The sequence below is a fragment of the Streptomyces sp. Ag109_O5-1 genome (assembly GCF_003814875.1).
Classification (GTDB): Bacteria; Actinomycetota; Actinomycetes; order Streptomycetales; family Streptomycetaceae; genus Streptomyces; species Streptomyces sasae.
Genome location: NZ_RKQF01000001.1, coordinates 5,020,827 through 5,078,497 on the forward strand (window position 1 = coordinate 5,020,827; position 57,671 = coordinate 5,078,497).

At 69.0% G+C, this 57,671-nt stretch carries 20 protein-coding genes and 1 pseudogene (1 of these 21 only partly in view); 7 read left to right on the top strand and 14 right to left on the bottom strand.

Annotated elements, in window-relative coordinates:
- Nucleotides 1-619: 619 nt before the first annotated feature.
- Nucleotides 620-838 (bottom strand): DUF397 domain-containing protein, encoded by a 219-nt coding sequence (locus EDD90_RS22840; RefSeq protein WP_123974808.1) that lies wholly within the window; start codon nt 836-838, stop codon nt 620-622.
- Between the two features lie 355 nt (nt 839-1,193).
- Here EDD90_RS22840 and EDD90_RS22850 point away from each other — a divergent pair.
- Nucleotides 1,194-2,107 (top strand): annotated as a pseudogene (locus EDD90_RS22850) (hypothetical protein).
- A gap of 170 nt (nt 2,108-2,277) precedes the next feature.
- A complete protein-coding gene (locus EDD90_RS22855; RefSeq protein ID WP_123974810.1) occupies nt 2,278-3,672 on the top strand; it encodes a S41 family peptidase in 1,395 nt (464 codons plus the stop codon).
- Nucleotides 3,673-3,820: 148 nt separating this feature from the next.
- Here the strand turns inward: EDD90_RS22855 and EDD90_RS22860 are convergent, their stop codons facing one another.
- Together EDD90_RS22860 and EDD90_RS22865 are read right to left on the bottom strand one after the other, a co-directional pair.
- Nucleotides 3,821-4,093, bottom strand: a complete 273-nt coding sequence (locus tag EDD90_RS22860; protein WP_221305123.1) for a hypothetical protein — start codon at nt 4,091-4,093, stop codon at nt 3,821-3,823.
- Between the two features lie 113 nt (nt 4,094-4,206).
- Nucleotides 4,207-5,484, bottom strand: coding sequence for a Hint domain-containing protein (locus EDD90_RS22865; RefSeq protein WP_123974812.1), 1,278 nt, complete (start codon nt 5,482-5,484; stop codon nt 4,207-4,209).
- Here EDD90_RS22865 and EDD90_RS22870 point away from each other — a divergent pair.
- Nucleotides 5,438-5,965: a hypothetical protein gene (locus EDD90_RS22870; RefSeq protein WP_123974813.1), complete on the top strand. Its 528-nt coding sequence runs from the start codon at nt 5,438-5,440 to the stop codon at nt 5,963-5,965. The two genes, EDD90_RS22865 and EDD90_RS22870, sit on opposite strands and share 47 nt — an antisense overlap.
- Nucleotides 5,966-5,989: 24 nt before the next feature.
- On the opposite strand, the gene EDD90_RS22875 is transcribed toward EDD90_RS22870, so the two are convergent.
- From EDD90_RS22875 to rpsL, 5 genes are all read right to left on the bottom strand, one after another.
- Nucleotides 5,990-9,004: a glycosyl hydrolase 115 family protein gene (locus tag EDD90_RS22875; protein ID WP_123974814.1), complete on the bottom strand. Its 3,015-nt coding sequence runs from the start codon at nt 9,002-9,004 to the stop codon at nt 5,990-5,992.
- A gap of 180 nt (nt 9,005-9,184) precedes the next feature.
- On the bottom strand, nt 9,185-10,378 hold the full coding sequence (tuf, locus tag EDD90_RS22880) for an elongation factor Tu (protein WP_123974815.1): 1,194 nt from the start codon (nt 10,376-10,378) through the stop codon (nt 9,185-9,187).
- A 171-nt stretch (nt 10,379-10,549) separates the two neighbouring features.
- On the bottom strand, nt 10,550-12,676 hold the full coding sequence (gene fusA / locus EDD90_RS22885; protein ID WP_123974816.1) for an elongation factor G: 2,127 nt from the start codon (nt 12,674-12,676) through the stop codon (nt 10,550-10,552).
- 39 nt (nt 12,677-12,715) lie between these two features.
- Nucleotides 12,716-13,186: a 30S ribosomal protein S7 gene (rpsG, locus tag EDD90_RS22890; RefSeq protein ID WP_005481264.1), complete on the bottom strand. Its 471-nt coding sequence runs from the start codon at nt 13,184-13,186 to the stop codon at nt 12,716-12,718.
- 2 nt (nt 13,187-13,188) lie between these two features.
- Nucleotides 13,189-13,560 (bottom strand): 30S ribosomal protein S12, encoded by a 372-nt coding sequence (gene rpsL, locus EDD90_RS22895; protein WP_003948652.1) that lies wholly within the window; start codon nt 13,558-13,560, stop codon nt 13,189-13,191.
- A gap of 649 nt (nt 13,561-14,209) precedes the next feature.
- Here rpsL and EDD90_RS55590 point away from each other — a divergent pair.
- Nucleotides 14,210-14,353: a hypothetical protein gene (locus EDD90_RS55590; RefSeq protein ID WP_185149188.1), complete on the top strand. Its 144-nt coding sequence runs from the start codon at nt 14,210-14,212 to the stop codon at nt 14,351-14,353.
- A gap of 153 nt (nt 14,354-14,506) precedes the next feature.
- Nucleotides 14,507-14,956 carry a cold-shock protein gene (locus EDD90_RS59055; protein WP_123974817.1) on the top strand — a complete coding sequence of 150 codons (450 nt, stop codon included), beginning with the start codon at nt 14,507-14,509 and terminating at the stop codon, nt 14,954-14,956.
- 165 nt (nt 14,957-15,121) lie between these two features.
- On the opposite strand, the gene EDD90_RS22905 is transcribed toward EDD90_RS59055, so the two are convergent.
- Together EDD90_RS22905 and EDD90_RS22910 are read right to left on the bottom strand one after the other, a co-directional pair.
- Nucleotides 15,122-15,781 (bottom strand): response regulator transcription factor, encoded by a 660-nt coding sequence (locus EDD90_RS22905; RefSeq protein WP_123974818.1) that lies wholly within the window; start codon nt 15,779-15,781, stop codon nt 15,122-15,124.
- Nucleotides 15,778-16,947: a sensor histidine kinase gene (locus EDD90_RS22910; RefSeq protein WP_123974819.1), complete on the bottom strand. Its 1,170-nt coding sequence runs from the start codon at nt 16,945-16,947 to the stop codon at nt 15,778-15,780. The genes EDD90_RS22905 and EDD90_RS22910 overlap by 4 nt, the downstream gene beginning before the upstream one ends.
- 133 nt (nt 16,948-17,080) lie before the next feature.
- On the opposite strand from EDD90_RS22910, the gene EDD90_RS22915 reads away from it, so the two are divergent.
- Nucleotides 17,081-17,992, top strand: a complete 912-nt coding sequence (locus tag EDD90_RS22915) for an ABC transporter ATP-binding protein (RefSeq protein ID WP_123974820.1) — start codon at nt 17,081-17,083, stop codon at nt 17,990-17,992.
- Nucleotides 17,989-18,846, top strand: coding sequence for an ABC transporter permease subunit (locus EDD90_RS22920; protein WP_123974821.1), 858 nt, complete (start codon nt 17,989-17,991; stop codon nt 18,844-18,846). Before EDD90_RS22915 ends, EDD90_RS22920 begins: the two co-directional genes overlap by 4 nt.
- A 337-nt stretch (nt 18,847-19,183) precedes the next feature.
- Here the strand turns inward: EDD90_RS22920 and EDD90_RS22925 are convergent, their stop codons facing one another.
- From EDD90_RS22925 to EDD90_RS22940, 4 genes are all read right to left on the bottom strand, one after another.
- Entirely contained in the window at nt 19,184-20,200 is a 1,017-nt protein-coding gene (locus tag EDD90_RS22925) for a threonine/serine dehydratase (RefSeq protein ID WP_123974822.1), read from the bottom strand.
- Nucleotides 20,201-20,296: 96 nt separating this feature from the next.
- Complete coding sequence (locus tag EDD90_RS22930; RefSeq protein WP_123974823.1) at nt 20,297-34,093, bottom strand: non-ribosomal peptide synthetase; 13,797 nt, start codon at nt 34,091-34,093, stop codon at nt 20,297-20,299.
- Nucleotides 34,093-47,118, bottom strand: coding sequence for a non-ribosomal peptide synthetase (locus EDD90_RS58615; protein WP_123974824.1), 13,026 nt, complete (start codon nt 47,116-47,118; stop codon nt 34,093-34,095). Before EDD90_RS58615 ends, EDD90_RS22930 begins: the two co-directional genes overlap by 1 nt.
- Nucleotides 47,118-57,671, bottom strand: partial view of a non-ribosomal peptide synthase/polyketide synthase gene (locus EDD90_RS22940; protein ID WP_123974825.1) — the end only. 22,047 nt of this gene lie beyond the right edge of the window; 10,554 of the gene's 32,601 nt are visible here — the last part of the coding sequence; the start codon falls outside the window, past its right edge; its stop codon occupies nt 47,118-47,120. Before EDD90_RS22940 ends, EDD90_RS58615 begins: the two co-directional genes overlap by 1 nt.

Sequence of the window (57,671 nt, forward strand, 5' to 3'; positions counted from 1 at the left end):
TAGCCCCGCTCCGGCGGGCGTGTGAGCAGATCCTCCAGCGCCTCGTCGTACGACCTGAAGCCCGCCCTGATGCGGTCGGGGGTGGGTGAGTCAGGACGGAGCATCGACGGCAGGTGGGCTACCCGCCACATGCGGTGGACGTGGGAAGGGGCGATGTCGCCGGTCGGGTCCGCCAAGGCGCAGGCGATGGTGAGGATCTCAGTGACCTGGGGTGCGCCCCTGGCCGCGTCCGTGCCGGCGTCCAGGGCCACCGCCACCAACATGTCCAGGAATTCCGACAGTTGCAGGTCCGCGACCATACGGCACATACGGCGTACGGTCGACGGCGACGGGTCGCGCAGGCTCTCGACTCCCGTCACTCCGGCCGACCAGAGGACGAGGATCGGCGGCGACAGCTCGTAGTCGCGGAAGTAGCCCAGCTTGTCGGCTTCCGCTCTGGCTTCATCACCGTCGAACGCGCAGAGTGCGCAGACAGCGGCGAAGAGACGGTCCCACTCCTGCCGCCGGCTTTCGAGGAACGCGCCCACCGACGCATCGGCCGGCACCCAGGTCCCGGTGGCATTCACCGCACCCACAGCCACCACTCCACCGAGCGGTGCGAAGAGTTCGCGGGCGTATCTCACTCGCCGGTGGCCGCATAGGAGAGGAACGCGGTCCAGGCGGCGGACGGGAAGGTGAGGTTGGGGCTGTGGGAAGGAGGGTTCTTGGAGTCTCGGATGTGGATGGTGGTGGGAGTGGCGGCTATTTCGACGCAGGAGTCGCCGTCAGGGCCACTGCTGTAGCTGCTCTTGAACCGCACCAGTCCGGAGGCGTCCCCGTCAGAGGCCTTGCCGATCATGTTTCTCCCAGCTTTGCTCAATGAGCGACAGCGACTCCCGTGGTGGGAGAGCCTGAGCCCGGATGGTTCCATACCGACCTCCGCCGATGCCGTACGACGCACTCTCACCGCCTGCCTCCCGACCGGGCCGCTCCACCACTCCGCCGGCCTCATGGCCCATCGCCTCACGGAGTACCTGCCACCACCGTCGCCGCCCGCCCCACCCCGCCCGCTCCCCTTCCAGAACTGCGACGGCTGCGACCGCCCGTTCCGCGCGGCCGAACCGGGCCGCTGCCGGGACTGCCGCCCCCACCGACCTCTGCCGCAAGTCTCCTGAACAGCGCTGTTCCCACGACGAGAGGTCCCGATCCCCCTCATGGTCAGCTCCCCGCACGAAGCGATGCACCGGATCTTCCAGCAGGATCCGGGGGCTCTTCGCCCGCGCCGCCCGGTCGATCGGTGTCCCGTTCGCCGACCCGGTCGCCAGCACCCTGCTCCCCACCGATCTCACCGAGAACCACCCCCTAGGAACGACGCGTCGACAGTCTGATGCGCGTCGACACCGCCGAGCAGGGCAGCTACCTGTTGGTCGTGGAGGCGCAGGGCAAGAAGGACCCGGACAAGCCGGCCAGCTGGACCTACTCCCTCTCCTACCTCCACGCCAAGTACCGGCTGCCGCCGGTCGTGGTCGTCGTGTGCCAGGACCGCGCCACCGCGACCTGGGCCGCCAGGCACCTGGAGATCGGTCCGCGGCAGTGGCCCTCGCTCACCCTGCGTCCGCTGGTCCTGGAACCGGACAACGTCCCGATCGTCACCAGCCCGGACAAGGTGGCGCACGATCTGCCGATGGCAGTCCTCTCCGCGGTTCTGCATCACCGCGATCCGCAGATCGAGGCCATACCGAAGGCGATGGCACCGGTCCTTCGGGACCTGCAGGAACACGACGAAGACACCGCCGACATCTACATCGAGCTGACCCGACAAGGCCTGGAGAAGACCCTGGCCGCAGACCTCTGGAGGCACCTCGTGGCCATCGACACGTCATTCTTCACGTCGTCCCTCGCCGAAGAACTGCGGGACGAAGGCAGGGCTGAAGGCAGGGCTGAAGGCAAGGCCCAGGGCGTAGCCGAATCCCTCCTCCTGGTCCTCGCCGGCCGTGACATCGAAGTCTCCGAGGAGGCTCGCGAGCGGATCAGCACCTGTGACGACCACGACGTCCTCACCACCTGGCTGACGCGGGCCATGACGGCCGCTTCCACCGCCGAGGTATTCGCCGACGTGACGGAGTGAGCAGGCCAGAGGTCCCGCCTGCTCACCGTTCCCGGAGGCCTCTGTAGTCCGGCGCTCTCCCCGGAGCCCCCCACCCGCGTCCCACCCGTCTGCCGGATGGCCGAGGCCCTCCGGGTCCGGCAACGTGATGGGCGCAAGCGTCAGTCGCGTGTGGGTGGAAGGACGCCATCGTGCGAACCGTCGTCGGGACCGGAGCTCTCCTCCTCGTACTCGCCCTCGCCGCCACGGCCCCGGGAACACCCGATGCCGGGGCGAACCTGGACGGCGTGTGGCGCACGGACGGCTACGGGACCGTCCTGACCGTCGACGGCAGAGGGCTGCAGGAGTACCAGACGACAGCCGTCAGCTGCCGCAAGGGGGACTTCTCGGGGGCGGCCGCGAAACAGGGGACGTACGACTCCGACGACGGCGACGTCCTCACTCTGCGGCCCACACCCGACGGCCGACGCGCCCAGCTCAGCGACGACAGCTCGGTCGGGTACCGGCGGCTGCAACGGATCGGCTCCCTGCCGGCCGCCTGCATCCACTCGCCCTCGACGGGCCGCCTGCCCTCGTCCGACCCCCGCGCCTCCTTCGACGTCTTCTGGCAGTCCTTCGAGGAGAACTACCCCTTCTTCGCGGCCAAGGGCATCGACTGGCACGCGGTACGGAACCACTACCGGCCCCTCGTGCACCGGGACACCACCCGCAGCGAGCTCTTCGACATCTTCAGCCGTATGATCACACCGCTCCACGACGCGCACGTACTCGTCCAAGACGGCAACCGTCACTACGGCGTGGGGCGGCCGGGCACCGACGTGCCGGGGCCGGAGCTCGACGCCAAGGTGAAGAAGTTCGTCATCGACCGCGACCTCAAGGAAGCCACCGACCGGCAGGACTTCGCCGACGGCCTCATCACCTTCGCGGACCTCGGCAACGGCCTGGGGTACCTACGGATCTCCGACTTCGACGGATACGACCCGGACGACGATTCGTACTCCGCCGACCTCACCGAACTCGGCCGGGCTCTGGACACCGTCCTCACCCCCGTCCGCGCCCGCACCATGCAGGGCCTGATCATCGACCTCCGTATCAACGGCGGCGGCTCCGACGCCCTCGGCATCCACATCGCCGAGCGACTGACGGACATCCCGTACGTCGCCTACTCCAAGCGCGCCCGCAACAACCCGGCCGACCCGACCCGCCACACCCGCCCCGAGCCGATCCAGGTCATCCCTGCCCCGGACCCCCGCTACACCGGCCCGATCGCCCTCCTCACCAGCGGCTCGACGATCAGCGCCGGCGAGACCTTCGCCCAGGCCCTCATCGACCGCCCCGGCCGCACGGTCCGCATCGGCCGGCCGACACAGGGCGTCTTCTCCGACATCCTGGTCCGCTACCTCCCCAACGGCATGTCGGCCTGGCTCCCGAACGAGGAGTACCTCACCCGCACCGGCCGCACCTTCGACGGCACCGGCATCCCACCCCAGATCACCGAACCGGTCTTCACGATCGAGGAGTTCGCGAAGGGGCGGGACTCGGCGTTCGACCGGGCGATGGAACTGTTGACGGGAGGCAGGTCATGACACGGTCACTGGTTCACTGCGGAAAGTCGGCCCGGAAAACGAAAAGGCCCACCAACTCCGTCGACGGGCCCTCACGCAAGATCGAGGCTAGGTGCTTCGTGCCGTGACGGGCCGGCCCGTCACCCGATCTGGTCACGATCAGAAGAGCTCACTGCGGGCGTCTCCCATAATACGGACGAACAACGCCGGCCAGCTTTCGCTGGACCGACCGAATCGCCATCACGGTGACCTCGTCACCGAATCCGGTCGTCGTCGCCCACTCGACACCCGACCCAGCCAGATCGCTGACGAAGACAATTTCCACACCCAGGACTATCCGTGCCCAGTCTACGCGCGAAATCTGAACATCCTTGGCCAACATCTCGCGCAGCCTGCGACTCTCCTCGACCAGGTCGGCAAAGTCCCTGAACCCGATCGCCACAGCCAGTTCATCACTGCACCGAGCGGGCCCTCCCCACTCCAGGAGGGCACGCCGAAGCAACTCGACCTCTGACTGGGCCAGCACCTGGCTCGGGCGCGGTGAATTTTCATCCATCAGTTCAAGCCGTTCCAGTACTCATCTATCGTTGCGGCACTTCGATTAAAGACCGTCCCCATATCAGGGCTCATGGGGTCGTGAATCACGACCGTAGAACCGTCGTTCCCCTGATAGGCTCTCCGGCCACTGCCAAGATCCTTCGCGCGAGCCGGATTGTTCATCACATCCCGGACGTGAGTTTCGAGATCCTCGGCGGACATTCCAGGAAATTCACCGCCACGCTTGGCATTGGCGTGTCCGCGCGCGATCGACCCAGCATCGCCAGCCCTTTCTGCGTCGGTGATTCCCGCTCCGCTTGCTTCGGCAGATTCCCAGACATCATCACTCAGAGCATCTGCACGCGGCTTGGGGGTATCTCCGAAATCGCAATAGCAGTCGTCTGCATGCGCGGGATCGTCGCAGTTGTGGACGAGGACGGCCGTGGTCCCGGCCAGCACATAGTACGTATGCGTGCTGGAGACGGTCAGGTTGTTGACCGTTGCCGTCTGGGTCCACGCCCGGACCGCTGTGATCTGGATGTAGGTGCCGGCCGACGTCTGCAGCCAGTCGCCCGAGCGGAGTTCCTTCGCCTTCGCCCAGCGGTGCAGCTTCGGGAGCCAGATCGGGTGGCCGTCGGTTGCGGTGATGGATTTGCCGTCGGTTGCGGTGATGGATTTGCCGTTGGAGAGGGTCAGGCGGACCAGGTGCTTGGTGCCGTGGCCCTGGATGGTGGCGGTGACGGTCTGGGTGCCGAGGCCGCCGAGGACCGGGTCGGTGGACTTGACCTTGTCGCCGGGCTTGAGGTCCTTGATGGCCTTGGTCTTGCCGTCGGCCAGGAGAACGCGCGTGTCCGGCGTGAAGCTGTTGCACTTGCCGCCGGACTCGGCCGCGTCCTCGCCCGCGTCGGACGCCTTGCCCGCGTCCTTCTCCGCGGTCTTGCCGGCGTCCTTCTCCGCCGTCTTCGCCGCCGACTTCTCGGCCGACTTGACGGCCTTCTTCTCGACCGCCTTCGCCGCCTTCTCCTCGGCGGATTTCGCGACCTTCTTCTCGACCGCCTTGGCCGCGGTCTTCGCGACGGTCTTCTCCGCCGTCTTCACGGCCGCTTGTTCGGCGCCGCGCGCCAGTACCCCCCCACCGAAGCGCATGCCGCCGCGGGCCGCAGCCAGCGCGAGGCCGCCCTCGCCGAACGTGGCGACCGTGATGATGATCGTCGCCGCGGCCATCAGGCAGGAGCCCAGCGTCGGGTTCGTGGCGCAGTTGACGATGTCCGCGACGCCCGAGTACTCGTACGCCACGTGGGCGACCGTCTTCGTTGCGCTCCATGCGGCATGCGCGATCACCGGCTACACCGGCGGCTCCTTCGCCGACGCCACACTGCTGAACACCGGTAGCGCCTGGACCACTCGCGACATCGTCACGGTCGCCGACATCAGCGGCGACGGGATCGCCGACATGCTCTACCGCACGACGGACTCCGGCCGGCTGATCCTGCGCAAGGGCAAGGCCAACTCGGCGGGCACCGGCGTGGACATCATGTCGCTCGCCAACTCCGCGGCGGGCGCGGGAGGTGCCGACACCGAGTACGCGGCCAGTGGCTGGACCGGCACCGACGTACCCCGCTTCTTCGCCGTCCCGGACGTCAACTCCGACTCGGTCCCCGACCTGTACGCCCACATGAGCGACGGCAGCGTACGTCTCTACTACGGCGGCAAGACGACGATCGGAAGCTACACCACGGTGATCGGCACCTGGACGGGGAAGCTGGCCTTCGGCTGAGCCCTGGAGCCGGCGAGCCGGCGGTCACAGCCGCCGGCTCTCCAGCGGCCCCAGATACGTCGGTGTCAGGCCACCCGTGTCGATCAGCAGGCGTTGCAGCACCACCGTGGGGTCCACCGTCCAGAACGTCAGGCGGTGGGCCCCCGCGCGTGTGATCGCATGCCTCGTCGCGGAACGGTTCACGTTGTCGGACGTGTTCCTCGCCCACACCACGTTCAGCAAGCCGTCGTCAGCGCCTGCCGTGATGTCCACGGACTGCGGCTCGTCGCCGTCGAAGGACACGGCGTAGCGCAGTCCGCTCGTCCCCAGCGCCGGATTGCGCGGGGACAGGTACGCCCACACGGTCACCTCCCCGGCCGACAGCAGGCTCACCTCGTACTCCAGGCGAGGCCGGGCATCCGGTGCCCAACCCCCGGTCACCGGCCACGCCGTCATCCCCGCCCCGGTCCGGCCGATCCCCGTCAGCCGGCGCCACTCCCCCACCGCACGGTCGTGGTGGTCCGCGTCGATCGCCACATAGCCGCCCGCCTCGACGAAGCCCCGCAGGCCCCGCGCGGACGGCTTCTCCGCCACACACCCCACCGTCACCGAATCCCCCGCCCCGCTCACCGTCAGCGTCCCCTCCGAGCGGCCGCCCGGAGCCCGGGACCAGTCCACCCGCACCTCCAGCCTGACCTGCTGTGCCACCCGCCCCCGCGGCCGGTCCACCGTCAGCCACGGCGCCGAGGAATCCACCCGGTAGGCGAAAGGGGTACGACCCCGGTTGAACACCTCGACGTACTGCTGCGGCCGGGTCTGGTACGGGCTGAACGGCGGCAACGTCCCCGAGTCCTCCGCACCGTCCACCGACACCCCCAGCCCCGCCGCCTGCGGCACCTCGATCCTCCGAACCGCCGGGAACAGCACGTCCGGCAGTGCCACGTTGTCCTTCTCCGGCTGCTGCCAGGGCGCGTTGGGGCCGTAGCGGTCCACGTCGCCGTAGTCGATGTGGGGCTGGCTCTGGAAGCCCCGCCATTTGCCGCCCGCCACCAGGGAGTTGAAGCGGTCGGCCAGGTCGAGGTCCCGCTGCAGGCCCTGTTCCGCCTCCGTCGCACGGTCGTTGGTCGCGGCCCTGCCCTGCCGGGCGTAGCGGAGATTCGTGAACTCGGCCTCCCGCAGCGCGTACAGGTTCGCGGTCGCCGCCACCTCGTACCCGACCAGTTCGAACCACGCGTCCTGGGCCGCCTCGGGCAGCCGGCGTCCGATCCGCGCCGCCCGTCTTCCCAGCTCCCGCCACTCCTCCGTGACCCGCTCCAGCTCACGGTGGCCGAAGTAGAAAGGGGTCTGCCGGTCGTCGTACACCACCGCGCCGGTGTCGGAGAGCGTGATCCGGCGGTTCAGCAGCTCGGGTTTGCGGCGCGCCTGCAACTGGCCGTAGACGGCCAGGACTTCGGCCACATCCCCGGCCACCGCCGCGCCGAAGTTCTGGCTCGCGTATCTCCGTTCCCACTCGCCCAGCCGGTCGAAGTCCCAACGCTCCGGGTTCCAGGCGTAGGTGAGGAAGAACTCCGTCGGCAGTTCGTTGCCTTTCAGGTCGCCCACGTTCGCCACCCACAGGCCGTGGTTGCCGTAGGCGTGCGCCTGGTGGAGCTGGTCCCAGACGTTGCGGAGGTTCGCGGTGTCGACCCACTTGTAGTTACGGCCGGCGCCCACGTAGTCGAAGTGGTAGTACAGACCGTATCCGCCGCCGCGCGGCTCCTCGGGGGACGGGTGCCTGCGGATGTTGCCCCAGTTGTCGTCCGTCAGGACGACGGTGACGTCGTCGGGTGCCCTCAGGCCACGGTCCCAGTACCGCTGGACCTCCTTGTAGAGCGTCCACACCTGCGGGGTCTCGGCGGCCGGTCTCCCCGTCACCTCCTCGATGATCTGCCGCTGCGCCGCGATGATCTCCTGCATCAGCTCGATGCCGTCGCCGTCGGGGAGGCCGGTGTCGCCGTTGCCGCGCATGCCGAGAGTGACCACACCCTCGAAGCCCTGGTCCACCATGCGCTGGATGCCGGCCCGCCAGTACGCCCTGAGCGCCTCGGGGTTGCGGAGGTACGACCACTCGCCCGTGCCCCCGTAGGGGTCGGTCCCGGCGCCCGCGTGCCGGTTCCACTCCTCGATGCCCCGCATCATCGGCGCCTCGTGAGACGTGCCCATGACAACACCGTATGCGGCGGCCCGCCGGTGGTTCTCGGGGTCGTCCTCCGCGAACGCCCTCCCCCACACCGCCGGCCAGAGGTAGTTGCCCTTCAGGCGCAGCAGCACCTCGAAGACACGGGCGTAGAAGTCCGCGTTGAAGCCGCCGGGATAGCCGGGGGCCTTGCCGGGGCCGAAGTACGCGGGGGCCCAGGTCCCCAGCGCCGGGTTCTCGTCGTTGACGAAGAAACCGCGGTACCGCACCGTCGGCGTGCCCTGCGTGTACCGGCCGGGCAGGACCCACACGCCGTCGCGGTGGACCGGCGGCACGTCGTCCCACCAGTACCAGGGCGAGACCCCGATGCCGTACGAGACGTCGTACGCCCCGAAGATCGTGCCGCGCGGGTCGCTGCCCGCGATGACGAACGCCTTCTCCACTCCGGGCATCGGATGCTCGACCACCGTCTGGAGCGAGGTCTCCCAGCGGCCGCGGACCCCGGAGACGTCCAGTCGGCCGGCGGCCACCAGGCCGTCGATCAGCGGGCTGCGGCCGATCGTGCCGACCAGCACCACACGGCGGGCGACCGTGTCGCCCGGCCGTACGCCCGTCACCCGCTCGATGTCGTCGCGGAGGTCGCCCGCCACCCGTACCACTCCGGGGTGGTCGTCGGCGCTCACCACGACGGGCGCGCCGACCAGGGGGAAGGCCCCTCCGACGGCGGTGAAGGAGATGTACGCGCCGGGGTCCGTCACCCGCGGACCGCCATCCCCGCCATCCCCGTCGCCCGCGGCCTGTGCGACTCCGACTCCCGGCGACAGCACCGACACCGGTACCGCGGCGACTCCCGCGCCCAGTACGGTCCTACGACGCACCGACATGCCTCACCCCTCCACCCGAATTTGGTCAGCGGCATGACAAATGGTGGGCGGGCGGCTCCCGGGGAACCAGGGGTCGTACACGTCGAATAGTTTCGGGCGGCGAAGACAGCGAAGAGGCCCGTACGACCGGAGTCGTACGGGCCTCTTCAGACCTGCCTGGTCAGCCCTTGCGGGCCGGGATCACTTCGTGATCTTGATGACCTGGCCGGCGCCGACCGTGCGGCCACCCTCACGGATGGCGAACTTCAGGCCCTCTTCCATGGCGATGGGCTGGATGAGCTGCACCGACATCTCGGTGTTGTCACCCGGCATGACCATCTCGGTGCCCTCGGGGAGGGTCACAACGCCGGTCACGTCCGTCGTACGGAAGTAGAACTGCGGACGGTAGTTGTTGAAGAACGGCGTGTGGCGGCCACCCTCGTCCTTGGAGAGGATGTAGGCCTGCGCCTCGAACTCGGTGTGCGGGGTGACCGAGCCCGGCTTGATGATGACCTGGCCGCGCTCGACGTCCTCGCGCTTGATGCCGCGGAGCAGCAGACCGACGTTCTCACCGGCCTGGCCCTCGTCGAGCAGCTTGCGGAACATCTCGATACCGGTGACCGTGGTGGTGGTCTTCTCGGTCTTGATGCCGATGATGTCGACGGTCTCGTTGACCTTGAGGACACCACGCTCGATACGACCGGTGACGACGGTGCCACGACCGGTGATCGTGAAGACGTCCTCGATCGGCATCAGGAACGGCTTGTCGACGTCACGCTCGGGCTGCGGGATGGCCTCGTCGACAGCGGTCATGAGGTCCAGGACCGACTGGGTCCACTCGGGGTCGCCCTCGAGCGCCTTCAGCGCGGAGACCTTGACGACCGGCAGGTCGTCGCCCGGGAACTCGTACTCGGAGAGGAGCTCACGGACCTCGAGCTCGACGAGCTCCATGATCTCCTCGTCGTCCACCATGTCGGCCTTGTTCAGGGCGACGACGATGTACGGAACGCCGACCTGGCGGGCCAGGAGCACGTGCTCCTTGGTCTGCGGCATCGGGCCGTCGGTGGCGGCCACGACCAGGATCGCGCCGTCCATCTGCGCGGCACCCGTGATCATGTTCTTGATGTAGTCCGCGTGACCGGGGCAGTCGACGTGCGCGTAGTGACGGGTCTCCGTCTGGTACTCGACGTGCGCGATGGAGATGGTGATACCGCGCTGACGCTCCTCGGGCGCCTTGTCGATGTTGTCGAACGCGGTCGCCTCGTTCAGGTCCGGGTACGCGTCGTGCAGCACCTTGGTAATGGCGGCCGTGAGGGTCGTCTTACCGTGGTCGATGTGACCGATGGTGCCGATGTTGACGTGCGGCTTAGTCCGCTCGAACTTCGCCTTCGCCACTGGGGTCCTCCTGTGGAGTGGTTCTGTACGCCTTGGTTCAATCGGCGCCAGGTGATCTTTGCTGGTGTGTCCCGGGCCCCGGGTCGTTCCACCACGAATGCGGAGGAACGACCCGTGAGGCTCCGGGGTCAAGCCTAAAGCGTGTGCGCGCGGTGCGTGGAACGCGGTGCGCTACTCGCCCTTGGCCTTCGCGATGATCTCCTCGGCGACGTTCCGCGGAACCTCGGCGTAGGAGTCGAACTGCATGGAGTAGCTGGCCCGGCCGGACGTCTTGCTGCGCAGGTCGCCGACGTAACCGAACATCTCCGAGAGGGGCACGAGGCCCTTCACGACGCGGGCACCGGCCCGCTCCTCCATGGCCTGGATCTGGCCACGGCGGGAGTTGATGTCGCCGATGACCTCACCCATGTAGTCCTCGGGCGTGGTGACCTCGACGGCCATCATCGGCTCAAGGAGCACGGGCTTGGCCTTGCGCGCGGCCTCCTTGAAGGCCTGCGAACCGGCGATCTTGAAGGCGAGCTCGGAGGAGTCGACCTCGTGGTAGCCACCGTCGAGGAGCGTGACGCGGACGCCGGTCATCTCGTAGCCGGCGAGGATGCCGAACTGCATGGCCTCCTGCGCACCGGCGTCGACCGAAGGGATGTACTCCTTCGGGATGCGACCACCGGTCACCTTGTTCACGAACTCGTACGACGCGTCGCCGCTCTCGATGGGCTCGATCGCGATCTGCACCTTGGCGAACTGACCGGTACCACCGGTCTGCTTCTTGTGGGTGTAGTCGACGCGGTCGACGGCCTGACGGATCGTCTCGCGGTACGCGACCTGCGGCTTGCCGACGTTGGCCTCGACCTTGAACTCACGGCGCATACGGTCGACCAGCACCTCGAGGTGCAGCTCGCCCATACCACCGATGATGGTCTGGCCGGTCTCCTCGTCCGAGTGGACCTGGAACGACGGGTCCTCCTCGGCCAGGCGCTGGATCGCGATGCCGAGCTTCTCCTGGTCGCCCTTCGACTTGGGCTCGATGGCGACCTGGATGACCGGGGCCGGGAAGTCCATGGACTCCAGGATCACCGGGGCCTTGTCGTCGCACAGCGTCTCACCGGTCGTGGTCTGCTTGAGACCCATGACGGCGATGATGTCGCCGGCGCCCACCGACTCGATCTCCTCACGCTTGTTCGCGTGCATGCGGTAGATCTTGCCGATGCGCTCCTTCTTGCCCTTGACGGAGTTCAGCACGGCCGTGCCGGACTCCAGGCGGCCCGAGTAGACCCGGACGAAGGTGAGCTTGCCGAGGTGCGGGTCGCTCATGATCTTGAACGCCAGCGCGGACAGCGGCTCGTCGTCGGACGGCTTGCGCTTGACGACCTCCTCCGGGTTGTTGACGGCGTGGCCCTCGATGGCCTCGACGTCAAGCGGGGAGGGAAGGTAGCGCACGACCGCGTCGAGCAGGGGCTGAACACCCTTGTTCTTGAACGCGGTACCGCAGAACACCGGGGTGACCGTGGTGCCCTCGGACTTGCCGGACGCGATGGTGATACGACGGATCGCGGCGTACAGCTGCTCCACGGAAGGCTCCTGGCCCTCCAGGTACAGCTCCATGATCTCGTCGTCGTTCTCGGCGACGGTCTCGACGAGCTTGCCGCGGTACTCCTCGGCAGCCTCGGTGTGGGTGGCCGGGATGTCGACGACGTCGTACATCTCGCCCTTCTCCGCCTCGGCGGACCACACGAAGGCCTTCATCGTGACCAGGTCGACGACGCCCTTGAAGTCGGCCTCGGCACCGATCGGGAGCTGCATGACGATCGGCTGCGCGCCCAGGCGGCCGCTGATCATGTCGACGCAGCGGTGGAACTCGGCACCGGTCCGGTCGAGCTTGTTGACGAAGCAGATACGCGGAACGCCGTAGCGGTCCGCCTGACGCCACACTGTCTCGGACTGGGGCTCGACACCGGCGACGCCGTCGAACACCGTCACGGCACCGTCGAGCACGCGCAGGGAGCGCTCCACCTCGACGGTGAAGTCGACGTGGCCCGGGGTGTCGATGATGTTGATCGTGTGGTCGACGTCTTCGAGCGGCCAGTGACAGGTGGTGGCAGCAGAGGTGATCGTGATGCCACGCTCCTGCTCCTGCTCCATCCAGTCCATGGTGGCAGCGCCGTCGTGGACCTCACCGATCTTGTACGACACACCGGTGTAGAACAGGATCCGCTCGGTGGTGGTCGTCTTGCCCGCGTCGATGTGGGCCATGATCCCGATGTTGCGGACCTTGGCCAGGTCAAGTGAAGTGGTAGCCATAAGGCTTCGGTCTTCTCTCGGTCTCGATGTGGGTAGCGACTACCAGCGGTAGTGCGCGAAGGCCTTGTTGGACTCGGCCATCTTGTGCGTGTCCTCGCGCTTCTTGACGGCCGCACCGAGGCCGTTCGAAGCGTCGAGAAGCTCGTTGAGCAGACGCTCGGTCATGGTCTTCTCGCGACGGGCGCGGGAGTAGCCGACGAGCCAGCGCAGCGCGAGGGTGTTGGCGCGACCGGGCTTGACCTCGATCGGAACCTGGTACGTCGCACCACCGACACGGCGGGACTTGACCTCAAGGGTCGGCTTGATGTTCTCCAGCGCGCGCTTCAGCGTGATGACCGGGTCGTTGCTGGTCTTCTCGCGCAGGCCCTCCATGGCGCCGTACACGATGCGCTCGGCGGTGGAGCGCTTGCCGTTCAGCAGCACCTTGTTGATCAGAGAGGTGACAAGAGGAGAACCGTAGACCGGGTCGATGATGACCGGGCGCTTCGGGGCGGGGCCCTTACGAGGCATTCTTACTTCTCCTTCTTGGCGCCGTAGCGGCTGCGGGCCTGCTTGCGGTTCTTGACACCCTGGGTGTCAAGCGAGCCGCGGATGATCTTGTAGCGAACACCGGGCAGGTCCTTCACACGGCCGCCGCGCACGAGCACGATGGAGTGCTCCTGCAGGTTGTGTCCCTCACCCGGAATGTAGGCGGTGACCTCGATCCCGCTGGTCAGACGCACACGCGCGACCTTACGCAGGGCCGAGTTCGGCTTCTTCGGGGTGGTCGTGAACACACGCGTGCAGACGCCCCGGCGCTGAGGGGAGCCCTCGAGTGCGGGGGTCTTGTTCTTCTCGACCTTGTCCTGCCGGCCCTTGCGGACCAGCTGCTGGATCGTAGGCACTACTTCTCCGGTTTCTGTGTGCCGATGGTGAAGCTAACCTGGAACGTCGCCGACCCACGCGGTCGGGTGTGTCGGATTCCGCGGACTCCTGCCGGAAGGCAGAAGGGGGCGCGGATCACGGTGGCCGCTTCGTCGCTCAGGTGCGGTTTCAAGGCACGCACGAGGGTCAGGGCACACCCCAGGCACAAGGTCTGAGCGTACCTACCGCTTCCAGCTGGGTCAAAATAAGGGGCCGGAGGCGCGGGTGTGCCCGCTTTGCCCACGAAGCACCGTGGGAGGTGTGGTGGCGGCCGGTCTCCGGCCGTACGCGCCACGCAGAAGCGGCCGACCTCCACCTGGCCGATCCGGCGGGCGGCGCCGCGGGCGCCCGTGCCCGCACCCGCCCGCGGCTCGCCAGAGAGCCGCAGAACGCGCGTGCCACGAGCACGGGAAGACCGGCTCTGCGGCCGCCGCCCGGCGGACGTGGAGCCGAGACGCGGCGGACAGGGGACGACGTGGCGGGCACGACAGCGGACGTGGCCGGTCGCACAAGGGGGCGGCCCGTGGCGCACCCGCACCCCCCGGGCACCCCTGCCCGGCCACCTGCGGCACCAGCCGGAGATCGACTGGGCGACTCCCTGCCGGAAAGAGTCGGCAGGTTCATGGCGAAATGCGGAGCCTCGCCAAGGTCGTGTGGGTGACCGGCCGCGCGCCGCCCATCGGCCTGGCCGAGATCAAGACGGAGGGGACGCTCGACAGCGCGTACCCCTTCCCCGTCCCCAGCCGGTCCTCTACCTCCAGCCCACACCTCTGACCAGCCGGAACTTCGCCGCCGACGCAGACCGGACCCCGGATTCAGCACTCCAAGCCGCCGGGTTGCTTCAAACCTGCGCGTCTCACGAGGCTAGGATCCGGTACAGCTGTTCGGGCAAGGGGCCCGAGAAGGTTATGGGGTTGAGAGGTTCAGATGGTGGCAGGTAAGGTTTTGCGGTTCGACGGGGTGCGAGGCTACGGATTCATCGCTCCTGAGCAGGGCGGGGAGGATGTCTTCCTGCACGCCAACGATCTACTGATCCCGGAGACCTCCGTGCGTTCGGGGACCTGGGTCGAGTTCGAGATCGAAAAGGGCGACCGCGGGCCCAAGGCCTCATCCGTCCGCCTTTCCGAGAGGGCCCAGGCCCCTGTCATGCCTCCGCCTCCCGTGCGGCTCCAGGTACCCCCGTCCATCCAGACGTCCACCGTCGTACCCGCGGACGGTGAAGAACCCACCTGCGACGTACTCAGCGTCGCGGAGTACAGCTTCGAGGTGACTGAACTCCTCCTGAACGCAGCCTCATGGCTGACCGGGGAACAGATCACGAACCTTCGCCAGCAGCTGGTCCAGCTCAGCAGGAGCCACGGCTGGGTCGAGGGCTGATCCCAGGCGGGACCGCCCGTTCGCGCAGGGCGACTCAGGACGTCCGTCCACCACAGCCGCCGGCGATGAACCGTTCCGGGCAGTCGGGTTGTGTCCTCCATGCGCTGTGCCTTGGTGGTCGCAAGCCCGACTGCTCCACGGGCTCCGCCGGCTCCGCCGGTGGCATCACTGCGAGGACGAAACCAGTCCACTCTCGTAGGCGAGGATGACGAGGTGGACGCGATCGCGCGCGTCCAGTTTGGCGAGCAGACGCGCGACATGGGCCTTGGCGGTGGCCATGCTGATGCAGAGCCTCTCCGCGATCTCGGAGTTGGACAGGCCGCGGCCGACGAGGAAGAGGACCTCGCGTTCCCGGTCGGTGATGCCGTCGATCGCTCCGGGGCGGGTGGCGGCAGGAGCCGGGTGTGCCGCGAAGTCCTGGATGAGGCGGCGCGTGATGTGCGGGGCTATGAGCGCGTCTCCGGCGGCGACCACCCTGATCGCGTCGAGAATCGCTTCCAATTGCATGTCCTTGACAAGGAAGCCGCTGGCTCCGGCCCTGAGCGCGCCGTAGACGTAGTCGTCGTCGTCAAACGTGGTGAGGACCAGGACGTGGGTCCCCGACTCCGGGCCCGCGGTGATCCGGCGGGTGGCCTCGATTCCGTCCATGCCGGGCATACGGATGTCCATGACGGCGACGTCCGGCCGCAGCCGTGCGACGAGCGCCACCGCCTCGGCCCCGTTCCCGGCTTCCCCCACGACTTCCAGGTCGGGCGTGTCGGCGATGAGGACACGCAGGCCGGTGCGGATCAGAGGCTGGTCGTCGATCAGCGCGACGCGGATCACTCCGCGACCTCCACCGGCACAGGGAGCCGCGCCGCGACACGGAATCCGCCTTCGGGCCGGAAGCCGGCGCTGAACCGGCCGTGCAGCAGGCTGACCCGCTCCCGCATGCCGACGATGCCGTAGCCGGCGCTCGCCGTCGAGCCACCGCAGCCGAGGTCGACGACCTCGACGACCAATTCGTCCTGCCGGTAGTCGACCGTCACGCTGCAGTCCTTAGTGCCGGAATGCCGTACCACGTTAGTGACGGCCTCCTGGATGATACGGAAGGCGGCCAAGTCCACCTCGGCAGGCAGGCTGCGGGGCTCGCCCCGGCGTCGCACGTCGACCCGGACGCCGACGTCCATGGTCTTCGCCACCAGCTGATGGAGATCGGCCAGACCTGTGGCGGGCTCGAGCGGCGCCGACCGGGGGTCGGTCTGCCGCAGTGCGCCGAGCATGCCGCGCAGCCCGGCCAGGGTCTCCCGACCGGTGATCTCGATGGCCTCGAGGGCGCAGCGGGTCTGTTCGGGCTGAGTTTCCATGACCCGTCTGCCGACGCCGGCTTGGATGGTGACGATGCCGATGTTGTGCGCGACGATGTCGTGCAGTTCACGGGCGATGCGCAGCCGCTCGGCGGTGACCGCCTGCTGTGTGGCCTGGGAGCGCAGCATCTCGGCGTGGGCGCGGCTTTGGTAAATCGTGTTGCCGATCAGCCAGGCGATGGCAACGGTCGAGGCGAGGGCGAGCGACACCGAGTTCCTCACGGGATACCCGTACAACGGGCACCAGACCATGTTCCCGGCCACCACCCCGATCGGCAGCAAGGCGGCTAGGGCCGAGGTGCGCCGTTGCCGAGTGGCGGTGATGTAGCCGACGAGTCCGTCGGACAGCAGGAAGAGCGCGTACGGCGTCACCCGGTCCCACATCCCGTGGGAGAAGACGGCGCCCGCGAGCGTCACGGCCACCGCGGCCAGCGGCGCGCGGAACAGCAGTAGCGCCCCCACGGTGGTGACGACGGCCGTGACCAGGAGCGACGCGTCCTCGATGTTGTCGTCGTACTCGAGCAGGTGGTGCAGCTCCCCGGGCCGTTGCAGGCTGCGCACCAGGATGACCGCCGACCAGAAGAGCGCCACCCACAGACCGAGTGGAAGGCGCTTGAGCAGGGGCGGCGGGGGCGCGACGGTCATGGACCCGATCGTATGTGTGCGGGGCTGTCGGAACACGGGCCCACAGGCTTAATACTCCGGGCTACAAGCAGACCCCCCGAATGTGATCGCTGGGCCGATGCCGACCTCGTGGTCGCCCCGGCATGGTTGACTCGTGATCGAAGCCACGCATCTGACCAAGCGTTACGGAGACACCGTCGCCGTCGACGACCTGACCTTCACTGTGAAACCAGGCAGGGTGACCGGGTTCCTCGGCCCGAACGGAGCCGGGAAGTCCACCACGCTACGCATGATCCTGGGCCTGAACGCCCCCAGCGGTGGAGCCGTGACCGTGGACGGGACGCCCTTCGCGGGCCATCCCCGCGGGCTGCGTCGCGTCGGCGCACTGCTGGACGCCCAGGACATCCACGGCGGACGCAGCGCCCAAGCGCACCTGGCCGCCCTGGCCCGCAGCAACCGCATTCCGCTCGTCCGTGTGGACGAGGTGCTGCACGAGGTCGGGCTGGCCAAGGCGGCACGGCGCCGCATCGGCGGATTCTCCCTCGGCATGAAGCAGCGGCTCGGCATCGCAGGCGCGCTCCTGGGCGACCCGCCCGTGCTGCTGTTCGACGAACCGCTCAACGGCCTGGACCCCGAAGGCGTGCGCTGGGTGCGTGGGCTCTTCCGCCGCCTGGCCGCCGAAGGCCGCACCGTGTTCGTCTCCAGTCACATGATGGCCGAGATGCAGCACACGGCCGACCACCTCATCGTCATCGGCCAGGGCCGGCTGATCGCCGACGAGAGCCTGGAGGACTTCGCGGCCCGCGACACCTCCCTGAGTGTGACCGTTCAGACGCCCGACCTGGCCACGCTGGCGGACGTCCTGACAGCCGAGGGCGCATCGGTGCAGAAGGAGACCGACGAGGTGGGCCGAGTCGTGGGCCTCACGGCAGCCCGGATCGGCGACCTCGCCCACCGGCACCGCATCGCGCTGCACCAACTCACCCCCCAAACCTCGTCCCTGGAGTCGGCCTTCATGTCCCTCACCGCCGACAGCATCGACTACGTTGCCGGAGAGGCCGAATGAGCACCTCGACGTTGTCCGCGGGTGAGAAGTCCGACCGCGCGCCCGAACAGCGGGCACGGTTCGCGGACCTGATTGCAGCCGAGTGGATCAAGGTGCGGTCGCTCCGTTCGACCTACTGGGTGCTCGGGCTCAGCGCCCTGGCTGCGATCGCGATCAACGTGAACGCCGTCCACAGCGACCTGCTCTACATCGGCCGGCCACAGCCAGACGGTTCTCCCCCCGTCAAGTACGACCCGCTGTGGCACGGCCTCAACATCATCGCCGCCGACCTCATGACACTGGCCGCCGCCAGCTTCGGCGCCATCACCGTCTTCGGCGAGTACGCCACCGGGATGATCCGCACCACATTCGCCGCGGTTCCCGACCGCCGCGCGGTGATCACGGCCAAGGTGGCCCTGGTCACCGCGATCACACTCGTCCTCGGTGCGATCGTCTCCACGACGTCCTTCTTCGTCACCAACGCCATGCTCGCCCCCCACCACGTCGGGCTGTCCATCCATGACCCCGGGTGCGCCCGCGCCGTCGTGGCCTACGCACTGATCGTGCCGGTCTGCGCACTCATCGGCATGGCCCTCGGTACCGTCCTGCGACACGCCACAGCCTCGATCACCGCAGTCGTGGGGAAGCTGTTCATCCTGCCCCTGCTCTTCGGCGGCGACCGCTACAAGCTCTTCAAGGAGATCGGCAACTATCTCCCTCTCAACGCCGAGAGCCGACTGACTCTGAATCCGCATGGCCAGGCTCACCTGGGCAGGTATCCGGCCACGATCACCGGCTCGTGGATCGCGCTCGCCGCCTGGGCCCTCGCCTCAGTGATCGTCGCGGTGGTGGTCGTACGGCGCCGGGACGTGTGACACCGGCCCTGCCGCCCACCCGCCACAGCCGGTGGGCGGTCACGCGTGCAGTGTCCGCCCACCGCGCTGCCCGGGGTCGGGGCCTGCCCCGCATCCGCATGATCTCTCGGTCGGCGCCGACCCGGGCTGTTCGCCAGGGTCGACGTAGATCCACCCCGGGGAGGACAGCGCCCGTCGGCCTCCCCGAGGTGGTCGGCCGTTGCTGGACAGACGAGTTCCTCGATCGCCCGGTAGGCCGGGTGCTTCGGTCCGCCACGCGTGGACCGACGGGCACCCGCTCGGCCTCCGCTGTGCCCACCCGGAGTGCGGTGGTGTACTGATCGGCCGGGAGGAGCACTCAACTGGGGACGTCGAGACCAGGCAGCAGCGAAGTCACCAGGCTCGCCTCGACGTTTCCGCCGGTGAGCACCACCCCCACGTCGGCGCCGAAGCCGGAGGCGTGATCCAGTGCCGCCGCGAGCGCCGTTGCCGCCGCCGGCTCTATCAGGAGGCGTGCGTGGAGGAGGGCGGCACGAAGTGCGCCCTCGATGGCCGTCTCGCTCACCGTGACGACCGAGGCGACGGTTCGGTGGGCGAGATCGAAGGGGAGGCTGCCTATGCGATCGGGGCGAAGGCCGTCGGCGATCGTGTAGCCGGCGGGCACGGTCACCGGCCCGCCTGCCCGGACAGCCGCGGTGAACGCGGGCACGGCGTCCGGCTCCGCTCCGACCACCGCCAGGCCTTCCCCTGCGGCCGCCAGACAGGCCCCGGCGATCGCGCTGCCGCCTCCGATCGGAACGACCACAGCGTCCAGCCGGCCTCCCTCGGCGGCGACCTGGCCGATCAGTTCGGCCGTGGCAGTCCCCTGACCCACGACGACATCGCGGTTCTGGTAGGGATCGACCGCGTCGTACCCGCGCAGGACCTGAATGCTCTCGACCATCGCCATCCGCTCGGCGAGGACGGTGCCGGCGAACACGATCTCCGCTCCGGCTTCCCGGATCAGATCGATCTTCGTCGGCACCGCGTCCTCGGGCAGCACAAGCACGGCCGGAAGCCCGGTCGCACGGGCCGCCAGCGCGACCGCGATCGCATGGTTCCCCGTGCTCTGCGCGACCACGCCGCGGCTTCCGGCGGCGGCCAGCCGCTCAACGGCCAGGAGCGCGCCCCTGGTCTTGAACGATCCGCCGCGCTGCAGGTTCTCGGCTTTCAGCCAAAGCCGAGTACCGGCGAGCGCGTCGAGCCGGTCGCAGCGGACGACCGGCGTGCGCCACACCCGGCCGGCCAGCCGCCGCACGGCCCGGTCCACGTCATCCCTGCCGAGGCGCGACCCCTCGGCGCCGACGTCGGCGAGGCCGCCTTCGTGCTCATGCATTCCCGTCCTCTTCCCACCCCATCGAACGAGCCGTCCCCCTCTGCATCCCGCAGCGGGCGGACAGCATGCGGTCCGCCGGTCGTGCCGGCGCCCGGGTCAGTCCTTCGCTCCCATCCAGTCCGCTATCGCCGACCAGATGTCACCCAGCCGTTCAGGTTCGACCATGTGACTGTGCGGACACGGGATTCGGACCTCCGAGATCGTCCCGCTCACATAGGGCCCCCACTCCTCGGCGGTCGGCGCACCCTCCGGCTTGCCCTCCTCTGCCACCAGCACCAGGACATCCCCGTCGAACCGCCCATAGTCGTTCTCGACGGCGATCCTCTGGTTGTTCAGGAAAAGGCGCGCGAAGTGCAGGGCCTCGTCATCCGAGAGCCCGCCAATCGGGCCGGCCATCCGGCGGGCCCACTCCTTCAGCGCGTGCAGCTCGCCATCCGGGTCGGGGGCGGGCATCAGCTCGACATCGGCCGGGCCGCCCTCCCCGTCCCCCCCGGCCGACTCGGCGTCGGGCCTGCGGCGCGGCGGATACGCGTCCAGGATGATCAGGGCCGATACCTCTTCCCCTGCCGCCTGGAGCAGCACAGCGACCTCGTGTGCCACTACTCCGCCGTGGGACCAGCCCAGCAGGCGGTACGGTCCGGTCGGCTGCACGGTGCGCATGTGCTCGATGTAGTCCTGCGCCATCTCCGTCAGCGAGGCCGCGAACAGGCCTTCGCCGTCGATTCCGCGCGCCTGCAACGCGTAGAGCGGGATCCCGCCCGGAGCGAACCTCGCCATCGGCATGTAGGACCAGCCCACGCCACTGCCCGGGTGCATGCAGAAGAAGGGGGGCTCATCACCCTGCTTTCGGATCGGCAGGAGGACGTCGAGCACGTCGCGCAAGGAGGACAGGTTCATGCGCTCCATGAGGCCGCTCACGGTCGGGGCGGCAAAGAAGTCGCGCACCGTGAACGACACTCCCCGCTCCTTCAGCCGTGCCACAGCCTGAACCACCAGGAGCGAGTGTCCGCCCAGCGCGAAGAAGTCGTCATCCACACCGACCGACTCCACGCCCAGAACCTCGGCGAACACCTCGCGGATGTGTTCTTCGAGGGCGGTGACGTTGCTGTTGTCCGCCACCCGGCGGGCCGTCGGATCGGGGGCGGGAAGGGCCTTGCGGTCCAGCTTTCCGTTCGGCATCAGCGGCAGGTCGTCGAGCTGTACCACCGCCGAGGGCACCATGTACCCGGGCAGGCGCAGCGCTGCGAACGCCCGCACCTGCGCGGACAGGTCGTCGCCTGTGGCAGGGTTCTCACCCGCGTCGTCGGGCACTGCCCGTTCGCCCCCGCCCGGTACGACGTAAGCGACCAGTCGCCTTTCCCCTGGGGTGTCCTCACGGGCCATCACCGTGGCTTGGGCGACTCCGGGGTGAGCGGCGACGACGGCCTCGACCTCGCCCAGCTCGACTCGGAAGCCTCGGATCTTGACCTGGTCATCGGCGCGTCCCAGGAACGAGAGGTCTCCGTCGGCGCTCCAGCACACCACGTCTCCGGTGCGGTACATCCGCTTGCCACCACCGAGGAAGGGGCATGCCACGAACCGCTCCGCGGAAAGTCCCGGCCGTCCCAGGTAGCCGCGGGCCAAGCCGTCTCCGGCGATGTACAGCTCGCCACGGACTCCCGGCGCCACCGGTGCGAGGGCGTCGTCAAGCACGTACACCTGGGTGTTCGCGATCGGCCCGCCGATCGACGTCAGGTCGGTGGCGTCCGAGTCGATCAGTTTCGCGGTGGACCAGACTGTGGTCTCGGTCGGCCCGTACATGTTCGTCAGTGACGGCGTCCGGTCCAGGAGCGTGCGCGCCAGATCATCGGGCAACGCCTCGGCACCGATGTACACGCGCACCTGCGACCAGTCGACCCGGTCTTCGGCATCCGACACCAGCCCGCGCCAGAGGCTCGGAGTCGCGTGTACGACAGTCGCGCCGCGGGAACGGATCAGCGCCCGCAGCGCCCACGGGTCGAGTACCTGCTCCTGGGAGGCCAGCACCAACGGCACACCGCAGACCAACGGCAGGTAGAACTCCAGGCCCGCCATGTCGCAACCCACCGTGCTCACCGCGAGCAGGCGGTCCCCCGCGCGGAACGCGAACCGCTCGCGCATCGACATCAGGAAGTTGACGACGGCCCGGTGACCGACGAGCACCCCCTTGGGGCGCCCGGTGGAACCGGATGTGTAGATCACCCAGATCGGGTGCTCGGGCAGGAGGGAGCCCGTGCGCTCCTCCGGTTCGAGGCGGCCGCCCGGGAGCCCGGCGAGTTCGTCGACGACGTCAGGATCGTCGAGCAGCACGACGGGGAGGATGTCGTGGCCGTCGACCCGTACCTCGAACTCTTCCAGCCTTTCGAGCATGCTCACATCGCTCACCAGGCACACCGCGCCCGAATCGGCGAGCACGTATGCGGTCCGGCCCGCCGGGTAGGCCGGGTCGATCGGCAGATACGCGGCTCCGGCCTTGAGTACGCCCAGCAGGGCCACGATCAGGTCGACCTTGCGCTCCAGCACCACCGCGACGATCGACTCCGGCCCGACTCCCCGGCCGGCCAGCAGGCGCGCGAGGCGGTTGGCCCGCTCGTCCAGCTGTGCGAACGTCACTTCCGTTTCCCCGGTGAGGATGGCGACCGCCTCGGGGGTGCGGCCGGCCTGCGCCTCGAACAGACCCACGACGGTCGTGTCCGGCAACTCGGCCTCAGTGTCGTTCCACGTGGCGAGCAGCGTCTCCCGCTCGTCGTCGGCGAGCACCCGCACCTCGCTCAGGTGGATGTCCGGATCGGCTGTCACCGCCTCGATGACGCGCACCCAGCGGTCGGAGATCCGCCGAGCCGATTCCGGTTCGAACAGGTCTGCCGCAGCGATCAGACCGCCGAACATCCCCGCCGGTGCCCCGGAGGCGTCGTACACCTCGCGCAGGCTCAGGTCCAGGTCGAACTTCGCCATCGTCGAGCCGGTCGACACGCTGCGCGCCTCGGTGCCCGACAGGTCCACCGTCGCCGTGGCGGTGTTCTCCAGCAGCAGCATCACCTGGAACAGCGGGTGCCGGGAAAGCGAGCGGGCCGGGGCAAGCTCCTCCACCAGCCGCTCGAACGGTACGTCCTGATGCTCGAACGCCGAGAGCGCGGTCTCGCGCACCCGCGCCAGCAGCTCGGTGAACGTCGGGTCTCCGGTCAGATCCGTGCGCATCACGAAAGTGTTGACGAAGTAACCGACCAGGTCGTCAAGCGCCTCATCGGTGCGCCCGGCAGCCGCCGAACCGATCGGGATGTCCGTGCCCGCACCCAGCTTGGACAGCAGCACGGCCAGCGCGGCCTGCAGCACCATGAACACCGTTACGCCCTGCTCGCGCGCCACCGTGAGCAGCCGGGCGTGAACGGAGGCAGGGACCATGATCGGCGCCCCCGTGCCCTCATGGCCGATCACCGCCGGACGCGGCCGGTCGAAGGGGAGCGTCAACTCCTCAGGCACTCCGGCCAGCGCCTCCCGCCAATAAGCCACCTGATGGGACATCAGGCTGTCCGGGTCCTGATCGTCTCCCAGCACCTCCTGCTGCCACGCGGCGTAGTCCGCGTACTGCAACGGCAGCGGCTCCCACGCCGGGGCCCGACCCGTGCACCGGGCCTCATAGGCCCTGGTCACGTCCTTGCCCAACGGTGCCCACGACCAGCCGTCACTGGCGATGTGATGCGCCACGACCAACAGCACGTTGTCATCCGGCCCGCTGGTGAACAACCACGCCCGGAACGGCACCTCGTTCGCCAAGTCGAAGACGTGCTGGGAGGCTTGCTCGACGGCGTCCGGCAGTCCGTCCTCGGAGACCTGGACCACCTGCAGTCCCCAGTCGAGGTCCTCGAGGTCGATGATCTGCTGGATCGGCTGCCCGTCCTCGGCTGTGGGGAAGACCGTGCGCAGCACCTCGTGCCGACCGACCACGTCCCGCAACGCCGCCGCCAAGGCAGACTGATTCACCTCGCCGGACAGGCGCACGGCGACCGGAATGTTGTAGGTCGCGCTCGGGCCCTCCAACTGATCGATGATCCACAGGCGACGCTGGCCGTAGGAAAGAGGGATGCGCTCCGGGCGTTCCCGCAGCGCGAGTGGGGTCCGCGCCACACCGGCACTTGAGAGCCGCTCCGCCAGGCCGGCGGCGGTCGGGGTTTCGAACAGGGCGCGGATGTCGACCTCGGCTCCCAGGAGGGTGCGGACCCGGCTGATCAGCCGGACCGCGAGCAGTGAATGCCCGCCCAGATCGAAGAAGTCGTCGTCCACACCGACCGATTCCAGCCCGAGGACCTCGGCGAAGGCCTGACACAGCAGTTCCTCGCGCGGGCCGGCCGGGGCACGGCCGGATGCGGCCGTGGTCGCGACCTCCGGCGCGGGCAGGGCCTTGCGGTCCAGCTTGCCGTTCACCGTGAGCGGCAGCGCCTCCAGCACCACCACCGCCGCGGGCACCAGGTGCTCGGGCAACCGGGCGCCGACGAACTGCCGCACCGCACCGGCCAGCGCCTGGTCCTGGTCCTGGTCTTGGTCCTCCATATCCCCGGCAGCGACCGGCACGACGTAGGCCACCAGGCGCTTGTCGCCAGTGGTGTCCTCCCGGGCGATGACCGCGGCCTGGACAATCTGCGGGTGCGCGGTGAGCACCGTCTCGACCTCGCCCGGCTCGATCCGGAACCCCCGCACCTTCACCTGCTCATCGGCACGCCCCAGATACACCAGCTCGCCCTCGGCACTCCAGCGCACCACGTCCCCGGTCCGGTACAACCGGCCACCACCGGCGGTGTCGAAGGGGTCGGCCACGAACCGCCCCGCGGTCAGCGCCGCACGCCCCACATACCCCCGGGCCAGCTGCGCCCCGGCGACATACAACTCCCCGGCCACCCCCACCGGCACCGGCACAAGCCGGTCATCGAGCACATACACACGGGTGTTGGCCACCGGACGGCCGATCGGCACCACACCGGCGGCCACCGCACCCGCATCCAGACACGCCGTGAGCACCCCGATCGTGGTCTCGGTCGGCCCGTAGTGATTGAACACCGCCCGGCCCTCGCCCGCCGCCTCGACCAGCTCCCGCACCCAGCCGGCCGAAGCCGCCTCCCCGCCCAGGACCACACCCCGCCCCGGCAGCACCCCGCCAAGACCCGCCGACCCCGCGCCCAGCGCCGCCAGGTGCGAGGGCACCACCTTGACCGCGTCCACCCGCTGCGCGGCGAAGAACCCGGCCATCCCCACCGGATCGGTCACCACCTCCTCCGGCGCCACCACCAGCGTCCCACCCGAGGACAGCGCCCCGAACACCACCGTGTTACCCAGGTCGGTGACCTGCCCCTGCACCACCGCGAACCGCCCGGCACCCGCCAAAGCAACCCGCGACGGCACCGACGCCACATAGTTGGCCAGCCCGCCGTGGGTCACCCCCACACCCTTCGGCAACCCGGTCGAGCCCGACGTGTAGATCACATACGCCAGCTGACCCGGCAGCAGCAAGACCGGCACCGGAGCATCGGACATCGACAAGACCGCGACAGCCACACCCGGGTCGTCCAACGCCACCATCGGAACCCGCCCGGCCGGCAACTCGTCAAGGACGTCCTCGGTCCCCAGCAACACCGCCGCGCGGGCGTCGGCCAGCATGAACGCGACCCGCTCGACCGGATAACCCGGATCGATCGGCAGATACGCAGCCCCCGCCTTCCACACCCCCAACATGCCCACGATCATGTCCAGACCCCGCGGCAGGCACAGACCCACCACCGACTCCCGGCCCACGCCCAAACCCGACAGATACCGGGCCAGGCGATTCGCCCGAGCGTCCAGCTGCGCATAGGACACCTCGACACCGTCCGCGACCACGGCCACAGCATCCGGCACCCGGACCGCCTGCGCCGCGATCAACCCCGGCACCAACTCCCCCGACACCACCGAGCCGGTGCCGTTCCACTCCACCAGCACCCGGCGCCGCTCCTCCACACCCAGCACGTCCACCCCGGAGACCGACACCGACGGATCGACCGTCACCGCCTCCAGCACCCGCACCCACCGCTCGGCGATCAAAGCCACCGTGCCCGCATCGAACAGATCCGCCGACCCGGTCACCCCGCCCCGAATCCCGGCCGGAACCCCACCCGCACCGAACACCTCCCCCACGATCACATCGATGTCGAACTTCGCAACCGACGAGCTCTCCGTCACCGGCGAAGCCTCCGGCGAGGCCCCCGACGGTGCCGCCGGACCGCCGACCCGCACACCCGGCAGGTCCAGGACCGCCTCTGCATTGTTCTGGAAGGTCAACAGCACCTGGAACAACGGATGCCGGGACAGTGAGCGGGCCGGGGCGAGTTCCTCCACCAGACGCTCGAACGGCACATCCTGATGCTCGAACCCGGCCAGACTCACCTCACGCACCCGAGCCAGCAGCTGCTCGAACGTCGGATCCCCCGACAGATCCGTGCGCACCACCATGGTGTTGACGAACGAACCGACCAGATCGTCCAGCGCCTCATCCGTGCGCCCCGCGACCGCCGAGCCGATCGGGATGTCCTCACCCGCACCCAGCTTCGAGACCAGCACCGCCAGCGCGGCCTGCAGCAGCATGAACACCGTCACACCCTGCTCCCGCGCCACCCGCAGCACCCGGGCATGCACCTCGGCCGGAACCTGCAACGGCACCGTGTGCCCACGATGACTCGCCACCGCCGGACGCGGCCGATCGGCCGGCAGCGCCAGCTCCTCCGGCGCCCCGTCGAGGGCCTGCCGCCAGTAGGCGACCTGCCGCGAGATCACACTCTCCGGATCGTCCTCGCTGCCCAGCAGTTCGCGCTGCCACAGCGTGTAGTCCGCGTACTGCACCGGCAACGGCTCCCACACCGGAGCCCGCCCCTCAAGACGCGCCGCATACGCACCCGAGACATCCTTGGCCAACGGCGCCGTCGACCAGCCATCACTGGCAATGTGATGCACCACCACCACCAGGACATGCTCGTCCGAGCCATCGGTGAACAGCCACGCCCGGATCGGCACCTCGACCGCCAGATCGAACGCGTACCCGGCCACCGCCGCAACCTGCTCAGGCAGATCAGCCGGGGCCACCTCCACGACCCGCAGCTCCCAGTCCAGATCGTCGAGGTCGAGGATCTGCTGGAAGGGCTGCCCGTCCACGGCCGTGGGATACACGGTGCGCAGCACCTCGTGCCGCCCGATCACATCCCGCAACGCCGCCGCCAGGGCAGCCTCGTCGACCCCACCGGACAAGCGCACCACGACCGGGCTGTTATAGGTCGCACTCGGGCCCTCCAACTGCCCGATGAACCACAACCGCTGCTGCGCGAACGACAGCGGCAACCGCTCCGGACGCACCTGCGGCACCAACGCGGAACGCGCCACACCAGCACCCGACAACCGCGCCGCCAAACCCGCCACCGTCGGAGCCTCGAACAACGTCCGCAACGACACCTCAACACCCAGCACCGCCCGGATACGGCTCACCAACCGCACCGCCAGCAGCGAATGCCCACCCAGGACGAAGAAATCGTCATCGACGCCGACGGACTCCAGGCCCAGGACCTCGGCGAACGCCTGACACAGCAATTCCTCACGCACGTTCGCCGGGCCACGCCCGGAACCAGCGAGCACGGTGAAGTCAGGCGCCGGCAGCGCCCTGCGGTCCAGCTTCCCGTTCACCGTCAACGGCAGCGCCTCCAGCACCACCACCGCCGACGGCACCATGTACTCCGGCAACCGCGACGCGGCGAACTCCCGGACCACGTACGGCAACCCACCGAGGTTCGCACCATCAGCGGCCCCGGCCATCGGGACGACGTAGGCGACCAGCCGCTTGTCCCCCGTCTCGTCTTCCCGGGCGATCACGGCGGCCTGGGCAACCTGCGGGTGCGCGGCGATGACCGCCTGGATCTCACCCGGCTCGATCCGGAACCCACGCACCTTCACCTGCTCATCGGCACGCCCCAGATACACCAGGTTGCCCTCGGCATCCCAGCGCACCACATCCCCGGTCCGGTACAGGCGGCCACCACCGGCCGGGTCGGTGTCGAACGGGTCGGCCACGAACCGCTCCGCCGTCAGACCCGCACGCCCCACATACCCACGCGCCAACTGCACACCGGCCAGATACAACTCCCCCGCCACACCCACCGGCACCGGGCACAGCCGCTCATCCAGCACGAACACCCGCGTGTTCGCAACCGGACGCCCGATCGGCACCACCGACGACCCGTCGGGCCGCACCTGATACCCGGTCACGTCCACCGACGCCTCGGTCGGACCGTACAGGTTGAACAACCCCGCATCCGCACCGAACACGGCGAAGAACCGGTCCCGGACACCGGCGCCCAACGCCTCACCCGAACACACCACCCGCCGCAACGACCCGCACCGCCCGGCCTGCGGCACCGCCAAGAACGCCTCCAGCATCGAGGGCACGAAATGCACCGTGTCCACCCGCTGCTCACGCACCAGCTCGGCCACATACCCCGGATCCCGATGACCACCCGGCCGGGCCACCACCATCACCGCACCCTGGACCAGCGGCCAGAACAACTCCCACACCGACACATCGAACCCGAACGGCGTCTTGTGCAACACCCGCTCCCCCGGCGCCAGCCCGAACCGGTCCTGCATCCACACCAACCGGTTCACAATCCCGGCATGCGACACCACCACACCCTTCGGCACACCCGTCGACCCCGACGTATAGATCACATACGCCGGATTCCCCGACACCACCGACACCGGCACCGCATCACCGGACAACGCCGACACCCGCGGATCATCCACCACCACAACCGGCACCGAACCCGCAGCCACCCCAGCCCCGGACACCGCATCAGCGATCACACACACCGCACCCGCATCCGCCAGCACGAACGAGACCCGCTCCGCCGGCAGCTCCGGATCCACCGGCAGATACGCCGCCCCCGCCTTGAGCACCGCCAGCAACGCCACCACCATCTCCACACCCCGCGGCAGACACACCCCCACCACCGACTCCGGACCCACACCCAGCCCGCACAGATACCGCGCCAACCGGTTCGCCCGCGCATCCAACTCCGCATACGACACCGACACGCCCTCAAACACCACCGCCACAGCATCCGGAGTCCGCGCCACCTGCCCCGCGAACAACCCCGGCAACGTCCCCACCGGCACCTCGGCCGCCGTGTCGTTCCACTGGCGCAGCACCCGGTCCAGCTCCGTGCCATCCAGCACGCTCACCCCGGACAGCGGCGTCTGCGCACCGCCCTCCAGAGCGTCCTCCAGCGCCGCCACCAGGTCACCGACCGCCGTATGCAGCATCCCGGCAACCGCCCGCGGATCGATCGGCCCGACCGCATCCACCACGAGGCCAAGACCATCACCGTTGTCATCGACCGACACCGTCAACGGATAGTTCGTCTGCTCCCGGGAGAACACCGGCCGGAGGCCCTCGAATCCGCCGTCGTCGGCGGCGTCGGACTCACCAGCGCCCTGAGACCCGCCGGCGGTGTTGTGCCGGTAGTTGAACAGCGTGGTGAACAACGGCTCGTCCGCCGGCACCGCGCTGGCACGCTGGGCCAGCGCCAACGGCGCGTGCTCGTGCTCCAGCAGGCCGGCCAGCAGTCCACGCATCGCCGTGACCGCATCCAGCACACCGAGATCCCCGGTACGCACCCGCACCGGCAGGGTGTTCATGAACAGTCCAGGCACCCGGTCCGAGCCGGCGCCCGCGTTCATCCGCCCGAACAGCACCGTGCCGAACACCACGTCGTCACGGCCCGCAACCACCGCCAGCACCCGCGACCACGCCACATGCAGCACCGTCGCCGCACTGGCCCCCAGACTCCGCGAGACTTCCCGCAGCCGCGCCACCACACCGGCATCCAGAGGCATGGTCGCCCGCACCACGTCCGAACCGTCACCGCGCACGTCGCTGACTCCGAACGCCGCGGTCGGCTCCTCCACCCCGGCCAAAAGCTCCCGGAAGAACTCCTCGTGCTCCCCACTGTCCAGCCCGGCCCGGGCCTGCGCCACGAAGTCCCGGAACGGCAACGGCTCCGGCAGCGTCTCGGCACGCCCGGCCAGAATCGTCTGGATCTCGTCCAGCACGATGTCCAGCGCGGTGTGGTCCTGCACCAGATGATGCACCCGCACCAGCCCCAGCCACCGGCCACCAGAGACCTCGGCCACATGCAGATCCAGCAGCGGCGCACGCCCCAGATCCATCACCAACCCCACCACGGACATGAGCTCGGCCGCCGGATCCGCCGCATGGGTGTCAAGACTCACCTCAGTGACGGGAAGCGCCGCGGAGCGCCACACCACCTGCACCGGCTCCCGCAACCCCTGCCACACCACCGAGGTCCGGAACACATCATGCCGGTCGACCACCTGCTGCAACGCAGCGACGAACCCGTCCAGCCGGGACCGGTCATCGAACTCGATGACGCTCGGCAGCACATACGCGTCCTGACCGCCGTCGGCCAGCAGGTGGTGGAACAGAATCCCTTCCTGCAGCGGAGCCAGCGGGTAGATGTCCGCGACGTTGCCCGCACCACCCTCGACCCCGGAAACCACAGCCTGGACCTCGGCCTCGGTCAGCTCCACCAACGGCAGCATCTCCGGCGTGATCACCTGCGCCCCGTCCGGAATCAGGTTCTCCGGCACCACCACCGACACCGGAGCGGCCATCGACGCTAGGCCCGCCGGCGAGGGCGACAGGAACAGCGCCCGCACCGAGACCGACACACCCCGCACCCGCAGCCACTCCACCAGGCGCACGGCCAGCAGCGAATGCCCGCCCAGAGCGAAGAAGTCGTCATCGACTCCGACCGACTCCAGGCCCAGGACCTCGGCGAACGCCTGACACAGCACCTCCTCACGCACGTTGGCCGGGCCACGCCCGGAACCGGCGAGCGATGCGAAGTCCGGCGCCGGCAGCGCCCTGCGGTCCAGCTTGCCGTTCACCGTCAACGGCAGGGCCTCGAGCACCATCACCGCCGAGGGCACCATGTACTCCGGCAGCCGGGCGCCGACGTGCTCCCGCAACACGACCGGATCCGCCTCTGCCCCGGCCGCCGGGACCACGTAGGCGACCAGCCGCTTGTCACCAGTGGCGTCCTCCCGGACGATCACCGCGGCCTGAGAGATCTGCGGATGCCCGGCGATCACCGCCTCGATCTCGCCCGGCTCGATCCGGAACCCACGCACCTTCACCTGCTCATCGGCACGCCCCAGATACACCAGCTCACCCTCGGCGGACCAGCGCACCACGTCCCCGGTCCGGTACAGGCGGCCGCCACCGGCCGGGTCGGTGTCGAAGGGGTCGGCCACGAACCGGCCCGCGGTCAGACCCGCACGCCCCAGATAGCCGCGGGCCACCCCCGAACCCGCGATATACAACTCCCCGGGCACCCCCACCGGCACCGGAGCCAGCCGGTCGTCCAGCACGAACACCCGCGCCCCGCCGATCGGCCGCCCGATCGGCGGCACCCACCCCGCCTCCGGGCGCTGCGCGCCGTCATCGAACCACGCCGTGGCATACACCGTCGCCTCGGTCGGACCATAGATGTTGGCTACCGCAGCAGCGGGCAACGCCTCACGCACCGCACCCAGAACCCCTGCGGACAGGCCTTCACCCGCCAACACCACCGCCCCGGCCCCGGACAGACCACTGCCAGCACCCGACAGCACCCGCACCAACGCTGAAGGCACCGCACTGACCAACGAGACCTCGCCCACCCCGCCGGTCCCATCCGCCAACGCCAGCAGGTCCTCCACCACCTCCACACAACCGCCCGCGCACAACGGCCCCAGCAGCTCGAACACCGACACGTCAAAACTCAGTGACGTCGAACCCAACACACGCTCGAACTCCCCGGCCGCTCCGAAACGCGAACCCGCCCACGCCACCAACGCAGCCACCGAGCGATGCTCGACCACCACACCCTTCGGCGTCCCCGTCGACCCCGACGTGTAAATCACGTACGCCGCACACCCCGGCACCACCGGCACCGCCCCGCGAGGCGCACCGCCCTTCTCAGCCGCCAGCCCCGCAACCATCCCCGGATCGTCGAGTACCACCACCGGCTCAGCCCCCGCGGTACCCTCCAGCTCCGAGAGCGCCCCAGCCACCCCGGCCACTGTCAGCACACACACCGGCGCCGCATCAGAGAGCATGAAACCTATCCGCTCAGCCGGGTACTCCGGATCCACAGGCAGGTACGCGCCCCCCGCTTTCCACACCCCCAGCACCGCCACGATCATTTCCACACCGCGCGGCAGACACAGGCCCACCACCGACTCCGGGCCCACCCCCAACCCCGACAAATACCGCGCCAGACGATTCGCCCGAGCATCCAGCTCGGCGTACGAAACCTCGACCCCACCGCTCGCCACCGCCGGCGCATCAGGCGTCCGGGCCACCTGCGCCGCGAACAACTCCGGCACCGAGACCTCCGGTACCACGAAACCGGTGTGGTTCCACTGACGCAGCACGCGATCCGATTCGGCCACGCCCAATACGTCCACCCCGGACACCGGCAGCCCCGGATCGGCGAGCACCGCCTCCAATACCCTGACCAAACGTTCGGCAATCAGCGCGACGCTCGCAGCATCGAACAAAGCAGCTGCTCCCGTCACCGCACCCCGTATACCTGCTGGAGCGCCATCGACGTAGTACATCTCGCTGAGATTCAGGTCGACATCGAACTTTGCCACCGAAACCCCCGGCCGCGAGTCCGGGTGCGGTGCCGACGCGCCCCCGGTCCGCGGACCCGACGGGCCGCGGACCGCCTGAGCGTCCTTCTCAACGGTGAGCATCACCTGGAACAGCGGTTGCCTCGCGAGCGACCGGGCCGGGGCCAGCTCCTCCACCAGACGCTCGAACGGCACATCCTGATTCTCGAAGGCACGCCATCCCGTATCCCTGACCTGAGCGAGTAGCTGCTGAAAGGTCGGATCCCCTGACAGGTCGGTCCGGATCACGAGGGTGTTGACGAAGAACCCGATCAAATCATTCAGCGCGTCGTCGGTACGCCCGGCGACCGCGACCCCGATCGGGATGTCCGTACCGGCCCCCAGCTTCGAAAGCAGCACCGCCAACGCAGTCTGCAGCAGCATGAACACCGTGACGCCCTGCTCGCGCGCGACCTCGAGCAGTCGCGCGTGCGCGTCAGCGGAGATCTGCAGCGGAACTCTGTGCCCGCGATGGTCGGCGACGAGGGATCGCGGTCGATCGAAAGGCAGTTCCAGCTCTTCCGGCGCTCCGGCAAGGGCCTGGCGCCAGTAGGCGACCTGCTGGGACATCACACTGTCCGGGTCGTCCTCGCTGCCCAACAGCTCCCGCTGCCAGAGCGTGTAGTCCGCGTACTGCACCGGCAACGGTTCCCACTGTGGAGCACGACCCTCGAGACGCGCCTCATAGGCCGTGGTGAAGTCCCTGATGAACGGCTCCGTCGACCAGCCATCGCTGGCGATGTGGTGCATGACCACCGTCAAGACGTGTTCCTCGGGGCCGGTCGAAAACAGCCATGCTTGGATCGGCACCTCGGACTGGAGGTCGAACACATATTGCGTCGCTTCGTCGATCGCGGCGGGCAGGGCGTCAGCGGGCACCTCCCGCACGTGGAGCTCCCAATCCAGGCCGTCGATATCGAGGACGTTCTGGAACGGCTCTCCGTCGACTATAGGGAACACCGTGCGCAGCGCCTCGTGCCGCCCGATGACATCGCGCAACGCAGAACCCAGCGCGGCCGAGTCGAGTCGGCCAGGCAGCGGTACCACCGTCGGGATGTTGTAGGTCGTGCTCGGGCCCTCAAGCTGGCCGATGAACCACAGACGGCGCTGCGCATATGACAGCGGATACATCAGGACTCCTCCGAGTTTCGCATCGGCCGCAACGCCGGCCTGGCTGGCTTCTGGTTCTGGATCTGACGTGCAAGCCGGGCGACGGTCGGTTCGTTCAACAGCACCCGCAACGGCACTTCCACCTTGAGCAAAGAGCGGATGCGGCTGATCAGCCGCACCGCAAGCAGCGAGTTCCCCCCTAGGTCGAAGAAGTCGTCGTCGACTCCGACGGACTCCAGGCCCAGGACCTCGGCGAACGCCTGGCACAGCGCCTCTTCGCGCGCGTTGGCCGGAGCACGCCTGGAACTGGCGGGCGATGCGAAGTCCGGCGCCGGCAGCGCCTTGCGGTCCAGCTTGCCGTTCACCGTCAACGGCAGGGCCTCGAGCACCATCACCGCCGACGGCACCATGTACTCCGGCAACCGCGACGCGGCGAACTCCCGCAGCGTGCCCGGATCAGCCTGATCCCCGGCCACCGGGACGACATAGGCGACCAGCCGCTTGTCCCCCGTCTCGTCCTCGCGGGCGATCACGGCGGCCTGGGCGACCTGCGGGTGCGCGGCGATGACCGCCTGGATCTCACCCGGCTCGATCCGGAACCCACGCACCTTCACCTGCTCATCGGCACGCCCCAGATACACCAGCTCACCCTCGGCGGACCAGCGCACCACATCCCCGGTCCGGTACAACCGGCCACCACCGGCCGGGTCGGTGTCGAACGGGTCGGCCACGAACCGCTCCGCGGTCAGACCCGCACGCCCCACATACCCCCGCGCCAACTGCACACCGGCCAGATACAACTCACCCGCCACACCCACCGGCACCGGGCACAGCCGCTCATCCAGCACGAACACCCGCGTGTTCGCAACCGGACGCCCGATCGGCACCACCGACGACCCGTCGGGCCGCACCTGATACCCGGTCACGTCCACCGACGCCTCGGTCGGACCGTACAGGTTGAACAACCCCGCATCCGCACCGAACACGGCGAAGAACCGGTCCCGGACACCGGCGCCCAACGCCTCACCCGAACACACCACCCGCCGCAACGACCCGCACCGCCCGGCCTGCGGCACCGCCAAGAACGCCTCCAGCATCGAGGGCACGAAATGCACCGTGTCCACCCGCTGCTCACGCACCAGCTCGGCCACATACCCCGGATCCCGATGACCACCCGGCCGGGCCACCACCATCACCGCACCCTGGACCAGCGGCCAGAACAACTCCCACACCGACACATCGAACCCGAACGGCGTCTTGTGCAACACCCGCTCCCCCGGCGCCAGCCCGAACCGGTCCTGCATCCACACCAACCGGTTCACAATCCCGGCATGCGACACCACCACACCCTTCGGCACACCCGTCGACCCCGACGTATAGATCACATACGCCGGATTCCCCGACACCACCGACACCCCGGGATCAGCGGCCGACAACGCCGCCACCGCCGCCACCACCCCCGGATCATCCACAACCACCACCGGCACCGAACCAACGTCCACACCGGAAAGCACCCCGGCCACCACGGACTCCGTCAGCACACACACCGCACCCGCATCCGCCAACACGAACGAGACCCGCTCCGCCGGCAGCTCCGGATCCACCGGCAGATACGCCGCCCCCGCCTTGAGCACCGCCAGCAACGCCACCACCATCTCCACACCCCGCGGCAGACACACCCCCACCACCGACTCCGGACCCACACCCAGCCCGCACAGATACCGCGCCAACCGGTTCGCCCGCGCATCCAACTCCGCATACGACACCGACACGCCCTCGAACACCACCGCCACAGCATCCGGAGACCGCGCCACCTGCCCCGCGAACAACCCCGGCAACGTCCCCACCGGCACCTCGGCCGCCGTGTCGTTCCACTGACGCAGCACCCGGTCCAGCTCCGTGCCATCCAGCACGCTCACCCCGGACAGCGGCGTCTGCGCACCGCCCTCCAGAGCGTCCTCCAGCGCCGCCACCAGGTCACCGACCGCCGTATGCAGCATCCCGGCAACCGCCCGCGGATCGATCGGCCCGACCGCATCCACCATCAGACCGAGACCATCACCGTCGTCATCGACCGACACCGACAACGGATAGTTCGTCTGCTCCCGGGAGAACACCGGCCGGAGGCCCTCGAACCCGTCGCCGTGGGCCGCACCGTCACTCTCAGCGCCCTGAGACCCGCCGGCGGTGTTGTGCCGGTAGTTGAACAGCGTGGTGAACAACGGCTCGTCCGCCGGCACCGCGCTGGCACGCTGGGCCAGCGCCAACGGCGCATGCTCGTGCTCCAGCAACCCGGCCAGCAGTCCACGCATCGCCGTGACCGCATCCAGCACACCGAGATCCCCGGTACGCACCCGCACCGGCAGGGTGTTCATGAACAGTCCAGGCACCCGGTCCGAGCCGGCGCCCGCGTTCATCCGCCCGAACAGCACCGTGCCGAACACCACGTCGTCACGGCCCGCAACCACCGCCAGCACCCGCGACCACGCCACATGCATCACCGTCGCCGCACTGGCCCCCAACCGCCGGGCCACCTCCCGCAGCCGCACCACAACACCGGCATCCAGACCGCGTATTGCGTGAACAACCTCGGAACCGTCACCGCGCACGTCGCTGACTCCGAACGCCGCGGTCGGCTCCTCCACCCCGGCCAAAAGCTCCCGGAAGAACTCCTCGTGCTCCCCACTGTCCAGCCCGGCCCGGGCCTGCGCCACGAAGTCCCGGAACGGCAACGGCTCCGGCAGCGTCTCGGCACGCCCGGCCAGAATCGTCTGGATCTCGTCCAGCACGATGTCCAGCGCGGTGTGGTCCTGCACCAGATGATGCACCCGCACCAGCCCCAGCCACCGGCCACCAGAGACCTCGGCCACATGCAGATCCAGCAGCGGCGCACGCCCCAGATCCATCACCAACCCCACCACGGACATGAGCTCGGCCGCCGGATCCGCCGCATGGGTGTCAAGACTCACCTCAGTGACGGGAAGCGCCGCGGAGCGCCACACCACCTGCACCGGCTCCCGCAACCCCTGCCACACCACCGAGGTCCGGAACACATCATGCCGGTCGACCACCTGCTGCAACGCAGCGACGAACCCGTCCACCCGGGACCGGTCATCGAACTCGATGACGCTCGGCAGCACATACGCGTCCTGACCGCCGTCGGCCAGCAGGTGGTGGAACAGAATCCCTTCCTGCAGCGGAGCCAGCGGATAGATGTCCGCGACATTGCCCGCACCACCCTCGACCCCGGAAACCACCGCCTGGACCTCGGCCTCGGTCAGCTCCACCAGCGGCAGCATCTCCGGCGTGATCACCTGCGCCCCGTCCGGAATCAGGTTCTCCGGCACCGAAACCGACACCGCACCCGACGCAGCCGCCAACCTCGCCGGCGTCGGAGCCTCGAACAGCGTCCGCACCGACACCGACACACCCCGCACCCGCAGCCACTCCACCAGGCGCACCGCCAGCAGCGAATGCCCGCCCAGAGCGAAGAAGTCATCCTCCACCCCGACCGACTCCAGCCCGAGGACCTCGGCGAACGCCTGACACAGCACCTCCTCACGCACATTCGCCGGGCCACGCCCGGAACCGGTGAGCGATGCGAAGTCCGGCGCCGGCAGCGCCTTGCGGTCCAGCTTGCCGTTCACCGTCAACGGCAGGGCCTCGAGCACCATCACCGCCGACGGCACCATGTACTCCGGCAACCGCGACGCGGCGAACTCCCGCAGCGTGCCCGGATCAGCCTGATCCCCGGCCGCCGGGACGACGTAGGCGACCAGCCGCTTGTCCCCCGTCTCGTCTTCCCGGGCGATCACGGCGGCCTGGGCGACCTGCGGGTGCGCGGCGATGACCGCCTGGATCTCACCCGGCTCGATCCGGAACCCACGCACCTTCACCTGCTCATCGGCCCGCCCCAGATACACCAGCTCACCCTCGGCGGACCAGCGCACCACATCCCCGGTCCGGTACAACCGGCCACCACCGACCGGGTCGGTGTCGAACGGGTCGGCCACGAACCGCTCCGCCGTCAGACCCGCACGCCCCACATACCCACGCGCCAACTGCACACCGGCCAGATACAACTCCCCCGCCACACCCACCGGCACCGGGCACAGCCGCTCATCCAGCACGAACACCCGCGTGTTCGCAACCGGACGCCCGATCGGCACCACCGACGACCCGTCGGGCCGCACCTGATACCCGGTCACGTCCACCGACGCCTCGGTCGGACCGTACAGGTTGAACAACCCCGCATCCGCACCGAACACGGCGAAGAACCGGTCCCGGACACCGGCGCCCAACGCCTCACCCGAACACACCACCCGCCGCAACGACCCGCACCGCCCGGCCTGCGGCACCGCCAAGAACGCCTCCAGCATCGAGGGCACGAAATGCACCGTGTCCACCCGCTGCTCACGCACCAGCTCGGCCACATACCCCGGATCCCGATGACCACCCGGCCGGGCCACCACCATCACCGCACCCTGGACCAGCGGCCAGAACAACTCCCACACCGACACATCGAACCCGAACGGCGTCTTGTGCAACACCCGCTCCCCCGGCGCCAGCCCGAACCGGTCCTGCATCCACACCAACCGGTTCACAATCCCGGCATGCGACACCACCACACCCTTCGGCACACCCGTCGACCCCGACGTATAGATCACATACGCCGGATTCCCCGACACCACCGACACCGGCACCGCATCACCGGACAACGCCGACACCCGCGGATCATCCACCACCACAACCGGCACCGAACCCGCAGCCACCCCAGCCCCGGACACCGCATCAGCGATCACACACACCGCACCCGCATCCGCCAGCACGAACGAGACCCGCTCCGCCGGCAGCTCCGGATCCACCGGCAGATACGCCGCCCCCGCCTTGAGCACCGCCAGCAACGCCACCACCATCTCCACACCCCGCGGCAGACACACTCCCACCACCGACTCCGGGCCCACACCCAGCCCGCACAGATACCGCGCCAACCGGTTCGCCCGCGCATCCAACTCCGCATACGACACCGACACGCCCTCAAACACCACCGCCACAGCATCCGGAGACCGCGCCACCTGCCCCGCGAACAACCCCGGCAACGTCCCCACCGGCACCTCGGCCGCCGTGTCGTTCCACTGGCGCAGCACCCGGTCCAGCTCCGTGCCATCCAGCACGCTCACCCCGGACAGCGGCGTCTGCGCACCGCCCTCCAGAGCGTCCTCCAGCGCCGCCACCAGGTCACCGACCGCCGTATGCAGCATCCCGGCAACCGCCCGCGGATCGATCGGCCCGACCGCATCCACCACGAGGCCAAGACCATCACCGTTGTCATCGACCGACACCGTCAACGGATAGTTCGTCTGCTCCTGGATGAAGACCGGCCGGAGGCCCTCGAACCCGTCGCCGTCGGCGGCGTCGGACTCACCAGCGCCCTGAGACCCGCCGGCGGTGTTGTGCCGGTAGTTGAACAGCGTGGTGAACAACGGCTCGTCCGCCGGCACCGCGCTGGCACGCTGGGCCAGCGCCAACGGCGCGTGCTCGTGCTCCAGCAGGCCGGCCAGCAGTCCACGCATCGCCGTGACCGCATCCAGCACACCGAGATCCCCGGTACGCACCCGCACCGGCAGGGTGTTCATGAACAGTCCAGGCACCCGGTCCGAGCCGGCGCCCGCGTTCATCCGCCCGAACAGCACCGTGCCGAACACCACGTCGTCACGGCCCGCAACCACCGCCAGCACCCGCGACCACGCCACATGCATCACCGTCGCCGCGCTGGCCCCCAACCGCCGGGCCACCTCCCGCAGCCGCACCCCCAGATCAGCATCCAGATCACGTATTGCGTGAACAACCTCGGAACCGTCACCGCGCACGTCGCTGACTCCGAACGCCGCGGTCGGCTCCTCCACCCCGGCCAAAAGCTCCCGGAAGAATTCCTCGTGCTCCCCAGTCTCGAGCCCGGCCCGGGCCTGGGCCACGAAGTCCCGGAACGGCAACGGCTCCGGCAACTCCTCGCCACGCCCGGCCAGGATCGTCTGGATCTCGTCCAGCACGATGTCCATCGCGGTGTGGTCCTGCACCAGATGATGCGTCCGCACCAGCCCCAGCCACCGGCCACCAGAGACCTCGGCCACATGCAGATCCAGCAGCGGCGCACGCCCCAGATCCATCGACAGCCCGACCGCAGAAATCAGGTCCGCCGCCAAATCGGTGCCGTCCGCGGCGGCAAGGCTCACCTCGGTCACCGACAACGCCGCCGAACGCCACACCACCTGCACCGGCTCCCGCAACCCCTGCCACACCACCGAGGTCCGGAACACATCATGCCGGTCGACCACCTGCTGCAACGCAGCGACGAACCCGTCCACCCGGGACCGGTCATCGAACTCCAGCACGAACGGCGTCACATAGGTGTCGTCACCGCCGTCGGCCAGCAGGTGGTGGAACAGAATCCCTTCCTGCAGCGGAGCCAGCGGATAGATGTCCGCGACATTGCCCGCACCACCCTCGACCCCGGAAACCACCGCCTGGACCTCGGCCTCGGTCAGCTCCACCAGCGGCAGCATCTCCGGCGTGATCACCTGCGCCCCGTCCGGAATCAGGTTCTCCGGCACCACCACCGACACCGCACCCGACGCAGCCGCCAGCCTCGCCGGCGTCGGCGCCTCAAACAGCGTCCGCACCGACACCGACACACCCCGCACCCGCAGCCACTCCACCAGGCGCACCGCCAGCAGCGAATGCCCGCCCAGGACGAAGAAGTCGTCATCGACCCCGACGGACTCCAGCCCGAGGACCTCGGCGAACGCCTGACACAGCACCTCCTCACGCACATTCGCCGGAGCACGCCCGGAACCGGTGAGCGATGCGAAGTCCGGCGCCGGCAGCGCCCTGCGGTCCAGCTTGCCGTTCACCGTCAACGGCAGCGCCTCGAGCACCATCACCGCCGACGGCACCATGTACTCCGGCAACCGCGACGCGGCGAACTCCCGCAGCGTGCCCGGATCAGCCTGATCCCCGGCCGCCGGGACGACGTAGGCGACCAGCCGCTTGTCCCCAACGGCGTCCTCCCGGACGATCACCACGGCCTGGGCGACCTGCGGATGCCGGGCGACGACCGCCTGCACCTCGCCCGGCTCGATCCGGAACCCCCGGATCTTCACCTGATCATCCGCCCGGCCCGCGAACACCAACGCCCCATCGGCATCCCAGCGCACCACGTCCCCGGTCCGGTACAACCGGCCACCACCGACCGGGTCGGTGTCGAACGGGTCGGCCACGAACCGGCCCGCGGTCAGACCCGCACGCCCCACATACCCACGCGCCAACTGCACACCGGCCAGATACAACTCACCCGCCACACCCACCGGCACCGGAGCAAGCCGCTCATCCAGCACGTACGCCCGCACGTTCCACATCGGCCTACCGATCGGAACAGCCGTCTCACCCATCCCAGGCACACACTCCTGCGAAGTCACCGACACCGACGCCTCGGTCGGCCCATAGGTGTTGTGCAGGTGCGCACCCGGCAGCACCTCGAAGAACCGGTCACGCAGGACCGTGGACAACTCCTCACCACCACTGAACACCTGACGCAGCGACACACACCCGCCCGCAGCCGGCTCAGCCACGAACAATTCCAGCATCGCCGGCACGAATTCGACTGCCGTCACCCCCTGCTCCCGCACCAGCCCCACGAGGTAAGCCGGATCCCGGTGCCCACCCGGACGCGCCACGACCAGCCTGGCACCACAGACCAACGGGAGGAACAACTCCCACACCGACACATCGAAACCGATCGGGGTCTTGTGCAGGATCCGGTCCGACGCACCCAGGCCGTACTCATCCAACAGCCACCAGATGAGGTTGACCGCTCCCCAATGCGGCGTGACAACCCCCTTCGGCACCCCCGTCGAACCCGACGTGTAGATCACATACGCCGACTGCCCGGGCAACACACAGACGTCCAACGCCTCAGCCGACACCGACGACACCGTCGAAACCACCTGAGGATCGTCCACAAGCACCACCGGCAGCGAACCCGCAGCCACCCCGGCCCCGCAGGCCACATCCGTGACCACACACACCGCACCCGCATCCGCCAGCATGAACGAGATCCGCTCGGCCGGCAGCTCCGGATCCACCGGCAGATACGCCGCCCCCGTCTTCAACACCGCCAGCAACGCCACCACCAGCTCCACGCCCCGCTCCAGACACACCCCCACCACAGACTCCGCACCCACACCCAGCCCGGAGAGGTAGCGGGCCAGACGGTTCGCCCGCGCATCCAACTCCGCATACGACACCGACACACCCTCGAACACCACCGCCACAGCATCCGGAGTCCGCGCCACCTGCGCAGCGAACAACTCCGGCAACGTCCCCGCCGGCACCACGGCCGCCGTGTCGTTCCACTCCACCAGCACCCGACGCCGCTCACCGGCATCCAGCACATCCACCCCGGACACCCGCAGCCCCGGATCGGCGACAACCGCCTCCAGCACCCGCATCAGACGCCCGACGATCACCGCCACCGTCTCCGCATCAAACAGATCCGCCGACCCGATCACCACACCCCGCAACCCCGCCGGAGCACCCTCCACCGCGAAGACCTCGGACACCGTCACGTCCAGGTCGAACTTCGCCGCGGCCACCGCCGTGGCCGAGGCCGTGTGGCCGCCGGCCCGCACGCCCGGCAGCTCCAGCTCCGCGGCGGCGTTGTTCTGCACGGTGAGCATCACCTGGAACAACGGATGCCGCGACAGTGAGCGGGCCGGGGCGAGTTCCTCCACCAACCGCTCGAACGGCACATCCTGATGCTCGAACCCGGCCAGACTCACCTCACGCACCCGAGCCAGCAGCTGCTCGAACGTCGGATCCCCCGACACATCCGTGCGCATCACCAGCGTGTTGACGAAGAACCCGACCAGATCATCGAGCGCCTCATCCGTACGCCCCGCGACCGTCGCACCGATCGGAATGTCGGTGCCCGCACCCAGCTTCGCCAGCAGCACCGCCAGCGCGGCCTGCAGCAGCATGAACACCGTCACACCCTGCTCACGCGCCACCCGCAGCAGCCGCCCGTGCACCTCGGCCGGAATCTCCACCGGCACCGCGTGCCCGCGATAGCTCGGCACCGCCGGACGCGGCCGGTCGGCCGGCAGCACCAGCTCCTCCGGCGCACCCGCCAGCACCTGCCGCCAGTAGGCGACCTGCCGCGAGATCACACTCTCCGGGTCCTGCTTATCACCGAGCAGTTCGCGCTGCCACAGCGTGTAGTCCGCGTACTGCACCGGCAACGGCTCCCACACCGGCACCCGCCCCTCAAGACGCGCCGCATACGCACCCGAGACATCCTTGGCCAACGGCGCCGTCGACCAGCCGTCCCCGGCGATGTGATGCACCACCACCACCAGGACATGCTCGTCCGAGCCATCAGTGAACAGCCACGCCCGGATCGGCACCTCAACCGCCAGATCGAACGCGTACTCCGTTGCGCGTGCGACCGCATCCGCCAGCTGCCCGGCAGCCACCTCGACCGCCTCCAGCTCCCAGTCCAGGTCCTCGATGTCGAGGATCTGCTGGAAGGGCTCCCCGTCCTCGGCCGTGGGGAACACCGTGCGCAGCACCTCGTGCCGCCCGATCACATCCCGCAACGCCGCCGCGAGCGCGGCCGTGTCCACATCACCGGACAACCCCAGGACGGTCGGGATGTTGTAGAGCGCGCTCGCCCCCTCCAACTGCCCGATGAACCACAACCGCTGCTGCGCGAACGACAGCGGCAACCGCTCCGGACGCACCTGCGGCACCAACGCCGCCCGCGCCACACCAGCACCCGACAACCGCTGCACCAAACCCGCCACCGTCGGAGCCTCAAACAACGTCCGCAACGACACCTCAACACCCAGCACCGCCCGGATACGGCTCACCAGGCGCACCGCCAGCAATGAATGACCGCCCAGGACGAAGAAGTCGTCATCGACGCCGACGGACTCCAGGCCCAGGACCTCGGCGAACGCCTGACACAGCAATTCCTCACGCACGTTCGCCGGGCCACGCCCGGAACCAGCGAGCACGGTGAAGTCAGGCGCCGGCAGCGCCCTGCGGTCCAGCTTCCCGTTGGGCGTGAGCGGCAGCGCCTCGAGCACCACCACCGCCGACGGCACCATGTACTCCGGCAACCGCGACGCCACGAACTCCCGCACCACGGACGGCAACCCGTCGACGTCCGCACCAGCCCCAGCCCCAGCCACCGGGACGACGTAGGCGACCAGCCGCTTGTCCCCCGTCTCGTCCTCCCGGGCAATGACCGCGGCCTGAGCGACCTGCGGGTGCGCGGCCAGGACCGCCTGGATCTCACCCGGCTCGATCCGGAACCCACGCACCTTCACCTGCTCATCAGCCCGGCCCAGGTACACCAGCTCGCCCTCGGCACTCCAGCGCACCACATCCCCGGTCCGGTACAGCCGGCCACCGCCGACCGGGTCGGTGTCGAAGGGGTCGGCCACGAACCGCTCCGCCGTCAGACCCGCACGCCCCACATACCCACGCGCCAAACCCGCCCCGCCGATATACAGCTCCCCGGCCACCCCGACCGGCACCGGGCACAGCCGGTCATCGAGCACGAACACCCGGGTGTTGGCGATCGGACCACCGATCGAGACCACCGCCCCGTCATCGGCACCCAATCCCTTGGCCGTCGACCAGATCGTAGTCTCGGTCGGACCATACAAATTCGTCACCGACGCGGCCCGGGTCACCAACTCCCGCGCCAACCCGCCCGGCAACGCCTCGCCACCGACCAGCACCCGCACCCCATCCCAGACACCGGCATCGGCATCCGCATCGGGGTCGCCGACGAGCGCCTGCCACAGACTCGGCGTGCCCTGCACCACAGTCGCAGCACACGAGCGCACCAACTCCCGCAACAGCCGCGGATCCCTTACCTGCTCCCGCCCGGCAAGCACCACAGCTGCACCGGTCACCAACGGCAGATACAACTCCAAACCCGCGATATCGAACCCGACCGTAGTCACCGCCAACAGGCGGTCACCGGGCGCCAGCCCGAACCGATCCTGCATCGAGGCCAGGAAGTTCGCCAATGACCCATGCTCAACCCCCACCCCCTTCGGCACCCCCGTTGAACCCGACGTGTAGATCACATACGCCAACTGTCCCAACAAGGGTGAAACCGACAGCGGGCCATCGGCCATAGACGACACCGCCGCCACCACCACCGGATCATCCACCACCACCGGCACCGGCGCGTGCGCCGAACCATCAACTCCGGAGAGCACTCCACCGCAGACCACATCAGTGATCACACATACCGCACCAGCATTGGCCAGCATGAACGCGATCCGCTCGGCCGGCAGCTCCGGGTCGACCGGCAGATACGCCGCCCCCGCCTTGAGCACCGCCAGCAGCGCGACCACCATGTCCACGCCGCGCTCCAGGCACACCGCCACGACCGACTCGCGACCCACACCCAGCCCGGACAGATGCCGCGCCAGACGATTCGCCCGCGCATCCAGTTCGGCATAGGACAGCTCGACGCCATCACCCATCACCGCCGTCGCGTGCGGGTTCCGCGCCACCTGCCCGGCGAAGAGCTCCGGCACCGTCCCCGCCGGCGCCTCGGCCGCCGTGTCGTTCCACTCCACCAGCACCCGACGCCGCTCACCGGCATCCAGTACGTCCACCCCGGAGATCCGCAGCCCCGGTTCGGTGACCACGGTCTCCAGCACCCGCACCAGACGCTCGGCGATCATCGCCACCGTCTCCGGGTCGAACAGATCCGTCGACCCGGTCAGCCCTCCACGAAGCCCGGCAGGGGCGCCCTCGGCATTGAAGACAGAACTAACGGTGACGTCCAGATCGAATTTCGCCGCGGACGCCCCTGCGGACATCCCCGCGGACCCCCCTGCGGCCGGCGCGTGCCCGCCGGCTCGCACCCCCGGCAGCTCCAGCACGGCCTCGGCGTTGTTCTGCACGGTGAGCATCACCTGGAACAACGGATGCCGCGACAGCGACCGGGCGGGGGACAGTTCCTCCACCAGAAGCTCGAATGGAACGTCTTGGCTCCCGAGCGCCGAAAGCCCGGCGTCGCGGACCCTGCTCAGCAACTCCACAAAGGTGGGATCGCCTGACAGGTCGGAACGAATGATCAGGGTGTTGACAAAGAATCCGACCAGATCGTCCAACCCCTCATCGGTACGCCCGGCGACCGCCGAGCCGATCGGGATGTCCTCACCGGCACCCAGCTTGGACAGCAGGACCGCCAGCGCTGCCTGCACCACCATGAACACCGTCGCACCCTGCTCACGCGCGACCCGCAGCAGCCCGGCATGCACCTCGGCCGGAACGTGCAACGGAACAGTGTGCCCGCGATGGCTGGACACCGCCGGACGCGGACGATCCGTCGGCAGTGTCAGCTCCTCCGGCGCCCCGGCCAGCGCCTGTCGCCAGTACGCGAGCTGCTGGGAGATCAGACTCTCCGTATCGTCCCTGCTACCGAGCAGCTCGCGCTGCCACAGCGCGTAGTCCGCATATTGACCCGGCAGCGGCGCCCACTGCGGAGCCCGCCCCTCGGACCGCGCGGCGTACGCAATCGAGACATCCCTGGCCAGCGGAGCCATCGACCAACCGTCTGCGGCGATGTGGTGCACAACCACCACCAGGACGTGCTTATCCGGCCGGGCCGTGAACAGCCATGCCCGGATGGGGACTTCCGTCTCGAGGTGGAACACACAGCCCTTCGCTGCTTCCGCCGCGGTGACTAGCTCATCGGCGGCGACCTCGACTACCTGGAGTTGCCAAGCTAGATCGTCGATGTCGAGGATTCGCTGATAGGGCTCGCCATCAGCGGTCGGAAACACCGTACGCAGCACCTCGTGCCGCCCGATCACATCCCGCAACGCCGCACCCAACGCCACGGAGTCAACGTCGCCCGAGAGCCCCAACATCATCGGGATGTTGTAGAGCACACTCGGCCCCTCCAGCTGTCCGATGAACCACAACCGGCGCTGAGCGAACGACAACGGAAGCATCAGGACTCCTCTGAATTGCGCATCGGCCGAAACGCCGGCCTGGTCGACTTCCGATTTCTCACACGGGCTGCGAGCCCGGCCACCGTCGGAGCCTCGAACAAGGTTCGTATGTCCATCTCGATTCCCAGGGCCGCGCGGATCCTGCTGATCAGCCGCACTGCAAGCAGGGAATGTCCACCCAGAGCGAAGAAGTCGTCATCGACTCCGACGGACTCCAGGCCGAGGACCTCGGCGAACGCCTGGCACAACGCCTCCTCGCGGGCGTTGGCTGGAGCACGCCCGGAGCCGGCTGCGGACGCGAGGTCCGGCGCCGGCAGCGCCCTGCGGTCCAGCTTCCCGTTGGGCGTGAGCGGCAGCGCCTCGAGCACCACCACCGCCGAGGGCACCATGTACTCCGGCAACCGGGCGCCGACGTGCTCCCGCACCACGGACGGCAACCCGTCGACGTCCGCACCATCACCGTCCCCGGCCGCCGGGACGACGTAGGCGACCAGACGCTTGTCCCCCGTCTCGTCCTCCCGGGCGATGACCGCGGCCCGGGCGACCTGCGGGTGCGCGGCGATGACCGCCTGGATCTCACCCGGCTCGATCCGGAACCCACGCACCTTCACCTGCTCATCGGCACGCCCCAGGTACACCAGGTTGCCCTCGGCATCCCAGCGCACCACATCCCCGGTCCGGTACAACCGGCCACCACCGGCCGGGTCGGTGTCGAAGGGGTCGGCCACGAACCGGCCCGCGGTCAGACCCGCACGCCCCACATACCCACGCGCCAGACCCGCCCCGGCCACATACAACTCCCCGGCCACCCCGACCGGCACCGGGCACAGCCGCTCGTCCAGCACATAGGCCCGGGCGTTGAGGATAGGACCACCGATATTCGGCACATCCCCGGCCGACAGCACGCCCGACATGGCCGCACACACCGTCGTCTCCGTAGGCCCGTACGCATTGACCAACCGCCGCCCCGGAGCCCACCGGGCCACCAACTCCCCACCCAGCGCCTCACCGGCCGACACCAGCGTGGTCACCGAACCCAGATCCGCCGGATCCAGTACCTCCAGCACCGCCGGCGGCAACGTCACATGCGTCACGCCATGCCGCGCCACCACACCGGCCAGCCCCGCACCCGGCAACAGCTCCCGAGCCGGCGCCACCACCAAACACGCACCCGAGCCCAACGACACGAAGACTTCAGCGCCGGCCGCATCGAATCCCACCGACGCGAACTGCAACACCCTGCTGCCCACGCCGATCGCGAACCGCCGTGCCTGGGCAGCCACCAGACTCCCCAGCCCCGTATGCGTCACGACCACGCCCTTCGGCAACCCCGTCGACCCCGAGGTGTAGATCACATACGCCGGATGATCCAGAAGCAGAGGCACCGACAGCGGACCATCAGCCATCGACGAAACCGCCGCCACCACCACCGGATCATCCACAACCACCACCGGCGCCGAACCAACGTTTACACCGGCCCCCGACAGCGCTCCCACACAGGCGGCATCGGCGATCACACACACCGCACCCGCGTCCGCCAGCATGAACGAGATCCGCTCCGCCGGCAGCTCCGGGTCGACCGGCAGATACGCCGCCCCCGCCTTCAGCACCGCCAGCAACGCCACCACCATCTCCACACCCCGCGGCAGACACAGACCCACCACCGCCTCCGGACCCACACCCAGCCCGGAGAGGTAGCGGGCCAGACGGTTCGCCCGCGCATCCAACTCCGCATACGACACCGACACGCCCTCGAACACCACCGCCACAGCATCCGGCGTCCGCGCCACCTGCCCCGCGAACAACTCCGGCACCGTCCCCGCCGGCACCACGGCCGCCGTGTCGTTCCACTCCACCAGCACCCGACGCCGCTCACCGGCATCCAGTACGTCCACCCCAGAGATCCGCAGCCCCGGATCGGCGACAACCGCCTCCAGCACCCGCACCAGACGCCCGACGATCACCGCCACCGTCTCCGGATCGAACAGATCCGCCGACCCGATCACCCCGCCATGAAGCCCAGCAGGGACACCCTCGGCACCGAAGACCTCAGAGACGGTCACGTCCAGGTCGAACTTCGCCACCGACGCCGCTGCGGCCGAGGCCGCGTGGCCGCCGGCCCGCACGCCCGGCAGCTCCAGCTCCGCGGCGGCGTTGTTCTGCACCGTGAGCATCACCTGGAACAACGGATGCCGGGACAGTGAGCGGGCCGGAGCCAGCTCCTCCACCAGCCGCTCGAACGGCACATCCTGATGCTCGAACCCGGCCAGGCTCGTCTGCCGCACCCGAGCCAGCAGCTCGGTGAACGTCGGATCGCCCGACACATCCGTGCGCATCACCAGCGTGTTGACGAAGAACCCGACCAGATCATCGAGCGCCTCATCCGTACGCCCCGCGACCGTCGCACCGATCGGAATGTCGGTGCCCGCACCCAGCTTCGCCAGCAGCACCGCCAGCGCGGCCTGCAGCAGCATGAACACCGTCACACCCTGCTCACGCGCCACCGCCAGCAGCCGCCCGTGCACCTCGGCCGGAACCCGCAACGGCACCGCGTGCCCGCGATGACTCGCCACCGCCGGACGCGGCCGGTCGGCCGGCAGCGCCAGCTCCTCCGGCGCACCCGCCAGCACCTGCCGCCAGTAGGCGACCTGCCGCGAGATCACACTCTCCGGATCGTCCTCGTCACCGAGCAGTTCACGCTGCCACAGCGTGTAGTCCGCGTACTGCACCGGCAACGGCTCCCACACCGGCACCCGCCCCTCAAGACGCGCCGCATACGCGCCCGAGACATCCTTGGCCAACGGCGCCGTCGACCAGCCGTCCCCGGCGATGTGATGCACCACCACCACCAGGACATGCTCGTCCGAGCCATCGGTGAACAGCCACGCCCGGATCGGCACCTCAACCGCCAGATCGAACGCGTACCCGGCCGCCGCCGCAACCTGCTCAGGCAGATCAGCCGGGGCCACCTCCACAACCCGCAGCTCCCACTCCAGATCATCGATGTCGAGGATCTGCTGGAACGGCTGCCCGTCCTCGGCCGTGGGGAACACGGTGCGCAGCACCTCGTGCCGCCCGATCACATCCCGCAACGCCGCCGCGAGCGCGGCCGTGTCCACATCACCGGACAACCCCAGTGCCGTCGGGATGTTGTAGAGCGCGCTCGCCCCCTCCAACTGCCCGATGAACCACAACCGCTGTTGCGCGAACGACAGCGGCAACCGCTCCGGACGCACCTGCGGCACCAACGCGGAACGCGCCACACCAGCACCCGACAACCGCGCCGCCAAACCCGCCACCGTCGGAGCCTCAAACAACGTCCGCAACGACACCTCAACACCCAGCACCGCCCGGATACGGCTCACCAACCGCACCGCCAGCAGCGAATGCCCACCCAGGACGAAGAAGTCGTCATCGACCCCGACGGACTCCAGGCCCAGGACCTCGGCGAACGCCTGACACAGCAATTCCTCACGCACGTTCGCCGGGCCACGCCCGGAACCGGCGAGCGATGCGAAGTCCGGCGCCGGCAGCACCTTGCGGTCCAGCTTCCCGTTCACCGTGAGCGGCAGCGCCTCCAGCACCACCACCGCCGACGGCACCATGTACTCCGGCATCCGCGACGCCACGAACTCCCGCATCTCAGACGGCAACGCGTCGACGTCCACACCATCACCAGCCCCAGCCGCCGGGACGACGTAGGCGACCAGCCGCTTGTCGCCAGTGGTGTCCTCCCGGGCGATGACCGCGGCCTGGGCGACCTGCGAGTGCGCGGCCAGGACCGCCTGGATCTCACCCGGCTCGATCCGGAACCCACGCACCTTCACCTGCTCATCGGCACGCCCCACGAAGACCAGCTCACCGGACTCCGACCACCGCACCACGTCCCCGGTCCGGTACAAACGCTCCCCCAGACCGAACGGGTCGGCCACGAACCGGCCCGCGGTCAGACCCGCACGCCCCACATACCCACGCGCCAGCTGCGCCCCGGCCACATACAACTCTCCCGCGACCCCGACCGGGACCGGAGCCAGCCGGTCATCGAGCACGAACACCCGCAGACCGGGAATCCCCCGCCCGACCACACTGGCCGTCGTTCCTGTGTCCCCCGCCTCAAGCGCACGGTACGTGACATGCACGGTGGTCTCGGTGATCCCGTACATGTTGACCAGACGCGGTCCACCCTCCGGCCGCCGCGCCCACCAGTCAGCCAACCGCGCCGGCTCCAACGCCTCCCCACCGAACACCACAGCCCGCAGCGACTCACCCGAGGCCGCCCGCCCCGCCTCAGCCGCGACCAACTGGTAGAACGCCGAGGGCGTCTGACTCAGGACCGTGACCCGCTCGCGCTCAAGCAGATCCCAGAACTCCTCCGGAGACCGCGACACCGCATACGAGACCACCACGACCCGCCCACCGTGCAGCAGCGCCCCCCACAACTCCCACACCGAGAAGTCGAACGCAAACGAATGGAACCAGCTCCACACGTCCCCCGACCCGAACTCGAACAGCCCCACCGCCGCCGCGAACAGACTCGCCACATTGCGATGAGTCACCGCCACGCCCTTCGGACGGCCCGCCGACCCGGACGTGTAGATCACATACGCAGGGTGATCCAGCAACAGAGGACTGCCACACTCCGCCGACGTCAGACCGCTGTCATCCAGCCCGGCAACATGCGCAGCCACCTCAGGATCATCCAGCACAAGCACCGGAACATCCACCGCAGGCACAGCCGCGACACACCCCGCCTCGGTGAACACCAACGACGGACGGGCATCAGCGAGCATGAAGGCGATCCGCTCGGCCGGGTACTCCGGATCCACCGGCAGATACGCCGCACCCGCCTTCAACACCGCCAGCAGCGCCACCACCAGATCGGCCGAACGCTCCATCACCACCGCGACCACCGACTCCGGACCCACACCCCGCCCGGCCAGCAACCGGGCCAGACGATTCGCCCGCCCGTCCAACTCCGCATACGTCAGCCGCTCGTCGCCAGCCACCACCGCCACAGCATCCGGGATCCGCGCCACCTGCCCGGCGAACAACTCCGGCACCGTCCCCGCCGGCACCACGGCCGCCGTGTCGTTCCACTCCACCAGCACCCGACGCCGCTCACCGGCATCCAGCACGCCCACCGCCGACAGCGGCACCTGCGCACCGCCCTCCAGGCCCTCCTCCAACGCCGCCACCAGGTCACCGACCGCCGTATGCAGCATCCCGGCAACCGCCCGCGGATCGATCGACCCGACCGCATCCACTACCAGACTAAGTTCATCACCGTTGTCATCGACCGACACCGTCAACGGGTAGTTGGTCCGATCCCGGAGGAAGACCGGCCGGAGGCCCTCGATCCCGTCGCCGTCGGCGGCACCGGGCTCACCAGCGCCCTGAGACCCGCCGGCGGTGTTGTGCCGGTAGTTGAGCAGCGTGGTGAACAACGGCTCATTCGCCGGCACCGCGCTGGCACGCTGGGCCACCGCCAACGGCGCATGCTCGTGCTCCAGCAGGCCGGCCAGCAGTCCACGCATCGCCGTGACCGCATCCAGCACACCGAGATCCCCGGTACGCACCCGCACCGGCAGGGTGTTCATGAACAACCCCGGCACCCGGTCCGAGCCGGCACCCGCGTTCATCCGCCCGAACAGCACCGTGCCGAACACCACGTCGTCACGGCCCGCAACCACCGCCAGCACCCGCGACCACGCCACATGCATCACCGTGGCAGGACTCGCCCCCAACCGCCGGGCCACCTCCCGCAGCCGCACCACAACACCGGCATCCAGGCCACGTATTGCGTGAACAACCTCGGAACCGTCACCGCGCACGTCGCTGACTCCGAACGCCGCGGTCGGCTCCTCCACCCCGGCCAAAAGCTCCCGGAAGAACTCCTCATGCTCCCCAGTCGCCAGCCCGGCCCGGGCCTGCGCCACGAAGTCCCGGAACGGCAACGGCTCCGGCAACTCCTCGCCACGCCCGGCCAGGATCGTCTGGATCTCGTCCAGCACGACATCCATCGCGGTGTGGTCCTGCACCAGATGATGCGTCCGCACCAGCCCCAGCCACCGGCCACCAGAGACCTCGGCCACATGCAGATCCAGCAGCGGCGCACGCCCCAGATCCATCACCAACGCCACCACCGACACGAGATCCGCTACGGGATCCGCCGACTCGGTGTCGAGGCTCACCTCGGTCACCGACAACGCCGCCGAACGCCACACCACCTGCACCGGCTCCCGCAACCCCTGCCACACCACCGAGGTCCGGAACACATCATGCCGGTCGACCACCTGCTGCAACGCAGCGACGAACCCGTCCACCCGGGACCGGTCATCGAACTCGATAACCCTCGGCGTCACATACGCGTCCTGACCGCCGTCGGCCAGCAGGTGGTGGAACAGAATCCCTTCCTGCAGCGGAGCCAGCGGATAGATGTCCGCGATATTGCCCGCACCACCCTCGACCCCGGAAACCACCGCCTGGATCTCCGTCTCGCTCAGCTCCACCAGCGGCAGCATCTCCGGCGTGATCACCTGCGCCCCGTCCGGGATCAGGTTCTCCGGCACCGAAACCGACACCGCACCCGACGCAGCCGCCAGCCTCGCCGGCGTCGGCGCCTCAAACAGCGTCCGCACCGACACCGACACACCCCGCACCCGCAGCCACTCCACCAGGCGCACCGCCAGCAGCGAATGCCCGCCCAGAGCGAAGAAGTCGTCATCGACGCCGACGGACTCCAGGCCCAGGACCTCGGCGAACGCCTGACACAGCACCTCCTCACGCACATTCGCCGGAGCACGCCCGGAACCGGTGAGCGCGGTGAAGTCCGGCGCCGGCAGCGCCCTGCGGTCCAGCTTCCCGTTGGGTGTCAGCGGCAGCGCCTCGAGCACCACCACCGCCGACGGCACCATGTACTCCGGCAACCGGGCGCCGACACGCTCCCGCACCACGGACGGCAACCCGTCGACGTCCACACCAGCCCCAGCCCCAGCCACCGGGACGACGTAGGCGACCAGACGCTTGTCCCCCGTCTCGTCCTCCCGGGCAATGACCGCGGCCCGGGCGATCTGCGGGTGCGCGGCGATGACCGCCTGGATCTCACCCGGCTCGATCCGGAACCCACGCACCTTCACCTGCTCATCAGCACGCCCCACGAACACCAGCTCGCCCTCGGCACTCCAGCGCACCACATCCCCGGTCCGGTACAACCGGCCACCACCGACCGGGTCGAAGGGGTCGGCCACGAACCGCTCCGCCGTCAGACCCGCACGCCCCACATACCCACGCGCCAACTGCACACCGGCCAGATACAACTCCCCCGCCACACCCACCGGCACCGGGCACAGCCGCTCATCCAGCACGAACACCCGACTGTTCCCCGTCGGACGACCGAACGGCACCACCACCCCGTCCGACACCTGCGGATCCAGCACCCCAGCCGCCACCATCACCGCGGCCTCGGTCGGACCATAGGTATTGACCAACACCCGGTCCCGCGCCCACGCCCCGGCCGTCCCCGGCGAGATCGCCTCCGAACCCACCACCATCCGGCGCACCGGCCCCAGATCCTCCGGCGCCAGCACCTCCAGCAGACTCGGCACCACACTGGCCACCCGCACCCCGGCCGAGACCACCAGGTCCCGCAACAACCCCGCGTCCACCCGCTGCGCCGACGAGGCCACCACCAAATACGCCCCCGACGTCAACGCCACCGCCACATCCAGCACCGAAGCATCGAAACTGAACGACGCGAACTGCAACACGCCAACCCCCGCATCCGCCCCGAAAACCGGGCAGAACACGGCAGCAGCATTCACCAACGCCCCATGCGAGACCGCCACACCCTTCGGCACCCCCGTCGACCCCGACGTATAGATCACATACGCCAACTGCCCCGGCACCACACACACATCCGGCACCACGCCATCCGCCATCGACGACACCGCCGCGGCGACTTGCGGCTCATCCAACACCACCACCGGCACCGAACCAGCCGCATCCTGCACACCGGAAAGCACCCCGGCCACCACGGACTCCGTCAGCACACACACCGGCGCCGCATCAGCCAGCATGAACGCGATCCGCTCCGCCGGATACTCCGGATCCACCGGCACATACGCACCCCCGGCCTTCCACACCGCCAGCAACGCCACCACCATCTCCACACCCCGCGGCAGACACAGACCCACCACCGCCTCCGCACCCACACCCAGCCCGCACAGATACCGGGCCAGACGGTTCGCCCGCGCATCCAACTCCGCATACGACACCGACACACCCTCGAACACCACCGCCACAGCATCCGGAGTCCGCGCCACCTGCCCCGCGAACAACTCCGGAACCGTCCCCGCCGGCACCTCGGCCGCCGTGTCGTTCCACTCCACCAGCACCCGGTCCAGCTCCGTGCCATCCAGCACGCTCACCCCGGACAGCGGCGTCTGCGAACCGCCCTCCAGAGCGTCTTCCAGCGCCGCCACCAGGTCACCGACCGCCGTATGCAGCATCTCGGCAACCGCCCGCGGATCGATCGGCCCGACCGCATCCACCGTCACAGCGAGCCACTCACCGCCGATGTCATCGACCGACACCGACAACGGATAGTTGGTCCGCTCACGGGAGAACACCTGCCGGACGCCCTCGAACCCGCCGTCACCGGCGGCACCGAACTCACCAGTACCCTGCAATCCCTCGAGCGTGTTGTGCCGGTAGTTGAGCAGCGTGGTGAACAACGGCTCGTCCGCCGGCACCGCGCTGACCCGCTGGGCCAAGGCCAATGGCGCGTGCTCGTGCTCCAGCAGCCCGGCCAGCTGATCCCGCATCGCCGCGACCGCATCCAGAGCCTTCAGCTCACCGGTGCGCACCCGCACCGGCAGGGTATTGACGAACAATCCCTGCGCCCGGTGCGAGCCGGCGCCAGCGTTCATCCGCCCGAACAGCACCGTGCCGAACACCACGTCGTCACGACCCGAGACCACCGCCAGCACCCGCGACCACGCCACATGCAGCACCGTGGCAGGGCTCGCCCCCAACCTCCGGGCCACCTCCCGCAGCCGCACCACAACACCGGCATCCAAAAGCAGGGCCGCCCGCATCGCGTCCGAACCGTCACCGCGCACGTCGCTGACTCCGAACGCCGCGGTCGGCTCCTCCACCCCGGCCAAAAGCTCCCGGAAGAACTCCTCGTGCTCCCCAGTCGCCAGCCCGGCCCGGGCCTGCGCCACGAAGTCCCGGAACGGCAACGGCTCCGGCAGCGTCTCGGCACGCCCAGCCAGAATCGTCTGGATCTCGTCCAGCACGACATCAATCGCGGTGTGGTCCTGCACCAGATGATGCGTCCGCACCAGCCCCAGCCACCGGCCACCAGAGACCTCGGCCACATGCAGATCCAGCAGCGGCGCACGCCCCAGATCCATCACCAACCCCACCACGGACATGAACTCGGCCGCCGGATCCGCCGCGTTGACGTCAAGACTCACCTCAGTGACGGGAAGCGCCGCCGAGCGCCACACCACCTGCACCGGCTCCTGCAACCCCTGCCACACCACCGAGGTCCGGAACACATCATGCCGGTCGACCACCTGCTGCAACGCAGCGACGAACCCGTCCAGCCGGGACCGGTCATCGAACTCCAGCACGTGCGGCGTCACATAGGTGTCGTCACCGCCGTCGGCCAGCAGGTGGTGGAAGAGGATCCCTTCCTGCAGCGGAGCCAGCGGGTAGATGTCCGCGACATTGCCCGCACCACCCTCGACCCCGGAAACCACCGCCTGGATCTCGGTCTCGGTCAGCTCCACCAGCGGCAGCATCTCCGGCGTGATCACCTGAGCGTCGTCCGGAATCAGGTTCTCCGGCACCGAAACCGCCACCGCACCCGACGCAGCCGCCAACCCCTCAGGCGTTGGTGTCTCAAACAGCGTCCGCACCGACACCGACACACCCCGCACCCGCAGCCACTCCACCAGGCGCACCGCCAGCAGCGAATGCCCACCCAGAGCGAAGAAGTCATCCTCCACCCCGACCGACTCCAGCCCGAGGACCTCGGCGAACGCCTGACACAGCACCTCCTCACGCACGTTCGCCGGGCCACGCCCGGAACCAGCGAGCACGGTGAAGTCAGGCGCCGGCAGCGCCCTGCGGTCCAGCTTCCCGTTCACCGTCAACGGCAGCGCCTCCAGCACCACCACCGCCGACGGCACCATGTACTCCGGCAACCGCGACGCGGCGAACTCCCGCAGCGTGCCCGGATCAGCCTGATCCCCGGCCACCGGGACGACATAGGCGACCAGCCGCTTGTCCCCCGTCTCGTCTTCCCGGGCGATCACGGCGGCCTGGGCGACCTGCGGGTGCGCGGCGATGACCGCCTGGATCTCACCCGGCTCGATCCGGAACCCACGCACCTTCACCTGCTCATCGGCACGCCCCAGATACACCAGCTCACCCTCGGCATCCCAGCGCACCACATCCCCGGTCCGGTACAGGCGGCCACCACCGGCCGGGTCGGTGTCGAAGGGGTCGGCCACGAACCGCTCCGCGGTCAGACCCGCACGCCC

Bases quoted from the DNA above. Each gene is read 5' to 3' on its own strand.
- EDD90_RS22840 (WP_123974808.1), bottom strand. From the start codon at position 838: ATGATCGGCAAGGCCTCTGACGGGGACGCCTCCGGACTGGTGCGGTTC.
- EDD90_RS22875 (WP_123974814.1), bottom strand. From the start codon at position 9,004: ATGTCGGTGCGTCGTAGGACCGTACTGGGCGCGGGAGTCGCCGCGGTA.
- fusA (WP_123974816.1), bottom strand. From the start codon at position 12,676: ATGGCTACCACTTCACTTGACCTGGCCAAGGTCCGCAACATCGGGATC.
- rpsG (WP_005481264.1), bottom strand. From the start codon at position 13,186: ATGCCTCGTAAGGGCCCCGCCCCGAAGCGCCCGGTCATCATCGACCCG.
- EDD90_RS55590 (WP_185149188.1), top strand. From the start codon at position 14,210: ATGCGGAGCCTCGCCAAGGTCGTGTGGGTGACCGGCCGCGCGCCGCCC.
- EDD90_RS59055 (WP_123974817.1), top strand. From the start codon at position 14,507: ATGGTGGCAGGTAAGGTTTTGCGGTTCGACGGGGTGCGAGGCTACGGA.
- EDD90_RS22910 (WP_123974819.1), bottom strand. From the start codon at position 16,947: ATGACCGTCGCGCCCCCGCCGCCCCTGCTCAAGCGCCTTCCACTCGGT.
- EDD90_RS22920 (WP_123974821.1), top strand. From the start codon at position 17,989: ATGAGCACCTCGACGTTGTCCGCGGGTGAGAAGTCCGACCGCGCGCCC.
- EDD90_RS22925 (WP_123974822.1), bottom strand. From the start codon at position 20,200: ATGCATGAGCACGAAGGCGGCCTCGCCGACGTCGGCGCCGAGGGGTCG.
- EDD90_RS22930 (WP_123974823.1), bottom strand. From the start codon at position 34,093: ATGTATCCGCTGTCATATGCGCAGCGCCGTCTGTGGTTCATCGGCCAG.
- EDD90_RS58615 (WP_123974824.1), bottom strand. From the start codon at position 47,118: ATGCTTCCGTTGTCGTTCGCTCAGCGCCGGTTGTGGTTCATCGGACAG.